52 protein-coding genes (2 of these 52 running past the window's edge) are annotated in these 56997 nt (G+C 73.6%); 22 read left to right on the top strand and 30 right to left on the bottom strand.

Annotation, left to right across the window (positions count from 1 at the left end; all coding sequences use genetic code 11):
• The 5 genes from ACFYWG_RS22135 to ACFYWG_RS22155 form a co-directional block, all read right to left on the bottom strand.
• Positions 1–1703, bottom strand: partial view of a 3-hydroxyacyl-CoA dehydrogenase NAD-binding domain-containing protein gene (locus ACFYWG_RS22135; RefSeq protein WP_376325068.1) — the 5' portion only. The gene continues 427 nt to the left of window position 1, outside the view; the window shows 1703 of its 2130 coding nt (coding positions 1–1703); its start codon is at positions 1701–1703; the stop codon falls past the left edge of the window.
• Positions 1700–2917, bottom strand: coding sequence for a thiolase family protein (locus tag ACFYWG_RS22140; RefSeq protein WP_383503887.1), 1218 nt, complete (start codon positions 2915–2917; stop codon positions 1700–1702). The genes ACFYWG_RS22135 and ACFYWG_RS22140 overlap by 4 nt, the downstream gene beginning before the upstream one ends.
• A 221-nt stretch (positions 2918–3138) precedes the next feature.
• The gene (locus tag ACFYWG_RS22145; RefSeq protein WP_376325074.1) at positions 3139–4428 is read right to left on the bottom strand and encodes a ribonuclease D; all 1290 of its coding nucleotides are present in this window, start codon (positions 4426–4428) and stop codon (positions 3139–3141) included.
• A gap of 128 nt (positions 4429–4556) precedes the next feature.
• Positions 4557–5219: a response regulator transcription factor gene (locus ACFYWG_RS22150; RefSeq protein ID WP_003972894.1), complete on the bottom strand. Its 663-nt coding sequence runs from the start codon at positions 5217–5219 to the stop codon at positions 4557–4559.
• A 326-nt stretch (positions 5220–5545) separates the two neighbouring features.
• Positions 5546–6220: a DUF3000 domain-containing protein gene (locus ACFYWG_RS22155; protein ID WP_389203015.1), complete on the bottom strand. Its 675-nt coding sequence runs from the start codon at positions 6218–6220 to the stop codon at positions 5546–5548.
• Positions 6221–6320: 100 nt separating this feature from the next.
• Here ACFYWG_RS22155 and hemE point away from each other — a divergent pair, with 100 nt between their 5' ends.
• Positions 6321–7388, top strand: coding sequence for a uroporphyrinogen decarboxylase (gene hemE / locus ACFYWG_RS22160; protein WP_389203017.1), 1068 nt, complete (start codon positions 6321–6323; stop codon positions 7386–7388).
• 13 nt (positions 7389–7401) lie between these two features.
• Here hemE and ACFYWG_RS22165 read toward each other — a convergent pair whose 3' ends face one another.
• Positions 7402–8220 (bottom strand): rhomboid family intramembrane serine protease, encoded by an 819-nt coding sequence (locus tag ACFYWG_RS22165; protein WP_389203019.1) that lies wholly within the window; start codon positions 8218–8220, stop codon positions 7402–7404.
• Positions 8221–8354: 134 nt separating this feature from the next.
• Here ACFYWG_RS22165 and ACFYWG_RS22170 point away from each other — a divergent pair, with 134 nt between their 5' ends.
• Entirely contained in the window at positions 8355–8687 is a 333-nt protein-coding gene (locus ACFYWG_RS22170) for a hypothetical protein (RefSeq protein WP_376325087.1), read from the top strand.
• A gap of 93 nt (positions 8688–8780) precedes the next feature.
• On the opposite strand, the gene ACFYWG_RS22175 is transcribed toward ACFYWG_RS22170, so the two are convergent.
• Entirely contained in the window at positions 8781–10172 is a 1392-nt protein-coding gene (locus ACFYWG_RS22175) for an FAD-dependent oxidoreductase (protein WP_389203021.1), read from the bottom strand.
• 27 nt (positions 10173–10199) lie between these two features.
• Positions 10200–11198 (bottom strand): DUF4349 domain-containing protein, encoded by a 999-nt coding sequence (locus ACFYWG_RS22180; protein ID WP_383503892.1) that lies wholly within the window; start codon positions 11196–11198, stop codon positions 10200–10202.
• Positions 11199–11354: 156 nt separating this feature from the next.
• Here ACFYWG_RS22180 and hemG point away from each other — a divergent pair, with 156 nt between their 5' ends.
• Both hemG and hemQ read left to right on the top strand, forming a co-directional pair.
• A complete protein-coding gene (gene hemG / locus ACFYWG_RS22185) occupies positions 11355–12815 on the top strand; it encodes a protoporphyrinogen oxidase (protein WP_383503893.1) in 1461 nt (486 codons plus the stop codon).
• 5 nt (positions 12816–12820) lie between these two features.
• Positions 12821–13552 carry a hydrogen peroxide-dependent heme synthase gene (gene hemQ, locus ACFYWG_RS22190; protein ID WP_383503894.1) on the top strand — a complete coding sequence of 244 codons (732 nt, stop codon included), beginning with the start codon at positions 12821–12823 and terminating at the stop codon, positions 13550–13552.
• 91 nt (positions 13553–13643) lie between these two features.
• Here hemQ and ACFYWG_RS22195 read toward each other — a convergent pair whose 3' ends face one another.
• The 13 genes from ACFYWG_RS22195 to zapE form a co-directional block, all read right to left on the bottom strand.
• A complete protein-coding gene (locus ACFYWG_RS22195) occupies positions 13644–14414 on the bottom strand; it encodes a TIGR04222 domain-containing membrane protein (protein ID WP_385420741.1) in 771 nt (256 codons plus the stop codon).
• Between the two features lie 119 nt (positions 14415–14533).
• A complete protein-coding gene (locus ACFYWG_RS22200) occupies positions 14534–16009 on the bottom strand; it encodes a DUF692 domain-containing protein (protein WP_389203025.1) in 1476 nt (491 codons plus the stop codon).
• A gap of 193 nt (positions 16010–16202) precedes the next feature.
• Positions 16203–16655 (bottom strand): hypothetical protein, encoded by a 453-nt coding sequence (locus tag ACFYWG_RS22205; protein WP_376325104.1) that lies wholly within the window; start codon positions 16653–16655, stop codon positions 16203–16205.
• Between the two features lie 112 nt (positions 16656–16767).
• Positions 16768–17487, bottom strand: a complete 720-nt coding sequence (locus tag ACFYWG_RS22210; RefSeq protein ID WP_383503898.1) for a peptidyl-tRNA hydrolase — start codon at positions 17485–17487, stop codon at positions 16768–16770.
• 42 nt (positions 17488–17529) lie between these two features.
• Complete coding sequence (locus tag ACFYWG_RS22215; RefSeq protein ID WP_376325109.1) at positions 17530–17712, bottom strand: hypothetical protein; 183 nt, start codon at positions 17710–17712, stop codon at positions 17530–17532.
• A gap of 18 nt (positions 17713–17730) precedes the next feature.
• Positions 17731–18615 (bottom strand): polysaccharide deacetylase family protein, encoded by an 885-nt coding sequence (locus tag ACFYWG_RS22220; RefSeq protein WP_389203028.1) that lies wholly within the window; start codon positions 18613–18615, stop codon positions 17731–17733.
• Between the two features lie 62 nt (positions 18616–18677).
• Positions 18678–20195, bottom strand: coding sequence for an FAD-dependent oxidoreductase (locus ACFYWG_RS22225; protein ID WP_383503900.1), 1518 nt, complete (start codon positions 20193–20195; stop codon positions 18678–18680).
• Positions 20196–20319: 124 nt separating this feature from the next.
• Positions 20320–21702: a PhoX family protein gene (locus ACFYWG_RS22230; RefSeq protein ID WP_383503901.1), complete on the bottom strand. Its 1383-nt coding sequence runs from the start codon at positions 21700–21702 to the stop codon at positions 20320–20322.
• 90 nt (positions 21703–21792) lie between these two features.
• Positions 21793–22647, bottom strand: coding sequence for a slipin family protein (locus ACFYWG_RS22235; RefSeq protein ID WP_376325115.1), 855 nt, complete (start codon positions 22645–22647; stop codon positions 21793–21795).
• A gap of 157 nt (positions 22648–22804) precedes the next feature.
• Positions 22805–24301 carry a SulP family inorganic anion transporter gene (locus ACFYWG_RS22240; RefSeq protein WP_389203031.1) on the bottom strand — a complete coding sequence of 499 codons (1497 nt, stop codon included), beginning with the start codon at positions 24299–24301 and terminating at the stop codon, positions 22805–22807.
• Positions 24302–24309: 8 nt separating this feature from the next.
• Complete coding sequence (locus ACFYWG_RS22245; RefSeq protein WP_376325120.1) at positions 24310–24891, bottom strand: carbonic anhydrase; 582 nt, start codon at positions 24889–24891, stop codon at positions 24310–24312.
• A gap of 80 nt (positions 24892–24971) precedes the next feature.
• Positions 24972–25394, bottom strand: coding sequence for a hypothetical protein (locus tag ACFYWG_RS22250; RefSeq protein ID WP_389203033.1), 423 nt, complete (start codon positions 25392–25394; stop codon positions 24972–24974).
• A 197-nt stretch (positions 25395–25591) separates the two neighbouring features.
• Positions 25592–26689 (bottom strand): cell division protein ZapE, encoded by a 1098-nt coding sequence (gene zapE / locus ACFYWG_RS22255; RefSeq protein WP_389203035.1) that lies wholly within the window; start codon positions 26687–26689, stop codon positions 25592–25594.
• 37 nt (positions 26690–26726) lie between these two features.
• Here zapE and ACFYWG_RS22260 point away from each other — a divergent pair, with 37 nt between their 5' ends.
• The 4 genes from ACFYWG_RS22260 (at position 26727) to msrB (ending at position 30162) form a co-directional block, all read left to right on the top strand.
• On the top strand, positions 26727–27539 hold the full coding sequence (locus ACFYWG_RS22260) for a pyrimidine reductase family protein (protein ID WP_383503905.1): 813 nt from the start codon (positions 26727–26729) through the stop codon (positions 27537–27539).
• Positions 27540–27778: 239 nt separating this feature from the next.
• Positions 27779–28252, top strand: coding sequence for an indole-3-glycerol phosphate synthase (locus ACFYWG_RS22265; protein WP_376325131.1), 474 nt, complete (start codon positions 27779–27781; stop codon positions 28250–28252).
• Positions 28253–28348: 96 nt separating this feature from the next.
• Positions 28349–29734 carry a UDP-N-acetylmuramate--L-alanine ligase gene (gene murC, locus ACFYWG_RS22270; protein WP_389203038.1) on the top strand — a complete coding sequence of 462 codons (1386 nt, stop codon included), beginning with the start codon at positions 28349–28351 and terminating at the stop codon, positions 29732–29734.
• Between the two features lie 20 nt (positions 29735–29754).
• Entirely contained in the window at positions 29755–30162 is a 408-nt protein-coding gene (gene msrB / locus ACFYWG_RS22275; RefSeq protein WP_376325136.1) for a peptide-methionine (R)-S-oxide reductase MsrB, read from the top strand.
• Here msrB and ACFYWG_RS22280 read toward each other — a convergent pair.
• Entirely contained in the window at positions 30150–33080 is a 2931-nt protein-coding gene (locus tag ACFYWG_RS22280; RefSeq protein WP_389203041.1) for an ABC transporter substrate-binding protein, read from the bottom strand. The genes msrB and ACFYWG_RS22280 overlap by 13 nt on opposite strands.
• 254 nt (positions 33081–33334) lie before the next feature.
• Between ACFYWG_RS22280 and ACFYWG_RS22285 the strand changes: the two genes are divergently transcribed.
• From ACFYWG_RS22285 to ACFYWG_RS22310, 6 genes are all read left to right on the top strand, one after another.
• Positions 33335–34033: a response regulator transcription factor gene (locus tag ACFYWG_RS22285; protein ID WP_383503908.1), complete on the top strand. Its 699-nt coding sequence runs from the start codon at positions 33335–33337 to the stop codon at positions 34031–34033.
• Positions 34030–35487 carry a sensor histidine kinase gene (locus ACFYWG_RS22290; protein WP_389203043.1) on the top strand — a complete coding sequence of 486 codons (1458 nt, stop codon included), beginning with the start codon at positions 34030–34032 and terminating at the stop codon, positions 35485–35487. Before ACFYWG_RS22285 ends, ACFYWG_RS22290 begins: the two co-directional genes overlap by 4 nt.
• A gap of 83 nt (positions 35488–35570) precedes the next feature.
• Positions 35571–36686, top strand: a complete 1116-nt coding sequence (locus ACFYWG_RS22295) for an ABC transporter ATP-binding protein (protein ID WP_383503910.1) — start codon at positions 35571–35573, stop codon at positions 36684–36686.
• Entirely contained in the window at positions 36683–37387 is a 705-nt protein-coding gene (locus tag ACFYWG_RS22300) for an ABC transporter permease (protein WP_385417471.1), read from the top strand. Before ACFYWG_RS22295 ends, ACFYWG_RS22300 begins: the two co-directional genes overlap by 4 nt.
• Positions 37384–38049, top strand: coding sequence for an ABC transporter permease (locus ACFYWG_RS22305; RefSeq protein WP_376325150.1), 666 nt, complete (start codon positions 37384–37386; stop codon positions 38047–38049). The genes ACFYWG_RS22300 and ACFYWG_RS22305 overlap by 4 nt, the downstream gene beginning before the upstream one ends.
• 78 nt (positions 38050–38127) lie before the next feature.
• Positions 38128–39081 carry an ABC transporter substrate-binding protein gene (locus tag ACFYWG_RS22310; protein ID WP_383503912.1) on the top strand — a complete coding sequence of 318 codons (954 nt, stop codon included), beginning with the start codon at positions 38128–38130 and terminating at the stop codon, positions 39079–39081.
• A 65-nt stretch (positions 39082–39146) separates the two neighbouring features.
• Here ACFYWG_RS22310 and ACFYWG_RS22315 read toward each other — a convergent pair whose 3' ends face one another.
• The 7 genes from ACFYWG_RS22315 to ACFYWG_RS22345 all read right to left on the bottom strand — a co-directional run bounded on the left by ACFYWG_RS22315 (position 39147) and on the right by ACFYWG_RS22345 (position 45616).
• Positions 39147–39728 carry an ATP/GTP-binding protein gene (locus ACFYWG_RS22315; RefSeq protein WP_383503913.1) on the bottom strand — a complete coding sequence of 194 codons (582 nt, stop codon included), beginning with the start codon at positions 39726–39728 and terminating at the stop codon, positions 39147–39149.
• Positions 39715–40074: a DUF742 domain-containing protein gene (locus ACFYWG_RS22320; protein WP_376325157.1), complete on the bottom strand. Its 360-nt coding sequence runs from the start codon at positions 40072–40074 to the stop codon at positions 39715–39717. The genes ACFYWG_RS22315 and ACFYWG_RS22320 overlap by 14 nt, the downstream gene beginning before the upstream one ends.
• A 1-nt stretch (position 40075) precedes the next feature.
• Entirely contained in the window at positions 40076–40507 is a 432-nt protein-coding gene (locus ACFYWG_RS22325; protein WP_333934841.1) for a roadblock/LC7 domain-containing protein, read from the bottom strand.
• A gap of 27 nt (positions 40508–40534) precedes the next feature.
• Positions 40535–43024, bottom strand: a complete 2490-nt coding sequence (locus ACFYWG_RS22330; protein WP_389203047.1) for a nitrate- and nitrite sensing domain-containing protein — start codon at positions 43022–43024, stop codon at positions 40535–40537.
• A gap of 162 nt (positions 43025–43186) precedes the next feature.
• Positions 43187–44188, bottom strand: a complete 1002-nt coding sequence (locus ACFYWG_RS22335) for a substrate-binding domain-containing protein (RefSeq protein WP_389203049.1) — start codon at positions 44186–44188, stop codon at positions 43187–43189.
• A gap of 307 nt (positions 44189–44495) precedes the next feature.
• Entirely contained in the window at positions 44496–44948 is a 453-nt protein-coding gene (locus tag ACFYWG_RS22340) for a DUF6114 domain-containing protein (protein WP_383503917.1), read from the bottom strand.
• Positions 44948–45616 (bottom strand): DUF6230 family protein, encoded by a 669-nt coding sequence (locus tag ACFYWG_RS22345; RefSeq protein ID WP_389203052.1) that lies wholly within the window; start codon positions 45614–45616, stop codon positions 44948–44950. Before ACFYWG_RS22345 ends, ACFYWG_RS22340 begins: the two co-directional genes overlap by 1 nt.
• 614 nt (positions 45617–46230) lie before the next feature.
• Between ACFYWG_RS22345 and ACFYWG_RS22350 the strand changes: the two genes are divergently transcribed.
• Positions 46231–46872: a Tat pathway signal sequence domain protein gene (locus ACFYWG_RS22350; RefSeq protein ID WP_389203055.1), complete on the top strand. Its 642-nt coding sequence runs from the start codon at positions 46231–46233 to the stop codon at positions 46870–46872.
• An 18-nt stretch (positions 46873–46890) separates the two neighbouring features.
• On the opposite strand, the gene ACFYWG_RS22355 is transcribed toward ACFYWG_RS22350, so the two are convergent.
• The gene (locus ACFYWG_RS22355) at positions 46891–47844 is read right to left on the bottom strand and encodes a lytic polysaccharide monooxygenase (RefSeq protein WP_389203057.1); all 954 of its coding nucleotides are present in this window, start codon (positions 47842–47844) and stop codon (positions 46891–46893) included.
• A gap of 365 nt (positions 47845–48209) precedes the next feature.
• Between ACFYWG_RS22355 and ACFYWG_RS22360 the strand changes: the two genes are divergently transcribed.
• The 7 genes from ACFYWG_RS22360 to ACFYWG_RS22390 all read left to right on the top strand — a co-directional run.
• Entirely contained in the window at positions 48210–50006 is a 1797-nt protein-coding gene (locus ACFYWG_RS22360) for a S8 family serine peptidase (RefSeq protein ID WP_385417491.1), read from the top strand.
• A gap of 291 nt (positions 50007–50297) precedes the next feature.
• Positions 50298–50945: a ScbR family autoregulator-binding transcription factor gene (locus tag ACFYWG_RS22365; RefSeq protein ID WP_376325177.1), complete on the top strand. Its 648-nt coding sequence runs from the start codon at positions 50298–50300 to the stop codon at positions 50943–50945.
• A 55-nt stretch (positions 50946–51000) separates the two neighbouring features.
• Positions 51001–52188 carry a damage-control phosphatase ARMT1 family protein gene (locus ACFYWG_RS22370; RefSeq protein WP_383511823.1) on the top strand — a complete coding sequence of 396 codons (1188 nt, stop codon included), beginning with the start codon at positions 51001–51003 and terminating at the stop codon, positions 52186–52188.
• Between the two features lie 190 nt (positions 52189–52378).
• The gene (cyc2, locus tag ACFYWG_RS22375) at positions 52379–54544 is read left to right on the top strand and encodes a germacradienol/geosmin synthase Cyc2 (RefSeq protein ID WP_389203062.1); all 2166 of its coding nucleotides are present in this window, start codon (positions 52379–52381) and stop codon (positions 54542–54544) included.
• 304 nt (positions 54545–54848) lie between these two features.
• Positions 54849–55424, top strand: coding sequence for a PDZ domain-containing protein (locus ACFYWG_RS22380; protein WP_385417499.1), 576 nt, complete (start codon positions 54849–54851; stop codon positions 55422–55424).
• A gap of 122 nt (positions 55425–55546) precedes the next feature.
• The gene (locus tag ACFYWG_RS22385) at positions 55547–56674 is read left to right on the top strand and encodes an aminopeptidase P family protein (protein WP_389203065.1); all 1128 of its coding nucleotides are present in this window, start codon (positions 55547–55549) and stop codon (positions 56672–56674) included.
• Positions 56675–56721: 47 nt separating this feature from the next.
• Positions 56722–56997, top strand: partial view of an aminoglycoside phosphotransferase family protein gene (locus tag ACFYWG_RS22390; protein WP_389203519.1) — the 5' end (the start) only. The gene runs 798 nt beyond the window's last position; 276 of the gene's 1074 nt are visible here — the first part of the coding sequence; it begins with the start codon at positions 56722–56724; the stop codon falls past the right edge of the window.

Raw genomic sequence — 56997 nt, forward strand, 5'->3', positions numbered from 1 at the left:
TCCAGCAGGACCAGCGGCGACATCGGCAGGCCGAGCGGCTCGACGGCCTTCTCGGCGACCTCGACGGGGGTGCCCTCGTCGATGACGTTCTGGATCTCGCCCATGAAGCGGGTCAGGATGCGGTTCACGACGAACGCCGGGGCGTCCTTGGTGAGGACCGCGGTCTTCTTCAGCTTCTTGGCGACGCCGAACGCGGTGGCCAGGGAGGCGTCGTCGGTCTTCTCGCCGCGGACGATCTCCAGCAGCGGCAGGACCGCGACCGGGTTGAAGAAGTGGAAGCCCACGACCCGCTCGGGGTGCTGCAGCTTCGACGCCATCTCCGACACCGACAGCGAGGAGGTGTTGGTGGCGAGGATCGCGTGCGCCGGGGCGACCGCCTCGACCTCCGCGAACACCTGCTGCTTGACGCCCATCTCCTCGAAGACCGCTTCGATGATGAAGTCGGCGTCCGAGAAGCCCTCGGCCTTGTCCAGCACACCGGACACCAGCGCCTTGAGGCGGTTGGCCTTGTCCTGGTTGACGCGGCCCTTGCCGAGCAGCTTGTCGATCTCGCCGTGGACGTAGGCCACGCCCTTGTCGACGCGCTCCTGGTCGATGTCGGTCAGCACGACCGGCACCTCCAGGCGGCGCAGGAACAGCAGCGCGAGCTGGCTGGCCATCAGACCGGCGCCGACCACACCGACCTTGGTGACCGGGCGGGCCAGCGACTTGTCCGGGGCGCCGGCGGGGCGCTTGCCACGCTTCTGCACCAGGTTGAAGGCGTAGATGCCGGCGCGCAGTTCGCCGCCCATGATGAGGTCGGCCAGGGCCTGGTCCTCGGCGTCGTAGCCCTGCTGCAGGTCGCCGTTCTTGGCGGCGGCGATGATGTCCAGGGCGCGGTAGGCGGCCGGGGCGGCGCCGTGCACCTTGGAGTCGGCGATGAAGCGGCCCTTGGCGACGGCCTGGTCCCAGGCCTCACCGCGGTCGATCACCGGGCGCTCGATCTTCAGCTCGCCCTTGAGGACGGTCGCCGTCCAGATCAGCGACTGCTCCAGGAAGTCCGCGCCCTCGAAGATCGCGTCGGCGATCCCGAGCTCGTAGACCTGCTTGCCCTTGAGCTGCTTGTTCTGGTTGAGGCTGTTCTCGATGATCACCGAGACGGCCTTCTCCGGGCCGATCAGGTTCGGCAGGATCGTGCAGCCGCCCCAGCCGGGGACCAGGCCGAGGAAGACCTCGGGCAGGGAGAACGCCGGCACGGCCGCGGAGACGGTCCGGTAGGTGCAGTGCAGACCGACCTCGACACCGCCGCCCATCGCGGCGCCGTTGTAGTACGCGAAGGTCGGCACGGCCAGCTGCGACAGCCGCTTGAAGACCTCGTGGCCGCCCTTGCCGATGGCGAGGGCGTGCTCGTGCTCCTTGAGGATCTCCACGCCCTTGAGGTCGGCGCCGACCGCGAAGATGAACGGCTTGCCGGTGATGCCGGCGCCGACGATCTCGCCGTCCGCCGCCTCCTTCTCGACCTGGTCGATGGCGGCGTTCAGGTTCGCCAGCGAGGCCGGGCCGAAGGTGGTCGGCTTGGTGTGGTCGTGGCCGTTGTCCAGGGTGATCAGGGCGAAGCGCCCGGCACCCAGGGGGAGGTCGAAGTGGCGTACGTGCGCACTGGTGACGACCTCGTCCGGGAACAGTTCGGAAGCCTGCTGCAGAAGCTCGGCGGTGGTGCTCACTTGTCCCCCTCGAAGTGCGGGTTCTCCCAGATGACCGTCGCGCCCATGCCGAAGCCGACGCACATGGTGGTCAGGCCGTAGCGGACGTGCGGCTGCTCCTCGAACTGGCGGGCCAGCTGCGTCATCAGGCGGACGCCGGAGGAGGCGAGCGGGTGGCCGAAGGCGATGGCGCCGCCGTACTGGTTGACGCGCTCGTCGTCGTCGGCGATGCCGTAGTGGTCGAGGAAGGCCAGGACCTGGACGGCGAAGGCCTCGTTGATCTCGAACAGGCCGATGTCGGAGATCGACAGGCCGGCCTGGGCCAGCGCCTTCTCCGTGGCCGGGATCGGGCCGTAGCCCATGACCTCCGGCTCCACACCCGCGAAGGAGTAGGAGACCAGGCGCATCTTCACCGGGAGGTCGTGCTCCCGGGCGAAGTCCTCGGAGGCGATGAGGGAGGCGGTGGCGCCGTCGTTCAGACCGGCCGCGTTGCCCGCGGTGACCCGGCCGTGGACGCGGAACGGGGTCTTCAGGCCCTGGAGGTTCTCCAGGGTCGTGCCCGGGCGCATCGGCTCGTCGGCGGTGACCAGGCCCCAGCCCGTCTCACCGGCCTCGGCGTTGGTGCGGCGGACCGAGATCGGCACCAGGTCGGCCTGGATCTTGCCGTTGGCGTACGCCTTGGCGGCCTTCTCCTGGGAGCGCACGGCGTACTCGTCGGCGCGCAGCTTGGTGATCTGCGGGTAGCGGTCGTGCAGGTTCTCCGCGGTCATGCCCATGAACAGGGCGGACTCGTCGACCAGCTTCTCGGAGACGAACCGCGGGTTGGGGTCGACGCCCTCGCCCATGGGGTGGCGGCCCATGTGCTCGACACCGCCGGCGATGGCGATGTCGTAGGCGCCGAAGGCGACGGAGCCGGCGACCGTGGTGACGGCGGTCAGCGCGCCGGCGCACATGCGGTCGATGGAGTAGCCGGGCACGGACTGCGGCAGGCCGGCCAGGATGCCCGCGGTGCGGCCGATGGTCAGGCCCTGGTCGCCGATCTGCGTGGTCGCGGCGATGGCGACCTCGTCGATCTTCTTCGGGTCGAGACCGGGGTTGCGGCGCAGCAGCTCCCGGATCGCCTTCACGACGAGGTCGTCGGCACGGGTCTCGTGGTAGATGCCCTTCGGGCCCGCCTTGCCGAACGGGGTGCGGACGCCGTCGACGAAGACGACGTCCCTGACGGTACGAGGCACGATGGCTCTCCTCCAGGGTCAGGATTGCAGTGCTGCTGCGATGCGCTGAGCGCGCGCTCAGTCCCCATGCTACTTATGAGTAACGTAGCTGCACAGCCCTGACAGGCGGAGCGGTGAAGGTCACACCTTCGGCGGTACGGACCGCCCCCGGGTACGCGACGGGGGCGCCGAAGATCTTGGCGTGATCTCGACGCCCCCTCCTCCCCGCAGGGCCACGGCCCCTACGACGGCTGCGCGCTCAGCGCCTCCACCAGCACCGGCGTCACCTGCTCCACCTGCCACGGACGCGCCCCGTGGCCGGCCAGGGCCAGGGCGACCGACTCGGCGGTGACCTCCTTCGGCGGCTCCCAGCACACCCGCCGGACGGTGTCCGGGGTGATCACGTTCTCCTGCGGCATGCCGAGCCGCTCGGCCAGCGCCGACACCCCCGCCCGGGCGGCGGACAGCCGGGCCGCGGCGACGGGGTCCTTGTCGGCCCAGGCGCGCGGCGGCGGGGGCCCGGCGACCGGCTGGCCCGGCTGGGGGAGCTGGGCCTCGCTCAGCGCCTTCGCCCGGTCCACGGCCGCCTGCCACTGCTCCAGCTGGCGCTTGCCCATCCGGTGGCCGAAGCCGGTCAGCGCCGCCAGGGCGTGCACGTTGGCGGGCAGGGCCAGCGCGGCCTCCACGATCGCCGCGTCCCCGAGCACCTTGCCGGGGGAGACGTCCCGCCGCTGCGCGATCCGGTCCCGGGCCTGCCACAGCTCCCGTACGACGGCCAGCTGGCGCCGCCGGCGGACCTTGTGCATGCCCGAGGTGCGCCGCCACGGGTCCTTGCGCGGCTCGGGCGGCGGCGCCGAGGCGATCGCGTCGAACTCCTGGCGGGCCCACTCCAGCTTGCCCTGCCGGTCCAGCTCCTTCTCCAGCGCGTCGCGCAGGTCGACGAGCAGCTCGACGTCCAGCGCCGCGTAGCGCAGCCACGGCTCGGGCAGCGGCCGGGTCGACCAGTCGACGGCGGAGTGGCCCTTCTCCAGTACGAAGCCCAGGACGCTCTCGACCATGGCGCCGAGGCCGACCCGGGGGAACCCGGCGAGCCGTCCGGCCAGCTCCGTGTCGAACAGGCGGGTGGGCACCATGCCTATCTCGCGCAGGCAGGGCAGGTCCTGGGTGGCGGCGTGCAGCACCCACTCGACGCCGGACAGGGCCTCGCCCAGACCGGACAGGTCGGGGCAGGCCACGGGGTCGATCAGGGCCGTGCCGGCGCCCTCGCGGCGCAGCTGCACGAGGTAGGCGCGCTGGCCGTAGCGGTAGCCGGAGGCCCGCTCGGCGTCGACGGCGACGGGCCCGGACCCCGCGGCGAAGGCGGCGATCACCCGGGCCAGGGCGGCCTCGTCCGCGACGACGGGCGGAATGCCCTCACGCGGTTCCAGCAGGGGGATCGGCGCCTCCGTAGCAGAAGATCCGCCGTCGTCCGGAGGGGCGCCTCCGGTGGTTCGCAGTGAGCTGTCTGCTGCGGTGTCGTGGGCGTCGGTCACCTGTCAAGGGTATCCATGTATGGACAGCGCCCGCCGACGGAACGTTCCGTCGGCGGGCGCCGGGGGGTCGCAAACCAGTCATGCCGGGGAAGAGGCGGGTTCGCGAACCGTGGGTGACGCGGCCGGGGTCAGTGGATGATCCCGGTCCGCAGGGCGACAGCGACCATTCCGGCGCGGTCCCCCGTGCCGAGCTTGCGGGCGATGCGGGCGAGGTGGCTCTTGACGGTCAGCGCGGACAGGCCCATGGAGACGCCGATCGCCTTGTTCGACTGGCCCTCCGCGACCAGTCGCAGCACCTCGACCTCGCGGCCGGAGAGCTCGCGGTAGCCGCCCGGGTGGCTCGGGGCACCCGGGGGGCGGCGGTGCAGGCGGGCGGCGGCGGCGCCGATGGGGGCGGCGCCCGGCCGGGTGGGGAGCCCGACGTTGGTGCGGGTGCCGGTGACGACGTACCCCTTCACACCGCCGGCGAGCGCGTTGCGCACGGCGCCGATGTCGTCGGCCGCCGACAGGGCGAGCCCGTTGGGCCAGCCCGCGGCGCGGGTCTCGGACAGGAGGGTGAGGCCGGAGCCATCCGGCAGGTGGACGTCGGCGACGCAGATGTCGCGGGGGTTGCCGATGCGGGGACGAGCCTCCGCGACGGACGAGGCCTCGATGACATCGCGCACACCGAGCGCCCACAGGTGGCGGGTGACGGTGGAGCGGACGCGCGGGTCGGCCACGACCACCATGGCGGTCGGCTTGTTCGGGCGGTAGGCGACCAGGCTTGCGGGCTGCTCGAGGAGAACGGACACCAGGCCTCCTGGGGTGCGGGACGGGGCCGGCTCGTGGGGGTGAAGCCGGGACGAACCGTGCTTTCAAGGTCACAGTCGTCTTCGGCACCGACCCCGTCGGCCTTTAGAGAATGATCACGATTCAGTGATAACAATCCGTGCAATTCGGACACGCGGTCGATCATTCGAAGGCCGGACGGTTTCGGTCTGCGTCGCTACGCGGTCGAAAGTGGCCGTATCGACAAAGTGATTCGGCCAAGAGGGGGACTCAGGTGTGATCGTCGGCAGGGCATGGTTGACCGCCCCGTGCAGGTTCGATCAGCACGGGGTCGGTGCAGGGGGGTCGGTCAGTGCGAGCGGGGCCCGCGCCGCTGGGGCAGCGTCACCACCGACGCGTCGCCCGGCACGGCCGGGGGCAGCCCTCCGACCTGCGCGAGCAGGTCGCACCAGGAGGCCAGGTGCGCGGCCGTGTCCGGCACTCCGCCCAGGCCCTCGCGCGGCGTCCACGACGCGCGGATCTCGATCTGCGAGGCGGCGGGACGGGCGGACAGTCCGCCGAAGTAGTGGGAGCTCGCACGCGTGACCGTGCCGCTGGGCTCCCCGTAGGTCAGCCCGCGGGCCTGCAGCGCGCCGGTCAGCCAGGACCAGCACACCTCGGGCAGCAGCGGGTCCGCCGCCATCTCCGGCTCCAGCTCGGCGCGCACCAGCGTCACCAGGCGGAACGTGCCGCGCCAGGCGTCGTGCCCGGCCGGGTCGTGCAGCAGCACCAGCCGGCCGTCCGCCAGGTCCTGGTCGCCGTCGACGACCGCGGCCTCCAGGGCGTGGGCCCAGGGGGCCAGGCGCTTGGGGGCGGGCGTCGGCTCCACCTCGATCTGGGGCCGCAGACGCGCCGCCCGCAGCGCGTCGACGGCGGCCCGGAAGGGCAGCGGGGCCTCGTCCGTCTCCCGCCGGTCGTTCCCGGTGTCCTTCGCTTCGTCCATACCGCCAGCGCCGTCCGACAGTCGTCCCTGAGCCGCAGCCATGCGGGAAGGTTACGGTGACCGGGGCCCCGCGCGGGGCTAGACACCCCGCGCCCGTCCAGGGGCTGGATCACGCCGTCCGGCAGCGTGCGAAACTTGCCCCGTGAGTGCCAACGACGCCCCCCGGGCCCAGCAGCCGTCCGCCCCGTACGACTCCGCCTTCCTCAGGGCCTGCCGGCGCGAGTCCGTCCCCCACACCCCCGTGTGGTTCATGCGGCAGGCCGGGCGCTCACTGCCGGAGTACCGCAAGGTCCGCGAGGGCGTGCCGATGCTCGAGTCCTGCATGCGGCCCGAGCTGGTCACCGAGATCACCCTCCAGCCGGTGCGCCGGCACGGCGTCGACGCGGCGATCTACTTCAGCGACATCGTCGTCCCGCTCAAGGCCATCGGCATCGACCTCGACATCAAGCCCGGTGTCGGACCCGTCGTCGAGCGCCCGATCCGCACCCGCGCCGACCTCGCGCAGCTGCGCGACCTGACCCCCGAGGACGTCTCCTACGTCACCGAGGCCATCGGCCTGCTCACCCGCGAGCTCGGCGCCACGCCCCTGATCGGCTTCGCCGGGGCCCCCTTCACCCTCGCCAGCTACCTCGTCGAGGGCGGCCCGTCCCGCACGTACGAGAACGCCAAGGCGATGATGTACGGCGACCCCGAGCTGTGGTCCGACCTGCTGGACCGCCTGGCGGACATCACCGCCGCGTTCCTGAAGGTGCAGATCGAGGCGGGCGCCTCGGCCGTCCAGCTCTTCGACTCCTGGGCCGGCGCCCTGGCCCCCGTCGACTACCGGCGTTCCGTGCTGCCCGCCTCCGCGAAGGTCTTCGAGGCGGTGGCCGGCTACGGCGTGCCGCGCATCCACTTCGGCGTCGGCACCGGTGAACTGCTGGGCCTCATGGGCGAGGCCGGCGCGGACGTCGTCGGCGTCGACTGGCGCGTCCCGCTCGACGAGGCCGCCCGCCGGGTCGGCCCCGGCAAGGCGCTCCAGGGCAACCTCGACCCGACGGTCCTGTTCGCCCCCACGGAGGCCGTCGAGGCCAAGACGCGCGAGGTGCTCCAGTCGGCGGCGGGCCTGGAGGGCCACGTGTTCAACCTCGGCCACGGCGTCATGCCGTCCACCGACCCGGACGCCCTGACCCGCCTGGTGGAGTACGTCCACACGCACACCGCCCGCTGACGGGCCGCCCGTTCTACCAGCCCGGCCGCGCGCGCCTGCCGAACAGGACGCCGCGCGGCTCGGGCGGCGCCGGCGTCCCGGGGCGCAGCGGCCAGGCGATCAGCATGCCGGCCACGAAGCCCACGACGTGCGCCGCGTACGCCACCGTGCCGGCGGCGGACACGCCCGCGCCCCAGGAGTACACCGCCTGCAGCACGAACCACAGCCCCAGCACGATCCAGGCGGGCAGCCGCAGCGGCAGGAAGACCAGGAACGGCACGAGGACCCAGACCCGGGCCCTCGGGTACAGCACCAGATAGGCGCCCAGCACTCCGGCGATCGCCCCCGAGGCGCCGATCAGCGGAGCCGTGGAGCCGGTGTCGAGCAGGGCGAAGCCGTAGGCCGCCGCGTAACCGCAGACCAGGTAGAACAGCAGGAAGCGGACGTGGCCCATGCGGTCCTCGATGTTGTTGCCGAAGATCCACAGGAACAGCATGTTGCCCAGCAGGTGGAGCCATCCGCCGTGCAGGAACATCGCCGTCAGCACGCTCAGTTCCGGAGACTTGTCGTAGGACGGCGGGCCGATCACGCAGCCCGCTCCCTGCGGTCCCACGCCGGTCCCGCCGGTGGGCACGACGGACGGCATCCGATGGTGGATCAGTTCCTGCGGCACCGCCGCGTAGTGGTCGAGGAACGCCTCCAGGTGGCACAGCTGCGGCAGGCTCGACTCGCCCGTCAGGGATCCGGCCATGCCGGGGGTGCGCAGGAACACCACGAGGTTCACGGCGAGCAGCGCGTACGTCACCCAGGGGGTGCGCCGCGCGGGGTTGACGTCGTACACGGGGATGACCACCGCCCACGGGTGCCCGGGCGGGCGGCGGTGAATCGGCCGGCCCGGTGAACGCGGCCGCACGCGCGTGCGTATGAACCGTCAACCGCCCGCGGCGCGGGGAAGGCGCATCGCGGGGCCGACGTGAGGAACAGGCGATGAACGACCGAGTGACTCCTCCGATGCACGCCCTGCCCGACGGCGAGGCGGAGCTGACGCTGGTGGTGCGGCTGCCCTGGGAGGACGTGGCCCGGCTCGGCCAGGAGGCCGGCCGGCTGGCGACCCAGATGCGGCGGCCCGTGACGCTGGACGAGGCGGTGAGCCACCGCTTGCGGTCGACCCGGGTGGCCGCGCACGCGAAGCCGGCGGGAGAGCAGCCGGCGGCGGTGACGGCCTCCTCGGGGTCGGTGTCGTCCCTGCCGGCCCGGCCGCCGGCGGAGCAGGCGCGCCAGGCCATCGACCGCATCAACGGGACGGCGGGGACGGCGTAGAGCCGCGCCCGTGGGGCCGCGGGTCCGCCGCCGGGCGGGCCCATCGGGGCCGTTCGCGCGGTTCCGCCCGCCCCTCGGGCGCAGGCCCGGGCGTCAGGAGGAACCGCGGACCTTCGCCGCCGCCTTGCGGGCCGCCACCAGGACCGGGTCCCAGACGGGGGAGAACGGCGGGGCGTAGCCCAGGTCCAGGGCGGTCATCTGCTCCACCGTCATCCCGGCGGTGAGGGCCACCGCCGCGATGTCGACGCGCTTGCCCGCGCCCTCCCGGCCGACGATCTGCACCCCGAGGAGGCGGCCGGTGCGCAGTTCCGCGAGCATCTTGACCGTCATGGGGGAGGCGCCGGGGTAGTAGCCGGCGCGGCTGGTCGACTCGACCGTCACCGCCTCGAAGCGCAGCCCGGCCCGGTGCGCGTCCTTCTCCCGCAGGCCCGTGCGGGCGATCTCCAGGTCGCAGACCTTGCTCACCGCCGTGCCGACCACGCCCGGGAACGTGGCGTAGCCGCCGCCGGCGTTGGTGCCGATGACCTGGCCGTGCTTGTTGGCGTGGGTGCCGAGCGGGATGTACCGGTCCTGCCCGGAGACCAGGTCGAAGACCTCGACGCAGTCGCCGCCCGCCCAGATGTCCTCGTGGCCGCGCACCCGCATCGAACGGTCCGTGAGCAGACCGCCGTGCGCGCCGAGCGGCAGCCCGGCCCGCCGTGCCAGGGAGGTCTCGGGGCGCACGCCGATGCCCAGGACGACGACGTCCGCGGGGAACTCGGCGTCCTGGGTGGCCACCGCGCGGACCCGGCCGTCCTCATGGGTGAGGATCTTCGTCACCTCGGCGTTGCCGGCCATCGTGATGCCCAGGCCCTCCATGGCCTCGTGCACCAGGCGGCCCATGTCCGGGTCGAGGGTCGACATGGGCTCGCTGCCGCGGTTGACGACCGTCACCTCGTAGCCGCGGTCGATGAGCGCCTCGGCCATCTCCACACCGATGTAACCGGCCCCGACGACCACCGCCCGGCGGCCGCGGGTGCCCTCCAGCGTGTCGATCAGGGCCTGGCCGTCGTCGAGCGTCTGCACGCCGTGCACACCCTCGGCCTCGGCCCCCGGCATGTCGGGCCGGACGGGCCGGGCGCCGGTCGCGAGCACGAGCTTGTCGTACGCCGTCCAGGACTCGGCGCCCGAGTCGAGGTCGCGGGCGCGCACCCGGCGGCCCTCGACGTCCAGGGCGGTGACCTCGGTGCGCAGCCGCAGGTCGATGCCGCGGGCGCGGTGCTCCTCGGGGGTACGGGCGATGAGCTCGTCCCGGCCGGTGACGGCGCCGCCCACCCAGTAGGGGATGCCGCACGCCGAGTACGAGGCGAAGTGGCCCCGTTCGAACGCCACGATCTCCAGCTCGTCGGGGCCCTTCAGGCGGCGGGCCTGCGACGCCGCGGACATGCCCGCGGCGTCGCCCCCGACGACGACCAGCCGCTCCCTGCGCGTACCGCTGATGCTCATGCGAACACGCTACGGGAGCACGTCACTTCAGTCCCGCCCGCCCGGCCGCCCGGGCTGGGGCGCCGGCACCGGAGGGGCCGCCGGCAGCGGCCCGGGGGTGCCCGCCGCCGCGGGCTGCGGACGGCGGGGCAGCCGCGGGCGTACGACCTTGAGCCAGAGCAGCAGCAGGGCCGCAGCGACCGCGGCGAACGGCAGCACCGCGCCGAGGACGACGGCCAGCCAGCGCAGCATGGTCAGGAACGCCTGCCAGCCGCCCGCGAGCGCGTCGAGGAACCCCGGGTCGTCGTCCTCGGCGGCCCCCGCCACCGGCGTCCGGGACAGCGACAGGGTGATGGTGGCCAGGCTGGTGCGGTCCTTCAGGGACGCCTGCCGGGCGAGCAGCGCCTCCAGGTCGGCCTGGCGGGTGCTCAGTTCGCCCTCCAGCGTGACCACGTCGCTCAGCTTGGTCGCCCGGTCCATCAGCTCCCGGATGCGGGCCACGCTCGCGCGCTGCGTCTTGACGCGGCTCTCGACGTCCACGACCTGGTCGGTGACGTCCTCCGCCTTGGCGCTGCGTTCCAGGAGCCTGCCGGAGCCCTCCAGGTCGGTGAGGACCTCGTCGTACTTCTCGGCGGGCACGCGCAGCACCACGCGGGTGCGCTCGCGGCCCCGTGCGTCGCGGGTGGTGGTCTCGTTGCCGACGTAGCCGCCCGCGTTCTCGGTGCGGGTGCGCGCCCGGTCCAGGGCCTCGGGCACATCCTCGACCTGCACGGTCAGTTCGGCGGTGCGGATGACGGCGCTGCCGGTGAGCTTCGGCGGCGCGGTCGCCCGGGCGCCGTTCGCGGCGCCGCCCGCCCCGGCCTCGCCGCCGGCGGCCCGGTCACCAGGGGCCTTGCCGTCGGACTGGGCTGCGGCTCCGCGGTCGGCGGCCGATTTGCTGCCGGAGTCGTCTCCGGCGCCGCTGCACCCGGTGAGCGCCAGGGCCGCGGCCAGCAGCAGGGCGGCCAGCGGCGGGGCGGAGTGTCGTACGGGTCGTCGTGTGCGCATGCGGGCATCCCCCGGGTTCGATTCGCCTGATGCCTCTTCGACGCCGGTGCGCCGCCCGGCGTTCGCCCGGGACGGTCCCGATGCGGTCACGGCCGGGACTCGGGACGGACACCGGGGCGCGGCGGCACACCCGGCGGGGTCTGAGAGGCTGGGGGCATGCGCGAAGTTCACGCCCGCGAGGGCACGGGTCGGGTCGTCGTCGTCGGGGCGGGCATCGCGGGGCTGGCCGCCGCGCACCGGCTTCTGCAGCAAGGGGCGCGGGTGACCGTGCTGGAGGCGTCCGGCCGGGTCGGCGGCAAGCTGCTGCCCGGGGAGATCGCCGGCGCCCGCGTGGACCTGGGCGCCGAGTCGATGCTGGCCCGCCGCCCCGAGGCGGTGGAGCTCGCCCGCGAGGTCGGCCTCGCGGACCACCTCCAGCCGCCGGCCACCGCGACGGCCTCCCTGTGGACCCGGGGCGCGCTGCGGCCCATGCCCAAGGGGCACGTGATGGGCGTGCCCGGCACCGCGGCGGCCCTGTCCGGCGTGCTGTCCCAGGAGGGCCTGGACCGGATCGGGCGCGACGCCGAGCTGCCCCGCACGGAGGTCGGCGACGACGTGGCCGTCGGCGAGTACGTGGCGGCCCGCCTGGGCCGCGAGGTCGTCGACCGGCTGGTGGAACCCCTGCTGGGCGGCGTCTACGCGGGCGACGCGTACCGCATCTCCCTGCGCTCGGCCGTCCCCCAGCTCTTCCAGGTCGCCCGGACCCACACCTCCCTGACGGAGGGCGTGCGCGCGATCCAGGAGCGGGCGGCCGCGGCCCGGCAGACCGGCCCGGTCTTCACGGGCCTGCGCGGCGGCGTGGGCACCCTGCCGCTCGCCGTCGCCGAGTCGGTCCGCTCCCGCGGCGGCGAGATCCTCACCGGCACGCCGGCGACCCGGCTGCGCCGCACCCCTGAGGGCGGCTGGCTGGTCGCCTCCGGGGACCGCACCTGGCGGGCGGACGCCGTGATCGTCGCCGTCCCCGCCCCGGCCGCCGCACGGCTGCTGCGCGAGGAGAGCCCCGGGGCCGCCGCCGAGCTGGACACCGTCGAGTACGCCTCCATGGCCCTGGTCACCCTCGCCTACCGCCGCGACGAGGCCGCCCTGCCCGAGGGCAGCGGGTTCCTGGTGCCGCCGGTGGACGGACGCACCATCAAGGCGTCCACCTTCGCCTCGCACAAGTGGGGGTGGATCGCCGAGGAGAACCCCGGCCTGCTCCTGGTGCGCACCTCCGTCGGACGCCACGGCGAGACGGAGATCCTCCAGCGCGACGACGCCGAGCTGGTCGACGTCTCCCGCCGCGACCTGAAGGAGGCGACCGGGCTGGACGCCACGCCCGTCGCCAACCGGGTCACCCGCTGGGACGGCGGCCTGCCCCAGTACCCCGTCGGCCACCACGCGCGGGTGGCCCGCATCCGCGCGCACGTCGCCGCGCTGCCCGGCCTGGCGCTGTGCGGAGCCCCGTACGACGGTGTCGGCATCCCGGCCTGCATCGCCGGCGCCCGGGCCGCCGTCGATCAGATCCACGGCGACCCGCGCGGTGTGCAGCAGCTCACCGCACACCCGGTGCAGAGCCTGCACGGCGGAGCGGGAGAATGAGGGACATGAGTGACGACGCCTCCACCACCGAACCCGGCAGGATCCCGAACAAGGGCAAGCTGGCCAAGGACCTCAACGAGGTCATCCGCTACACGCTGTGGTCCGTCTTCAAGCTGAAGGACGTCCTGCCCGACGACCGCGCCGGGTACGCCGACGAGGTCCGGGAGCTGTTCGACCAGCTCGCCGCGAAGGACGTGACCGTCCGCGGCACCTACGACGTCTCGGGCCTGCGCGCCGACGCCGACGTCATGATCTGGTGGCACGCGGAGACCAGCGACGCGCTGCAGGAGGCGTACAACCTCTTCCGCCGCACCGAGCTCGGCCGCGCCCTGGAGCCCGTCTGGTCGAACATGGCGCTGCACCGCCCCGCCGAGTTCAACCGCTCGCACATCCCGGCGTTCCTCGCCGACGAGACGCCCCGCGACTACGTGAGCGTCTACCCCTTCGTGCGCTCCTACGACTGGTACCTGCTGCCCGACGAGGACCGCCGCCGCATGCTCGCCGACCACGGCAAGATGGCCCGCGGCTACCCGGACGTGCGCGCCAACACCGTCGCCTCGTTCTCCCTCGGCGACTACGAGTGGATCCTCGCCTTCGAGGCCGACGAGCTGTACCGCATCGTCGACCTCATGCGCCACCTGCGCGCTTCGGAGGCCCGCCGCCACGTCCGTGAGGAAGTGCCGTTCTACACCGGCCGCCGCAAGGACATCGCCGACCTGGTCGCCGGCCTGGCCTGATCGGCCCCGCCGCACGGCGGTCCCGGCTCGTACGGGACCGCCGCGCGGCTCCGGCTCGGGGTGAGCACACCCCCGAGCGCCCCGCGGCGCGTCAGCCGCGCGCCTGCCGGTGGGTGAAGGCCGCGCGCAGCTCCGGTTCGCCGATCGCCCGGACGCCGCGCACGGCCACGGACGTGAGGTACGTACGGTCGTCGTCGGCGCCGTCCGCGCTGCGGGCCAGGGTGCCGAGCAGCCGCTGACCTGCCGGGGAGGCCCAGCGCGCGTACGGGTGCACCTCGATCCGAGCGAGGGCCAGGCAGCTCAGGGTGAGCGCCAGCGGCAGCCCGAACCACAGCGCGACCAGGTGGCGCGGCAGGTCCGGCGGGAGGGGCAGCAGCAGCGCGAGCAGCCCGAGACCCAGGACGGCGACGGCGGCGCGGCGCACCTGGCGGACCCCCGAAGCGACCGTCGTCCGGGCGCTGTCGGGCACCGCGAGGCCCGCGCGGACCAGCCCGTCGGCGATGCCGCGCACCGCTTCCGCCGCGGCGGCCGTGCTGCGCACCGGGGCGATGCGGCTCTGCCCCTCGGGGCCGATGGCCCCTATCACCGACCGCTCCATCTCGTCCCGTCCGCGCGGGTCGACGACCGTGGCCCAGCCGGTGTGGGCCAGCAGCAGCCGGCGCTGCCGGGCCATCGCCACCAGTGTCACGTCGGCGACCCGCCGGGGCCCGCCGGAGAGGAACGCCGCCTCGTACAGGGTGAGTTCGCGGTCCCGGCCGGTGCCGGTGCCTCCGGCCGCGGCCCGTACGGCCGCCAGGCACAGGCGCGTGCACGCCGTGCCGGCCACGGCCCAGGCCGCCAGGAGGAGAAGGACCCAGAGCATATGTCGTTTGTATGTGACGCCGACGCGGGAACACCATGCCTCGTCCACGATACGGACGCAGCGTTGCCGGGATGTGACGTTCCGTTCCACCCCTGCCGGGGCGTACGCTCGGCCGGGCGTCAGCGCCGCAGCAGCACCCGGCGTGTGGCGCGGGCGAGCCGGTGGGCCGGGCGGCCGGAACGCGGCTTCGGCCCCGACCGGTCCAGCCACCACTCGCGCAGTTCCCGCCGGGCCGCCGGGTCCCCGGGCAGCCCGGCGGCCAGCAGGTGCGCGGCGAAGGCCAGGGCGTCGTGGCGGTAGCCGCCGGTCATCGGCCGGGCCTGGGCGTAGCCGAGGAAGGCCGGGCGGTACTCCGGGCCCAGGATCTCCGGCAGCTCCGGTGCCACCTTGGCCACGACGTCGGCCCGCTTCGCGGCGAGCGCCCGCGCCTGCACGCCGATCCGCACCCGGTCGAACCCCTCGGGCACGGGCGTCCCCGCGACCAGCGCCGACAGCAGCGCGGCCTGCGCGAGCCCCAGCCTCTCCCGCGCCTCCTCCGCCCCCTCGGCCCCCGACACACCGGCCGGACGCCCGCTGGGGAGGGTGCTCGCCGCCGTCCGGTGCGCGGTGGCGCGGACCGTGTGCGTCGCCCGTCCTCCCGCCGCCACCGGGTCCCCGGTCGCGGCGCCGGTGCCGTGCGCACCCCCTGCCCGGGCGGCGCGGACGGGCTCCGGACGGTGGGCGGCGAGGGCATACGCCGTGGCGCGTACCTCGGTCTTCACCCGCTCGACCGCCCCGGCCTCCACGGCCCGGCGGATCGCGGTCAGTTCGCTCTCCAGTTCCGCCGGGGCCGGGAAGTTCTCGTCGCGCTCCAGCAGGACGCCCGGCGGGCGGACGCGGGAGGCCAGGTCGGTCAGGATGTCGAGGACCGGCTGCGGTACGGGGTGGGCGTGGCTGTCGTGCCAGACCCCGTCGCGTGCGAAGCCGCCGGCGACATGGACGTAGGCGACGGCCTCCAGGGGCAGCTCGGCGAGGGCCTCGGCCGGGTCCTCGCCGCGGTTGACGTGGTTGGTGTGCAGGTTGGCCACGTCGATCAGGAGCCGCACCCCGGTGCGGTCCGCGAGCTCGTACAGGAACTGGCCCTCCGTCATCTCCTCACCCGGCCAGGCCAGCAGCGCGGCGATGTTCTCGACGGCCAGCGGCACCGGCAGGGCGTCCTGCGCGATCCGCACGTTCTCGCACAGCACGTCCAGGGCGTCCCGGGTGCGCGGCACGGGCAGCAGGTGACCGGCCTCCAGGTGCGGGGTCGCCGTCAGCGCCCCGCCGGCCCGGACGAACGCGATGTGCTCGGTGACCAGCGGCGAGCCGAGGACCTCGGCCCGCTCGGCCAGCGCGGCCAGCCGGCCCTCGTCGGGCCGGTCCGCGCCGCCGAGACCCAGCGAGACACCGTGCGGCACCACGGTGACGCCCCGCTCGCGCAGCCGCAGCAGCGACGCGGGCAGATGCCCGGGGCAGACGTTCTCGGCCACGGCCTCGACCCAGTCGATGCCCGGCATGCGCTCCACGGCGTCCGCGATCTCCGGGCGCCACCCGATGCCCGTCCCCAGTCGCTCCATCGTTCCCCCTCCTCCACCCGGCCGATGCCCGGACGTGACGGGGGTATGGCCCGGCCGTCCGCGCCCCAACCCCGCACGGCCCGGCTTCAGAGCAACATTTGAGGTTCGGGCAACCCTGCCCGAACGCGGCGAGCACGGGGGAGCGCGGTGGCCGCCGGACGCGAGCGGCGGCCACCGCCTGCCTCGAGCGGGCCTAGACCCCGCGGGGGGAGTGGTAGTTGAACACCGACCACAGGACGAACAGGCCGGTCACGATCATGATGATCGACCAGAACGGCTGGTACGGCAGCCACAGGAAGTTCGCGATCAGCGCCAGGCCGACCACGACCGCGCTGACGGCCCGCGCCCAGGTCGCCCCGGTGAACAGGCCGAACCCGGCGATCATCACCAGCAGGCCGACGATCAGGTGGATCCAGCCCCAGGCGGTCAGGTCGAACTCGAAGACGTAGTCGCCGAAGCTCGTGTACACCTCGTCGTTGGCGATCGCCGCGATGCCCTGGAAGATCGCGAAGAAGCCGTAGACGATCATCAGGGTGGCGCCGAGGGCGAGGCCGCCCGCCGCCCACGAGTCGCCGGAGCCGCCGGAGCCGCCCGGCTTCCGGTCGTCGGCGGGAGGGGCGGGGGGAGGGGTCGCGGCGCTGCTCATGGCTGCCTCCTGGGTCGGGGTTGTCCGGTAACCCCACTGGAGCACCGGGCCGCGTCCGGCGCGCCCGCGGTTGCTCCGAACGGGTGGCGCCCCCCGCCCGCGCCGCCTGCCGCTAGCGGCGCAGCGCCGGGTGGTCGGCGACCACCGTGCACGAGCCGGGCGCGATCTCCGTGAATCCCGCGTCCCGGACCAACGGCAGTCCCGCGGAGGTCAGCCCGGACCAGCGGGCCGGGTCCGCCGTGCGCACGGCGAGCGGGAAGCCGGCGTCCCGCCAGGCGGCCCGCTCGGTCCCGGACAGCTCCCACCAGGCCAGCTGCGCACCGTGGCCGGCCTGGGCCATCGCCTTGCCCGCCGACATGCCGAGTTCGGGGTTCAGCCAGAGCACGACGGCGTCCGGGTCGGCGTCACCCGGCTCCTGCGGGTCCTCCAGGTCGGTGCCGGAGACCTGGAGGCGGGCGAGATCCTTCGGCCAGCCGTCCAGCGGGACCGGCGGGAAGACCCGCACCTCGGCGGACTTGCCGGTCACGGTGATCCCGGGCAGGGCCTCGGCCCGCCGCCACTCGGCGCCCCGGGCCCGGCGCACGACCTTGCGGATCCGGGCGTCCTGCCAGTCCCGCATCACCCGCGCCCACTCGCCCTCGCCCGCCGACCGCTCGTCGGCCAGGATCGTCAGGACGGCCCGGGCGGCCGTCTCCAGCGCGTCGGTGCGGGCCGGGGGGTCCGCCCGCTCGATCCGCACGACCAGCGGCAGCACGAACTGCGGCGCCTCGTCGCGCGCGGAGGGGTCGGACCGGAAGGGACTGTCACTCACAGGCGTCGGATCTGCGCTCACGCCCACCAGTGTGCCAGCCGTGAAGATCGCACGGACGGGCGCTCAGCCCGAGCAGGACGTGCGTTCGGCCTCGCGCCATTCGCAGGTGGGGCAGTAGGTGATGCCCTTGTACGACTCCGGGTACTCCGTCGGCTCCCGGCACAGCACGCACTCCGCGTACGGCGGCCCGTCCGCCCGGGGCGGCCTGGCCGCGTCGATCAGGCAGTAGTCGTTCTCCTCGCTCATGCCTCCAGCGTAGGACGGTCAGCGGCGGTCACCCGCGGTGCGGATCAGGTCGGAGACCTTCACGAACCGGTAGCCCCGGTGCCGCAGCTCGGGCACGAGCGCACGGACCGCCCGCTCGGTGGCGGGGGCGGCGCTGCGCGTGCAGTGCAGGACCACCACCGACCCCGGCCGCACCCCGTCCAGGACCTGCCGGACCACCACGTCCGGGTCCTTCTCGAACGCGTCGCCGCCCACCACGTCCCACTGCACGGCGGTCACCCCGGCCGGGGCCAGCGCCTTCAGGGCCGGCCGGTCGTAGCAGCCACCGGGGAAGCGGAAGTAGGGCAGGGGATCGGGCACGCCCACCGCGCGGAACGCGGCGTACGCCCGTTCCACGTCCCGGCGCATGTGCCGGGCGGCCACCTGGGGCAGTCCGTAGCAGTCGCCGGTGAAGGCGTAGTGGCTGTAGGAGTGGTTGGCGACCTCGAAGAGCGGGTCCCGGCCCAGGGAGCGGGCCTGGTCCGGGTACTCCTCGGCCCACCGCCCGGTCATGAACACGGTGGCCGGCACCTTCAGCGTCCGCAGCGTCGCGATCAGCCGGGGGTGGTCGAAGCGCTCGCCGGCCGCCGCCCGTTCCCCCTGGCCCGCGGTCATGTCGGCGTCGAAGGTGAGCGCGACGCGCCTGCCACGGGTGCGGGAGCCGTGCGCGAAGACGGGGGTCAGGCCGGCGGGGCCGGGTGCGAGGGTCGGCGGCTGCGCCGGCGGCGCCGGAACCTGCACGGCGGTGAAGGCGGGGCGCGGGGGCCGTTCGGCGCCGCAGGCGGCGAGGGCCGAGGCCAGGGCGCACACGGCGGCGGCACGGCGCAGGGGGGCACGGCGCAGAACGGGACGGCGCGGGGCGGCACGGTACGGGGGCACGGTCACCGTATGAAGATGTGACCGGGGGCGTCCCGCCATGCGTGGATGCCCCCGGTGTCACCCGGCCGTCAGATGTCGCGCTTCTCCAGCGGCTTGGTCGCCGGGCCCTGGATGACCTTGCCGTCGGTGTCGAAGCGCGAGCCGTGGCAGGGGCACTCCCAGGCCCGTTCGGCGGCGTTGAAGTCGACCAGGCAGCCCAGGTGGGTGCAGCGCGCGGAGACCGCGTGCAGGGCTCCGTCGTCGTCCCGGTAGACGGCGACCCGGTGACCGTCCGCGCGGACCACGGCGCCCTCGCCGGGCGGCAGGGACTCCACCGGCGGGGACGGCCGCAGCCGGTCGCCGACGAAGTGCCCGGCCACCTTGGCCTGCGTCTTCAGGAACGACGGGGCCTCCCGCACGGCCGGCTTCACCCGGCGCGGGTCGTACAGCCCGCTCCACTCGCACTCCTCGCCGGTGATCTGCGCCGCGAGCAGGCGGCCCGCCATGATGCCGCCGGTCATGCCCCAGCCGCCGAAGCCGGTGGCCACGTAGGAGTGCCGGGCGCCCGGGTGCAGCAGGCCCACCATCGGCACGGTGTCGGTGGGGGTGTTGTCCTGCGTGGCCCAGCGGTGCGTGACCTCCAGGCCGGGGAAGTGCCCGGTGGCCCAGGCGGTGAGGCGTTCGAAGCGCGCCCGGGTGTCGCCCGTGCCCGGGGTGAAGTGCTCGCCGGTGACGATGAGCAGCCGCCGGTCCCCGTCGTACGGGGCCGTGCGCACCGAGCGGGTGTTCTCGTCGGGCGTGATGTACATGCCGTCCGGGTCCTGCCCGGCCGGGACGGTCCCCGCCACGACCAGCTCCCGCTTCGGCGTCAGCCGGGTGAACAGCAGGGCCCGGTCGAACACCGGGTAGTGCGTCGCGACGACGACGTCCCGGGCCCGCACACTCGCCCCGGTCGAGGTCGACAGCCGGCACGGCTCGCCCTCCTCCATGCCGAGGACGGTGGTCTCCTCGAAGATCCGCCCGCCGTTCCCGGCGAGATCGGCGGCGAGGGCCAGCAGGTACTTGCGGGGATGGAACTGCGCCTGCCCGGTGACCTTCACCGCGCCGGCCACCTCGAAGGGCAGGCCGGTCTCCGTGACGAACGAGGCGGGCAGCCCCGCCTCGGCCGCGGCACGCGCCTCGGCCCGCAGTTCGTCCACCCGGCCCGGGTCACTGGCGTAGGTGTAGGCGCTGCGCGCCTCCCAGTCGCAGTCGACGCCCAGTTCGGCGGCCACCCGGGCCGCGTGCTCGATCGCCTCGGACTGCGAGCGGGCGTACAGGCGCGCGCCCTCGGGGCCGCGGGTGCGCCGCAGCTTGTCGTAGACGAGGGAGTGCTGGGCGGTGACCTTGGCGGTCGTGTGCCCGGTGACGCCGGCCGCCACCCGGCCCGCCTCCAGGACCGCCACGCTGCGACCGGCCCGGGCCAGTTCCCACGCCGTGCACAGCCCCGCGATCCCGGCTCCGATCACCGCCACGTCGACGTCCAGGTCCTCCGCCAGTGCCGGATGGCGGCCCTCCGGTGCCGTCTCGAGCCAGTACGAGCCCCTGACCTGCTGCTTCTCGCTCATGTACCAGCGAGTACCCCGGCGGGCCCGCGTCAGTGCCGGCGAGGGCCCCGCTTTGCGGCCCGGACCGGGGTCGGACCCCGGCCCGGGCCGTGCGGACCCGGCCTCGTGAGCGACGTGGTCCCGGCTAGCGCCGCCAGGGCCCCGTCACCGCGAACGTCGTCCCCGGCGTGTAGCAGTTGACGTACATCGTGTCGCCGTCGGGCGAGAAGGTCACGCCCGCGAACTCACCCCACTCCGGCTCCTCGGGAGTGCCGATGTTCTGCCGGTTGCGGGCCATCGCGTAGACCTCGCCGCGCCGGGTCACGCCGAAGACGTGCTGGGCGCCGTCGCCGTCCTCGCAGACCATCAGGCCGCCGCTGGGCGCGAGGCAGATGTTGTCGGGGGACTCGCCCGGCATCTGCACGTCGGTGTCCGGACCGAAGACGATCACCAGGGTCAGCCGGCGGCGCTCCGGGTCGTAGCGCCAGACCTGGCCGTAGTGGTCGGCCGCCGAACCGTCCGAGCGGTGCGCGAAGGAGGACACGAAGTACACCGACCGGCCACCCCAGTAGCAGCCCTCCAGCTTCTGCGCGTGCGTGATGCCCTTGCGGCCGAAGTCCTGGAACCGGATGGGGGTCTGCGCGGCCAGCGGGTCCGGCACGTCCACCCACTCGACGCCGTCGAACTCGGCGCCGATCTCCTGGACGGTCGACAGGTCGGGCACGCCCGGCACCCGCATCGCCTGGAGCCGTCCGCCCGCGCGCAGCGAACCCCGCCCGCCCAGCGGCTTCCTCGGCAGGAAGCGGTAGAACAGCCCGAAGGGCTTGTCGAAGGCGTCCTCGGTCTCGTACACCACGCCCCGGCGCGGGTCGACGGCGATCGCCTCGTGCGGGAAGCGGCCCATCGCCGTCAGCGGCACGGCCCCGGTGCGGTACGGATCGACCGGATCGACCTCGAAGATGAAGCCGTGGTCCTTGGTGTAGCCGTTGGTGCCCGCCTTGTCCTCGGTCTCCTCGCAGGTCAGCCAGGTGCCCCAAGGGGTGGGACCGCCCGCGCAGTTGACGGCCGTGCCGGCGATCCCGACGCGCTCCGACAGGACGTCGTTGCGGGAGTCCAGCGTCAGCGCGGTGCAGCCGCCCTTGCCGGCCGGGTCGTAGGTCAGCCCCTCGACCGCGGGGACGGGGATCTTGCCGTTGGCGCGGTTCTCGTGGTTGCGCACCAGGTGGACGCGGCCGCCCCGGCCCGCGAAGGCCGACATGCCGTCGTGGTTGGAGGGGACGTCGCCCTCACCCGAGCGGAGCGGGTCCCCTTCGCGGGAGAGGATCCGGTAGCGGAAACCTTCCGGCAGATCGAGGACGTCCTTCGGGTCGGGGACGAGCGGGCCGTAGCCGGTGTGGCCCAGGGTCTGCGCGGCGGCGGTACCGGCGAAGAGTTCCGACAGGGCGCCGGAGAACGCGATCCCGACACCCAGGGCGCCCGTCCCGGCGAGCACCTGACGTCGTGTGGCGAAGCGACCGGATTTGGTCATGGGGAAACCTTCCTGCTGGCGGACAGGAACTGTGATCCCGCTGTGTCTACCACCTGGTGCGGGCGGCGGGAACCACGCGGGCGGCGCGGGTCACCGCTCGACGGAGCGCCGCAGCTCCTCCAGGGCCTGACCGGCCTGCTCGGCACGGTCGAGGGTGTCCTGCGCCGCCGTCTGCGGACCACCCTCATGGCCGCCCCTCTCGAGGAACCTCAGCAGCTCCACCGGGATGGGCAGCACCAGGGTGGAGTTCTTCTCCGCCGCCACGGCCATCACCGTCTGCAGCAGCCGCAACTGCAGGGCCGAGGGCGTGTCGGCCATCTGCTGGGCGGCCTGGGACAGCTTCTTGGACGCCTGGTACTCCGCGTCGGCGTTGATCAGCCGGGCCCGCCGCTCGCGGTCGGCCTCGGCCTGGCGGGCCATCGAGCGCTTCATCGTGTCCGGCAGGGAGACGTCCTTGATCTCCACCCGGTCGATGGTCACGCCCCACTCCACGGCGGGGCTGTCGATCATCAGCTCCAGGCCCTGGTTGAGCTTCTCGCGGTTGGACAGCAGATCGTCCAGCTCGCTCTTGCCGATGATCGAACGCAGCGAGGTCTGCGCCATCTGCGACACGGCGAAGCGGTAGTCCTCGACGTTGACGACCGCGGCCGCCGGGTCCACCACCTTGAAGTACACGACCGCGTCGACCCGCACGGTCACGTTGTCGCGGGTGATGCCCTCCTGGGCCGGGACCGGCATGGTCACGATCTGCAGGTTGACCTTGCGCATCCGGTCGACCGCCGGGACGACCATCGTGAAGCCGGGCCGCCGTACGTCGCCGTGCAGCCGGCCGAGCCGGAAGACCACCCCGCGCTCGTACTGCTTGACCACGCGCGCCGCCGACGCCACGTAGACCAGGCAGGCGGCCCCCGCCGCCGCGGCGGCGGCGATCAGCTCTTCGACCATGCCGACCTCCCGTTCGAGGTCCGGTTCTTCGTGCCTTTCTGCAACGATATGCCCGCACCCGGGCGGGAGGCCATGCCCGGGCGGCCGGGGCCGGACACGGGACGGCCCGGGGCACGCGCGGGTGCGCGCCTGCCCCGGACCGGGAGGAAGCGACCGGCTAGGCGGCGGTGACCTCCTGCGCCGGCGGCGCGGTCCGCGTCCCCTCGCCCCGGGTGACCTTCACCGGCTCCGTGCCGGCGGTGCTGTGGCGCGCGGCCCAGCTCTCCAGAGCGGTGCGGCAGGCGTGGTCCAGGTGGTGCAGGCCCGACAGGTCCAGCTCGACGGGCCGGTCCTGCGGGAGGCCCTCCAGGCTGTCCAGGATCTTCGGCAGCCGCAGGAACGTCGCGTTGCCCGACAGGTGCACCTGGATCGGCCCGGCGCCCTTGTCGACGGTCTCCAGCTTGACGTGCGAGGCCTCCCAGGCGGTCTTGACGACCGACAGCGCCAGACCGACGAGCACGCCCTCGAACATGTTCACGGCGACGATCGACACCGCCGTGACCACGAGGATCAGGGCCTCGCCGCGGTGCTCCCGCCACAGCGGCACGATCTTGGCGAACGGGATCAGCTTGAAGCCCGCGTGGACCAGGATGCCGGCGAGCGCGGGCAGCGGGATCAGCGCCAGCGTGGCCGGCAGGAGCGCGGCGAACAGCAGCAGCCACAGGCCGTGCATCACCCGGGACGCCTTGGTCCGGGCGCCCGCCGCGACGTTCGCCGAGCTGCGCACGATGACCGCCGTCATCGGCAGTGCGCCGAGCACGCCGCAGACCGTGTTGCCCGCGCCCTGCGCCATGAGCTCCTTGTCGTACCGGGTGCGCGGGCCGTCGTGCAGCCGGTCCACCGCGGCGGCGCTGAACAGGCTCTCGGCGGAGGCGATCAGCGTGAAGGCGATGATCGTGCCGACGACGCCCGCCCCGAGGCCCGTGAGGACGTCCGGGCCGGGCGGCTGGATCGAGCCGAGCAGCCCTTGCACCTCGACGGTGGCGACCGGCAGGTCGAACAGCGCGGTCGCCCCGATCGCCAGCACCACCGCGGCGAGGGCGCCCGGAACGGCCCGGGCCGGTTCGGGCAGCCGCTTCCACAGCACCATGACCGCGACGGTGGCCGCGCCGAGCGCGAGGGAGGTCAGGGCCGCCGTGCTGCCGGCCGCGTCCACGACGGCACCGGGCAGGCCCAGGATCTTGTCGACGCCGGAGGCGGGAGCCTTCAGCCCGGCTGCCGCGTACAGCTGCCCGGCGATGAGCACCAGGCCGATGCCGGCCAGCATGCCCTCGACGACCGAGAGGGATATGGCGCGGAACCAGCGGCCGAGCTTCAGCGCGCCCATGAGGAGCTGGAGCAGCCCCGCGGCCAGCACGATCACGCCGAGCGCGGGCAGCCCGTACTCCTGGACCGCCTCGAAGACCAGCACGGTCAGACCGGCGGCCGGACCGGACACCTGCAGGCTGCTGCCCGGCAGCAGGCCGGTGACGAGGCCGCCCACGATGCCGGTGACCAGGCCGAGTTCGGCCGGGACACCGGAGGCGACGGCGACACCGACGCACAGCGGCAGGGCGACCAGGAACACGACGAGCGAGGCGGTGAAGTCCTGCCGTAAGTGGGGGAACGTGGCCACGGCGTCCCTCACAGCGTCTCGAAGGTGTCGGTCTGCGCGCGGTGCTGCCGTACGACCCCGGTGTGCACCTCGTAGTACCAGGCGTGCAGACCCAGTCCGCCCCGGGCGAGCCGCCGTTCGACGCACGGGTAGGAGCGCAGCCGCAGCACCTGGGTGAGGACGTGGTTCTGCACGGCCTCGGCGACCGTCGGGTCGGCCGGGTCGGCGCACTCGGGCCGGTCCGCGGCGTGCGCGAGCCAGTCGCGCACCGCCGGCACGGCGTCGAGGTCGTCGCCGCGCACCACGGCGCCCACGGCGCCGCAGTGCGAGTGGCCGCAGACCACGATGTCCTTCACGCCGAGCACGCCGACCGCGTACTCGATCGTGGCGGCCTCGGAGGTGGGGTGGTCGAGGGAGTGGGGGGGAACGACGTTGCCCGCGGTGCGCAGCTCGAACAGCTCGCCGGGGCGGGCGCCCGTGATCAGGGCCGGGACGACCCTGGAGTCGGAGCAGGTGATGAACAGGACGTCGGGGGACTGGCCTTCGGCGAGGCGGGCGAACTCCTCAGTGCGCCGGCCGAACGTGCGGGCGTTGTCGATGAGGGGCTGCATGGCGTGGTGAATCCTCCTGGCGCGCAGTGGGGGCGCGTCGGACGGGCATGACGAAGGGTGGGGGGGGAGTGCGCCGCGGCTCAGCAGCGGAAGACCTGCAGCGTCGCCGGGGTGTGCGTCACGGGGGGTCTGGAGGTGCGCGCGGTGGCGGGGCCGGACGGCTGCGTGGCCGCCCGCGTGAGCAGCCGCGGCAGTGGGCGGCCGGACGCCGAGGGGGCGCGGTCGGCGGGGTGGGACCGGGCGCGGGTGCGCAGGGGACCGGTCGGGTCTCCGGCAGGTGCCGTGCGGCACGAGGCCGTCTCGTCCCGCGGGGCGGGTCCGGCGGGCGTGTTTCCGGGGCCCGGGGAGGTCCCGGGGGAAGTGCTTCCGAGACCCGCCTTGGCCTGAGGTTCACTGCCCGTGTGCGCGGATGCGAACGAAGGTGCGGGTGCGAACAGCTGGAGGGCCAGCAGGGCGGCGGCGAGGACCGTCACCACGATCCGTGCCGTCTCACCTCGGAACATGCGCCCCCCTTCACCGCGTCACCCGTCCGGCGCGGACCAGCAGTTGGTCAACGGCTGGTCAAGAAACAACATTAACCCTGCAAAGTCATTTGCAGGGTTAACTTGATGTTTCCGGCTGAAGAGAGCCCGAAAAACGTGGGTGGGATGGCCTGAAGCGGAGCCCCCGCGCGGCGGTCGGTGCGCGGTCGGGGCGCTGGTCAACCGGACGTGGCCAGGGTGCCCGCGTCGCGGGCGAGGGCGGTGAGCCGGGATATCGCCCGGAAGTACTTCTTGCGGTAGCCGCCCTTCAGCATCTCCTCGCTGAACAGCCGGTCGAACGGCAGCCCCGACGCCAGCACGGGCACCTCGCGGTCGTAGAGGCGGTCCGCGAGGACGACCAGCCTGAGCGCCGTGGACTGGTCGGGGACGGGCTGCACCCCGGTGAGGCACACCGCCCTCAGCCCGTCGGTCAGGGCGCCGTAGCGGCTGGGGTGGACGCGGGCCAGGTGCTCCAGCAGGGCGGGGAACGCGTCGAGGGAGGCGCCTTCGGTGGCGTGCGCCACCGCGGTCACCTGCTCCTCGGAGAACGGCGGCGGCGCCTCGGGCAGACCGCGGTGGCGGTAGTCCTCGCCGTCGATGCGCTGGGCGCGGAAGTGGGCGGACAGGCCTTGGATCTCGCGGAGGAAGTCGGCCGCCGCGAACCGGCCCTCGCCGAGCTTGCCGGGCAGCGTGTTGGACGTGGCGGCGAGCGCGACGCCCGCCTCGACCAGCTTGCCGAGCAGGGTCGACACCAGCACGGTGTCGCCCGGGTCGTCCAGCTCGAACTCGTCGATGCAGAGCAGGCGGTGGCCGGACAGGGTCCGCACCGTCTGCTGGAAGCCGAGCGCGCCGACCAGGTTGGTCAGCTCCACGAACGTCCCGAACGCCTTCAGGGCGGGTTCCGCCGGGGTGGCGTGCCAGAGGGAGGCGAGCAGGTGGGTCTTGCCGACGCCGTAACCGCCGTCGAGGTAGACGCCGCGCGGGCCCGAGGGGGCCTGCCTCGCCGCCCTGCCGAAACCGAACAGGCGCCGCCTGCCCGGCGCGGCGCTCCCGCCGAGCCCGGCCGCGAAGCCCTCCAGGACCGACACGGCCTCGGTCTGGCTGGGCTGGTTCGGGTCCGGGATGTACGTGCTGAAGCGGACGGAGTCGAACCGGGGCGGCGGCACCATCTCGGCGACCAGGCGGTCCGCGGGCACGTGCGGCTCACGGGCGCACAGCGACAGCGGGGCCGGGTCGGTCACGGGGCCGGTTCCGGATGCGGCGGGGGAGGAGGACACGGTTCACCATGCTACGGCGCGTGGAACACTGCACGGCATGCGACGTCTGTTCCCTGTGACCGATGAAACAGCAGCTCCGGCGCCCGCTGGCGCACCCGGCGGGGGAACCGGACGGGAGTGGGGCCCGGCCGAACTGGCCGCCGCCTACGCCTACCCCGAGCCGGGCGCCGGGGAGCCCGTGCCCTGCCTGCGGGCCAACATGGTGTCCACGCTGGACGGCGCCGCCCAGCACGACGGGCGCTCGCAGCCCATCTCCCACCCGGCCGACATGCGGATCTTCGGCACACTGCGGGCGCTGGCGGACGTCGTGGTCGTCGGGGCCGAGACGGTGCGCCGGGAGGGGTACCGGCCCGCACGCGCGCGTGCCGACTTCGCCGCCGCCCGCGAGGCGGCCGGCCAAGGGCCCGCACCGGCGATCGCGGTCGTCACCGCGGGGCTCGACCTGGACTTCTCCCTGCCGCTGTTCACCTCCCCCCTGGTGCCCACGCTCGTCCTCACCGGCGCCGCGGCCCCACCGGACCGGGTGGCCGCCGCGGAGAAGGCGGGCGTCCGGGTGGTCACCGCGGGCGAGGGTGCCGGCGTCGACCCCGCCCGGGTCGTGCCGGCCCTGGCCGGGCTCGGGCACACCCGGCTGCTCACCGAGGGCGGTCCGCGGCTGCTGGGGCAGCTGGTGGCGGCGGAGGTGCTCGACGAACTGTGCCTGACCCTCTCGCCGACGCTCACCGCGGGCGACGCGCAGCGCATCGCCGGGGGGCCGGCCGTCGCCGTCCCGCACCGCTTCGCGCTGCTGTCGGTGCTGGAGGAGGACGGCTTCCTCTTCACGCGGTACGGGCGGCCCGCGGCGCACTGAACCGCCGGGGCCGGGGTAGGAGGTGGCGGCGGCCGGGAGTGCGGCCGCCGGGTCCGGACGCGAGCGAGGGCCGCCGCCGGGCCGAGTATGAGCGGGATGTGTCGTTCTGTTCGGTTTCCGCAGGGCACACTGAATCCGGCAGTACCCGTGCGATCACGGGGCAGGATGGTTTCCGCAGGGCCCGCCACGGCCCACGCAGGAGTGGGGCCCCGAGGCCCCCGGAGCAGAAGGGGCGCCTGGTGTTCACAAGCGTTTTGATGATCGAGAAGGCCCTGACATCCGCCGACGTGGAGTTCGTCACGACCTTGCACGGCGAGGAGGAGGTGTCCTTCCAGGTGCTGCTGCAGCCGCGCGGCGAGCAGGCGGACCGGCTGCTGCGGGCCATCGACGACGTGGCGCTCGGCGAACTGGACGAGGCCGTGCGCGAGGGCGAGACCCCCGAGGGCGAGGAGGCGCTGAGCGTGGGGCAGCGGGCCCTGGAGGTCTCCCTCGCCGCACTGCGCGCCTCCGGGAGCCCGGCCCAGGGCCGGCTGATCGAGGACCACCCGCTGGACGCGCTGAAGTCCCTGGTCGCCGAGGCCGGGGCGGACGAGGTGATCGTGCTCACCGACCCGCACTACGTGGAGGAGTTCTTCCACCGCGACTGGGCCTCGCGCGCCCGGCACAAGGTCGGCGTGCCGGTGCTGAAGCTCTTCTCGCACAGCAAGGCGTAGCCCGCAAGGCGCCGGGTCCCGGGTTGGCGCGGCCCCCGGCGCCGCTGAAATAAGGTGGGGGCGCCCAGACCCGTCACGCCGCACTTGGAGAACCGCATGGCACCCGGCCTTCCCACCGCCATGGACCGACCGCACTTCATCGGCATCGGTGGGGCGGGGATGTCGGGGATCGCCAAGATCCTCGCCCAGCGCGGAGCCGTCGTCGCGGGCAGCGACGCCAAGGAGTCGGCCACGGCCGGGGCGCTGCGGGCGCTCGGCGTGACCGTGCACATCGGGCACGCCGCCGCGCACCTGGCCGACGACGCCAGCTGCGTCGTCGTGTCCTCCGCGATCCGCCAGGACAACCCCGAGCTGGCCCGCGCCGCCGAGCTGGGCATCCCCGTCGTGCACCGCTCCGACGCGCTCGCCGCGCTGATGGAGGGGCTGCGTCCGATCGCCGTCGCCGGCACGCACGGCAAGACCACCACCACCTCGATGCTGGCCGTCTCGCTCGGCGAACTGGGCCTGCGGCCCTCCTACGCGATCGGCGGCGACCTGGACGCGCCCGGCTCCAACGCCCTGCACGGCGAGGGGGACATCTTCGTCGCCGAGGCCGACGAGTCGGACCGCAGCTTCCACACGTACGCGCCCGAGGTCGCGATCGTCCTCAACGTCGAGCTCGACCACCACGCCAACTACGCGTCCATGGAAGAGATCTACGCCTCCTTCGAGACGTTCGTGGGCCGGATCACCGAGGGCGGCACCCTGGTGATCGCCGCCGACCACGAGGGCGCCCGCGAGCTGACCCGGCGGATCGCCGGACGCGGGGTGAAGGTGGTGACCTACGGCGAGTCCGCGGACGCCTCGGTGCGGATCCTGTCCGTCGTGCCGCAGGGCCTCAGGAGCGAGGTCACCGTCGACCTGGACGGCGAGCGGCTGACCTTCGCGGTCTCCGTCCCCGGACGGCACTACGCGCACAACGCGGTCGCGGCCTTGGCGGCGGGCGTGGCGCTCGGGATCCCGGCCGCCGAGCTGGCCGGGGCGATCGCGGCGTACACGGGCGTCAAGCGCCGGCTGCAGCTCAAGGGCGAGGCCGCGGGCGTGCAGGTGATCGACTCCTACGCGCACCACCCCACCGAGATGACGGCCGACCTGGAGGCGATGCGCGCCGCGGCGGGCGACTCCCGGATCCTGGTCGTCTTCCAGCCCCACCTGTTCTCGCGCACCCAGGAGCTCGGCACGGAGATGGGGCAGTCGCTGGCCCTCGCCGACGCCTCCGTGGTGCTCGACATCTACCCGGCCCGCGAGGACCCGATCCCCGGGGTGACCAGCGAGCTGATCATCGAGGCGGCCCGGGCCGCGGGCGCCGACGTCACGCCGGTGCACGACAAGGCCGAGGTCCCCTCGGTCGTCGCGGGAATGGCGAAGCCCGGTGATCTCGTTCTCACCATGGGAGCGGGCGACGTCACCGACCTCGGCCCGCTGATCCTGGACCGTCTGTAGAACCGAGGGGCTGGAGGCTCATGCCGTACGACGTTCAGAAGCCGGACGAGCAGTGGCGCGCGGAACTGTCCCCGGGCGAGTACGCGGTACTGCGGCAGGCGGCGACCGAGCCCGCCTTCACCGGTGAGTACACCGACACCAAGACCCGGGGCGTCTACTCCTGCCGTGCCTGCGGCGCGGAGCTGTTCACCTCGGACACCAAGTTCGAGTCGCACTGCGGCTGGCCGTCCTTCTTCGACCCGAAGGACACCGACGCGGTGGAGCTGATCGAGGACCGCTCGCACGGCATGGTGCGCACCGAGGTGCGGTGCGCGCGGTGCGGCTCGCACCTCGGGCACGTCTTCGAGGGCGAGGGGTACCCCACGCCCACCGACCAGCGGTACTGCATCAACAGCATCGCCCTGCGGCTGGCGCCTCAGGAGGACTGAGCCCGGGGCGCCTCGGGCAGCCGGCACTCCCGCTGCGTGAGGCGCCGGGTGTCCCCGGCGATGCGGCGGCACACCACCACCGTGTCGGCGGTGCCGTCGTCCGCACGGCGCACCGCCTTCAGGACGATGCTGTGCCCGGTGCGGTCGCCGTACAGCGGGGCGCCGGTGAAGTCGATGGTGCCGGTCGCCATGCCCTCGATCTTCACGCTGCGCAGGTTCACCCAGGTCGAGGCGCGGCTCTGCGGCCGGTCGCCCCGGGTGGCCGCCCAGAACAGGGCGCGGGTCGCGTCGTGGGCGAGGGCGGTCTGGCCGCTGGCCAGGGCGGGACTGTCGTGGCGCAGCCGGTGGCCCCGCAGGCCGGGCAGGTGCTCGGCCGCGTCCAGGTAGAAGGCCGTCCTCGTGGCGGCCTTCTCCAGTTCGGCCAGGGCCGCGTGGTACAGCGTGACGTTCGGTGCGACGGACTGGCCGCCGCCCGTGAAGTCCGCCTTGGACAGATCGTCGCCGGTGAGGATCGCCAGCGGCCTGCCCGCGCAGCCCGGCTCGGTGCCCAGCTGCGTCATCAGCGGGTCGACGTCCTCCACCCGGCCCGCGAAGTAGACCACCGACGGCACCCGGCCGCCCCGGCAGATTTCCTGGGCGTGGGAGCGCAGTTCGGGCTTGCCGCCGCTGAGGCGGTAGCGGCGCTCGGGGTGCAGCGTGAAGCCCTGGCGCTGGAGCATCCGCCGGCCGTAGCGCGCCTGCTCGTCGGTGTACAGGTCGTCGGTGCGGGCCGTGTCCCGGGCCAGGACCAGCGCGTACTGCCGCCGGTCCGGCTTGCGCAACTGAGCCGCTATGAGGCCCAGTTGGCGGGTCTGCCACTCGTCGGTGGCGGCCAGGCTGAACCAGTTGGCGAACTCGCGCGGCAGATAGGTCGCGGAGTTGGTGCCGGAGACGACCGGCAGCCCGGCCCGCATCAGGACGTCCGTCGTCGCCCGGCTCGACTTCAGGTCCCGGCCGGTGCCGACCACCCCGACCACCGTCGGGTCGTGCGCGGCGTACGCGGCGATCGACTCGGCCATCTCCTCCTGGTGGCCCAGGTCCACACCGCCGTTGGCGATCAGCACGCGCAGCTTGACGCTGGAGTTCTGGTTCACCACCGCCTGCGCCAGGTACACCCCGGCGAGTTCCTCGGCGCCCTTCACGAGCGAGGACCCGGAGTCGGTGTCGGCACTGAGCGGCCCGGCGTAGACGACCGTGACGTACGTGCCGCCGTGGCGTTCCAGGACACCTGCGTTCTGCCGGGCGATGCGCTCCTCCAGTTCGGTCACCGTCCAGGGGTGGCCGCCGGCGGTGAGGGCCGCGTTCGCGCCCTGCGGGGCGGGGTCCGGCAGCCAGTCGGCGAAACGCACGCCGCCCGTCGCGATCCCGATGCACTCGGTGGCCCCGCCGGGGGTCTGGGCGCGTCTGGTGTCCCGGTTGGCGGTCAGCACGGACGCCGAGCAGTAACGGTCCTGCAAGGCATCGGCCCGCATCACGGTGCCCGCGGCCAGCAGGGCCACCACCAGGACGAGGGTGTGCAGCGCCCACACCAGCCGGGCGAACGTCGGCCGGGCCGAGGCCCGCCGGTGCGGACGGCCCTCCTCGACAGGAGCGAGCTGGTCGTGCGGCAGCGGGATCTTCATCACCCAGGGCAGCACGGACCGCTCCCGGCTGGGCGACTGCTCGGCCCGCAGGTTGTACCCCCACTCGCGGTACCAGGTGCGCAGCCGGTCACCGAACCTGGGCGGCTCGGCGGCCGGCGCAGCCGCCGCGCGGACCACGCTGCGCTCCAGCCGCGCCACGTCGTCCGCGCGCACGGCGGCGACCACCAGCAGCGGGTCCAGCTCACTGCGGCGGCTGCGCACGTCGCTGATCGCGCGGATCAGCTCGATCCCGCCGTTGCGCTCGTCGGCCCGCGGCAGGAACAGCACCGGCGGACGCGGCCGTTTGAAGCCGCGCAGGTCCCAGCTCCACCGGCGGTGGTTGTCGCGCAGGTCCTCCCGCAGCGCCAGCACGCACAGCTGCAGGTGGAAGTCGCCGCCCGCCCTCAGCGCCTCGGCCACGCCGTGGGCCCGCGCCGCGATCGCCTTCCAGGAGCGCACCGGCCGCAGCAGCGAGACCTCGGTGGGCTGGTCCTGGTCCGCCGCCCTGAGGAAGGTCGTCGTCATGAACCAGCGGCTCTCCCGGCGCAGCCACAGGAAGATCGGCGCCCGGCCGGGCAGTACGTAGTTCAGGACGGTCAGCAGCAGCAGGAACACCAGACCGGCGCCCACGGCCACGTACCACTCGCTGCGCGCCAGGAGCGCGGCGAGCACGGTGACCAGGCTGGCCGGGAGGATGTGCGCCATGTCGAACAGCGGCAGGCCCGAGCGCCAGCGCGCCGTGTTCCGCGGCCGCCAGCGCTGCTCGGCCAGCTGGTTCAGCAGCAGCTGCCGCTGGTCCTGACCGGCTCCCGGGCTCCCGTGGGCGGGCGCCGGCCACTGGTCGCCGAGCGCGGCGACCGCGTCGTCGACGGCGTGCACCAGCCGCAGCCGCGGGAAGGCGTAGCGCCGGTAGACCGACCTCGGGCCGCCCCACTTCTTCGGATCGCTCAGCGCCCGCACCATGGCCGCGGCCCGGCGCACCTCCGTGTCGCCGTCGTAGGCGTCCTGCGCGACCGCGCAGCGCGTGCCGTGCGCCCCCTGGCCCGTGTACAGCTGCCGCACCAGCGCGGCCACGGCCTCGTCGTCGGCGCCGTCCTGTGCGTGGACGACGAAGACCGGCATGGGCGGCTCGGTGCTCGTGCGGAAGTCCTGGATCAGGACCTCCAGTTGGTTCTGGAGGTGGACGCCGGCGCCGGTGTCCGGTGTCCCCTCGTGACCCCCGGGGCAGACCGGCGGCGTGCGGTCGCTGTTCACCATGGGCAACCCCCGTTCACCTTCGGTGAGTCAAGAGGTTAACCGCTGCGGATGGGGTCCGAGTGGGTGACGGATCGACTCCGCTTCCGGGGCGGCCGGCGGCCGGCCGGAGGGGCCTCGGGGCCGGAGCCTCGACGTCGGCCGGACCGGGTGCCGGACCCCGGCACCAGCGGTGGTCGACGAGGTGTCAGGCAGCGGCCCCGGCGTCGGACACGGGTGGCTGTGGCGGCCCCGGGCCCGTACCGCAGTATGGGGACGTGGAGAAAGTACGACTTCTCGTCGTCGACGACGACCCGCCGATCGCCGACCTCGTCGCGACCGTCGCCCGCTACGAGGGCTGGGAGGCGGTCACCGCGTACACCGGCGAGGACGCCCTGGAGCGGGCCGCCGACTTCCACCCGGACATCGTGGTGCTCGACCTGATGCTGCCCGGCGTGGACGGCTTCGGCGTCCTGGACCGGCTGCGGGCCTCCGGCACGATGGTGCCGGTGGTGTTCCTCACCGCCCGCGACGGCGTCGCCGACCGGGTCGCGGGCCTGACCCGGGGCGGTGACGACTACCTCGTCAAACCGTTCGCGGTGGAGGAGCTGATGGCCCGGCTGCGGACCGTGCTGCGGCGCAGCGCCGGGCCGTCCTTCCAGCGGTCCGTGCTCCGGGTCGGCGACCTGACGATGGACGAGGACACCCGCGAGGTGCGGCGCGGGCAGCGGCTGCTGTCGCTGACCCCGACCGAGTACGAGGTGCTGCGCTACCTGCTGCGCAGGTCGCCCACCGTGCTCACCAAGGCGCAGATCCTCGACCACGTGTGGGAGTACGGCTTCGGCGGCCGCTCCAACGTCGTCGAACTGGTCGTCAGCCGGCTGCGCCGCAAGCTCGACGAGTCCGGCGACGGCGCAGCCCCGCTGATCCACACCGTGCGGGGCTTCGGCTACGCGCTGCGGCAGGCCGCCGGGTGATCGCACGGCTGCGGGGGACCTACCGCGGGATGCGCCTGGGCACCCGGCTGGCCCTGGGCCTGGGCGCCCTGTCCCTGGTCGTGTTCGCCGTCGTCGGCACGGCCATGACCACCTACATGCGCGACTACCTGTCGGCCCAGCTCGACACCCAGCTCGCCCAGGCGCAGATCGCCCAGTCCAGGAGCATCGCCGACCACGGCACCCTCTCGGGCAAGAAGTACTACAGCTGGTTCTACGCCGTGTACGACGTGACGGCCGGCAGGCCCGAGCTGCGCCGGCCCGAGGACCCGGTCGACCTGCCCGAGGACGTCGACGACTTCACCGCCCTGGCCTCCGCGCAGACCGCCGCGCACACGGAACTGCTGCGCACCGAGCACCTCGAGGGCGCCGGCACCTACCGGCTGCGCGCCTGCGAGGTCGAGCCCGGCGTGGTCCTGGTCAGCGCCGCACCCATGGGGGAGATCCAGGACACGGTCGGACAGCTGATCACCGTCCAGGTCGTCACCTTCGCGCTCGCCCTGCTCGCCCTCGTCGTCTTCGGCCGCCGGATGCTGCGCCGCGGCCTGAAACCGCTCAGCGACATGGCGAGCACCGCGCACGGCATCGCCTCCCACGACCTGACCGAGTCGGCGGCCCGGCTGCCGCTGCGCGCCGACGGCCGTGACGGCGGACCGGAGGTGGACGAACTGCGCACCGCCTTCAACACGATGCTGGAGCACATCGACGACTCCCTCGCCGTGCGCGCCGAGGCCGAGCAGCGGCTGCGCCGGTTCGTCGCCGACGCCTCGCACGAACTGCGCACCCCCCTGATGTCGGTGCGCGGCTACGCCGACCTCTTCCAGTACGCCGCCGCCAACGCCCCCGCCGAACGCGACCGGCACCTGGCCCGGTTGCGCGCCGAGGCCGCCCGCATGGGCGTGCTCCTGGACGACCTGCTGCTGCTCGCCCGGCTGGACGCGGCCGAGGTGGACACGCCCCTGCGGCTGGAGGACACCGACCTGACCGACCTGGTGGGCCAGGCCGCCGAGGCCTTCCGCGCCGGCCACCCCGGCCACCCCCTGACCGTCTCGGCGGGCCCCGGGCCGGTACGGGTGCGGACGGACCCGCTGCGCATCCGTCAGGTCCTGGACAACCTGCTGACCAACGCCGCCGTGCACACCCCGGCCGGGACGCGGGTGTCGGTGGAGGTGCGGGCGGTGCCCGGCGCGGCCGAGGTGCGGGTCGCCGACACCGGCCCGGGCATCCCGCCCGAGGACCGGGCCCGGGTCTTCGACCGCTTCTACCGCGTCGACAAGGCCCGCAGCCGCGACCGCGGCGGCAGCGGACTCGGCCTCGCGGTCGCCCGCTCCCTGGTGCACGCCCACGGCGGCCGGATCGAGGTCACCGGTGCACCGGGGGCGACGGTGTTCACCGTCCGCCTGCCGATGCGGGAAGCGGCCCCCGCGGGCCCGTGACGTGCGCCCTCTAGACTCGCTCCGGACAACAGCCCGCACGATCACGGTCAGCAGCGTCCGCCAACCCGAAGGGCCCCGGCGTCTTGATACGGATGGAATCAGTCACCAAGCGGTACCCCGACGGCACGGTGGCCGTCGACCGGCTGTCCCTGGAGATACCCGACCGCTCGATCACCGTCCTCGTCGGACCGTCGGGCTGCGGCAAGACCACCACCCTGCGCATGATCAACAGGATGGTCGAACCGAGCGAGGGAACGATCCTCCTCGACGGCGAGGACGTCCAGCGGCGCCCCGTCACCGCCCTGCGCCGGTCGATGGGGTACGTCATCCAGAACGCCGGCCTCTTCCAGCACCGCACGATCGTCGACAACATCGCCACCGTGCCCCGCATGCTCGGCTGGGGCAAGCCCAAGGCCCGGGCGCGGGCCGCCGAACTCATGGAGCGCGTCGGGCTCGACCCCGCCCTCGCCCAGCGCTACCCCTACCAGCTCTCCGGGGGCCAGCAGCAGCGCGTCGGCGTGGCCCGGGCGCTCGCCGCCGACCCGCCGGTGCTGCTGATGGACGAGCCGTTCTCCGCCGTCGACCCGGTCGTCCGCAAGGGACTCCAGGACGAACTCCTGCGCATCCAGGACGAGCTGGGCAAGACCATCGTCTTCGTCACCCACGACATCGACGAGGCGATCAAACTCGGCACGACGGTCGCCGTCCTGCGCGAGGGCGGCCGCCTGGCCCAGTACGCCCCGCCCGCCGAGCTGCTGTCGAACCCCGCCGACGCCTTCGTCGAGGACTTCCTCGGCGCCGACCGCGGCATCCGCCGCCTGTCGTTCTTCCCGTCCGCGCGACTCGCGCTGACCACCGGCCCGGTGATCCCCCTCGACGCCACCGCCGCCCAGATCACCGCCCCCGACGTCCCCTGGCTCCTGGTCACCGACGCCGACGGCCGCCCCCTCGGCTGGGGCGAGCGGCACGATCTGACGGCCGGTGACATCCGCGCCGACCGGCTCGTCCCGCCCGGGCGCCCGTTCGTGCCCGGCACCGACTCGCTGCGGGTCGCCCTCGACTGCGCCGTGCTCTCCCCGTCCGGCCACGCCGTCGCCGTGGACGGCACCGGGCGGGTGACCGGGGTGGTCTCGCAGCAGACCATCGGCGAGGCCATCCGCAGCGCCCACGCCGCCGAGGTGGCCGAGGTCGCCTCGTGAACGGCTTCTTCGACATCCCCAGCGACCTCCAGCACAGCTGGCTCGGCCTGGTCGGACTGCACCTGCGCGAGGCGCTGCTGCCGGTCCTGGCCGGTCTGCTCCTGGCCCTGCCGCTCGCCCAGCTCTGCGTGCGCTTCCGCTGGCTGTACCCGCCCGTCCTCGGCCTCACCACCGTCCTGTACGCGGTGCCGTCCCTGGCCTTCTTCGTCGTCCTCATCGACTACACCGGCCAGACCGAACTGACCGTGATGATCCCGCTGGCCGTCTACAGCCTCGTGGTGCTCGTCCCGGCCATCGTCGACGGGGTGCGCTCGGTGCCGCAGGAGACCCTGGCCGCGGCCACCGCCATGGGCTTCGGGCCCGTACGCCGGTACGTCCAGGTGCAGTTGCCGATCGCCGTGCCCGCCATCGTCGCCGGGCTCCGCGTCGCCACCGTCTCCAGCATCTCCCTGGTCAGCGTCGGCACCCTCATCGGCAACCAGGGCGCCCTCGGCAACCTGCTCGCCGACGCGCAGAAGTACGACCGCCCCGAACTCGCCGTCAACTCCGTGCTCACCACGGCCGTCCTGGCCATCCTCTGCGACGCGCTGCTGGTCCTGCTGCGCGTGCTGCTCACCCCCTGGATGCCGAACGCCCGCCGCGACCGCCGCGCCGCGGGCACCCGCGGGCCTGCCCCGGCGGCGCAGGAGGCCGCCCGGTGAACGTCCTCGGCTTCGTCCAGGCCTTCTTCAGCGACAGCGCCCACTGGCACGGCTACGACGGCATCCCCCAACGCCTGCTCGAACACGTCCAGTACTCGCTGCTGGCCCTCGCCCTCGCCGCCGCGATCGGCCTGCCCGTGGGGCTGCTGACCGGGCACACCGGGCGCGGCGGCAACGCGCTGGCCCTCATCGCCACCGCCGCCCGCGCGCTGCCCAGCTTCGGCCTGCTGGTGCTCATCGTCATCGTGATGGGCTTCGGCCTGCTGCCGGTGATGATCCCGCTGGTCGTGCTGGCCGTGCCCCCGATCCTGGTGACCACCTACGAGGCGGTGCGCACCGTCGACCCGTCCCCGGTGGACGCCGCCCGCGGGATGGGCATGCGGGAGTCGCGCATCCTCTTCCAGGTCGAACTGCCCGTCGCCCTGCCGCTGATCCTGAGCGGCCTGCGCTCCGCGGCCATCCAGATCGTCTCCACCGCCACCATCGCCGCGTACGTCAGCCTCGGGGGGCTCGGCCGGTACATCGTCGACGGGCTCTACCAGCGCGACTACGAGAAGGTGGTCGGCGGCGCCACCCTGGTCGCCGTCCTGGCACTCGTCACGCTGGCCTTGTTCTGGGCGGCGGGACGCCTGGCCGTGTCGCCCGGTGTCCGCAGGCGCTGAATTCCCCACCGATTTCGTAGGAAAACCGTGACGTGGGCGACCTTGACTGATCGTGAGGCCGCTGGATTGGATCGACGGATGACTTCCACCGTGCGCAACAGCAGGTCAAGGACGAGGAACACCGGTGCGGCGGCCGTCGCGCTCGCCGCGGCGGCACTGCTCGCGGGCTGTTCGTCCGGTGACACCTCCGACGACCCCCTGGCCGGTGAGAAGGCCGAGAAGGGCACCGTCGTCGTCGGCTCCAACAACTTCGCCGAGTCCACGCTGCTGGCCGACATCTACGGTGAGGCGCTCAAGGCCAAGGGCATCAAGGTCGCCTACAAGCACAACATCGGCAGCCGGGAGACCACGTACGGCCTGATGAAGAACGGCTCCGTCACCGTGCTCCCCGAGTACAACGGCTCGCTGCTCGCCTACCTGGACCCCAAGGCCGAGCAGAAGTCCGCGGACGCCGTCAACGAAGCCGTGAAGGCCAAGCTGGACAAGAAGCTGACGCTGCTGACGTCCTCGCCCGCCGAGGACAAGGACTCGGTCACCGTCAACGCCGAGACGGCCGAGAAGTACAAGCTGACCGCCTCCTCCACCCTGGCCGACCTCAAGGACGCCGCACCCGACCTGGTCATCGGCGGCTCGCCCGAGTTCCAGACCCGGCACCAGGGCCTGAAGGGCCTGAAGTCCGTGTACGGGCTGGAGTTCAAGTCCTTCAAGGCGCTCGACGCGGGCGGCCCGCTCACCCAGGCGGCCCTGACCCGCAACACCGTCCAGGCGGCCGACATCTTCACCACGGACCCGACCATCGTGAAGGAGAAGTTCGTCGTCCTGAAGGACCCGGAGAACCTCTTCGGCTTCGCCAACGTGACGCCGCTGGTGAACAGGAGCGGGCTGCCGAAGGAGGGCGCCGACGCGCTCGACGCGGTCTCCGCGAAGCTGGACACCGAGACGCTCCTGGACCTGGACGCCCAGGTCCAGCTGGAGAAGAAGGACCCGCTCGACGTCGCGAAGGCGTGGCTTAAGTCGGCGGGGCTGAGCTGACCGACCGGACGTGAGCACCCGGCGGCGAGGGCCGCCGGGATGCCCCCGTCCGGCGGCGGGCGGGTCTAGGTTCGGACCGCCGACGCGATCAGCTGGTCGATCAGGGCGATCAGCACGTCACGGCACGACTCCCTCTCGCGCGCGTCGCACAGCAGCACCTGCACGTGCTCGGGCACGGCGAGCGCCTCCCTGATGTCCTCGGGCGGATACGGGTGTTCGCCGTGGAAGCCGTTGACGGCGACGACGAACGGGATGCCCCGGCGCTCGAAGAAGTCGATCGCGGCGAAGCTCGACTCGGGGCGGCGCACGTCGACCAGTACCACGGCGCCGAGCGCGCCGAGGGCCAGGTCGTTCCACATGAACCAGAAGCGCTGCTGGCCCGGCGTGCCGAACAGATACAGCACCAGGTCCTGGCTGATGGTGATGCGGCCGAAGTCCAGGGCCACGGTGGTGGCCCGCTTCTCCTCGATGCCCTCCAGGTCGTCGACCCCGAGACCGGCCATGGTCAGGGGTTCCTCGGTGCGCAGCGGGGCGATCTCGCTGACCGACCCCACCAGGGTGGTCTTGCCGACGCCGAAGCCCCCGGCGATGAGGATCTTGACCGTGTCGGGTGCGGAGGCGTCGGTGACGACGTCAGAGCCGGCCAAGGCCGTCCCTCACTTTCTGCAGCAGGTCCAGGTCCGGTGTGGTGCGGGTGACGAGACGCGGCGGTCGGACCGTGATCCGGCCCGCCTCCAGCAGGTCGCAGAGCAGGATCACGACCACGCTGACCGGCAGGTCCAGCCGCGCCGCCACCTCGGCCACGGCGACCGGCTCGGCGCACACCCGCAGGATCCGCAGGTGCTCGGGCTGGCAGCGGACCGCCGCGGCCGGCGGGGGATCGACCGCGGTGACCGTCGAGATGAGCGTGAAGTCGCCGCGGCTGGGCCGCGTCCGGCCACCGGTCAGGGTGAAGGGTCTGACCAGCCGGCCCGCCGGATCGCCTTCGCCCACCTCACACGCCGGGATCGGTCGCGGGACCGGCCGTGCCGCGCGGTGCCGCGCTGAGGTGCTCGCCGATCTTCTTCACCAGCATGTTCATCTGGTACGCCACCACGCCCACGTCGGCGCCCGGCCCGGTCAGCACCACCAGGTGGGCGCCGGGTCCGGCGGAGGTCAGGATGAGGTAGCTGTTGGCCATCTCGATCAGCGCCTGGCGCACCGGACCGCCCCGGAAGTCCATGCTGACGCCCTTGCTGAGGCTCATCAGCCCGGACGCGGTCGCCGCGAGCCGCTCGGCGTCGTCGCGCAGGAAGCCGGTGGACTTGCTGACCACCAGGCCGTCCTCGGAGAGCACCACGGCCTGGTTCACGTCGGCGACCCGCTCCACGAGTCCGGTCAGCAGCTGGTCGAGCTGGGTGTGCGTGGCGGGGATGGGGCGTGTCATTGCGGTGTCCTTCGTCAGCGGTCGGCGTCAGCGGTCGGCGGGCGGAGTCGAGGGAACGGGGCCGTGGTCGGCCTGCCGGGGCGGTGCGGCCGTCTCCCCGGCGGACGGCGGCTCGGCCTCGCCGTCCCGGGCCCGGAGGGTGCCGCGCTGGAAACCGGCCAGGGAGGAGGCGGCCGCCTCGGCGGTGAAGTCGTCGGGGGAGGCGTCCTCGGGGGCGGGCGCGGCGTCCTCGCGCAGTTCCTCCACCAGGCTGGTCTGGGGCACGCGGCGGGGGAGCGGGGCGAGGCCGTCGGTGCGCGGGACGACGGGGCGGGCGGTGGCCGACGCGACGGACGGGGCCGTGCGGGCCGTGACCAGGGGCCGCGGCTCCCGCGCCCGCGCGGGACCGGCGGGGCGGTCGGCCGTGGGCGCCGCCCCGGCGCTCCGCCGGGCCTCCTGCCGCTCGCCGTCCGTCTCGGCACCTCCGGCCGCGGGGGCGTCCTCGTCCGCCGGGGCGTCCTCCCCGACGTCGGCGCCGGGCCGGTCCGCCGGGTCCGGCGCGCCGTCCGCCCTCCCGGCCGGACCGGCCGCCGGCGTCCCGCCGCCGGGCGTCTCGCGCACCACGACCTCGTGCGGGACCAGCACGATCCCGGTGGTCCCGCCGTAGGGCGACGAGCGCAGGGTGACGGTGATGCCGTGCCGGTGGGCCAGCTGGGCGACGACGAACATGCCCAGGCGCAGGTCGTCGGCGAGCGCGACGACGTCGAACTTGGGTGGCACGGCGAGCTGTTCGTTGAAGGAGGCGTAGTCCTCCTCCGACAGGCCGAGCCCGCGGTCCTCGATCTCCACGGCCAGGCCCTTGGCCACCATGGCGGCCCGTACGGTGACCGGGCTCGGGGCGGGGGAGTAGGCGGTGGCGTTGTCGATGAGCTCGGCCAGCAGGTGGATGACGTCGGCGACCGCGGGCGGCGCCACGAACACCTCCTCCTCGGTGTGCACCTCCACCCGCTGGTACTCGGCGACCTCGCCGATCGCGCTGCGCAGGATGTCGATCAGCGCGACGGGCTCGGTCCAGCTGCGGCCGGGCCGTTCGCCGCTGACGATGACGAGGTTCTCCTCGTAGCGGCGCAACTGGCTCGCGGTGGAGTCCAGTTCGTACAGGCCCTGGAGGATCTCGGGGTCGGTGTGCCGGCGTTCCAGCGTGTCGAGCTTGCTCAGCTGCAGGTTGACCAGGTTCTGGCTCTGCCGGGCGATGCCCAGGATGACCTTCTGGAAGCCGCGCCGGGTGTCGGCGAGTTCGACCGCCGTGTGCACGGCCGTGCGCTGGGCGGTGTTGAACGCCTGGGCCACCTGGCCGAGTTCGTCGTGGCCGTAGTCCAGCGGGGGCGTCGCCGACTCCGCGTCGACCGTCTCCCCCCGCTCCAGCCGGGCGACGACGTCGGGCAGCCGTTCCTGCGCCAGGCTGACGGCGGCCCGGCGCAGCCCGCGCAGCCGCCGCGACAGCGAGCGGGTGATGCGCCAGGACATGCCGACGCACAGCAGCAGCGCGATCAGCCCGCCGGCGCTGAGCAGCGCCGCCTTGAGCAGCAGGGCGTCCGCCCGGTCGGCACTGCGCTGGAGCAAACCCGTCGTCTGCTGGTCGATGAGGGTCGCGTACTGCTTTGACAGCCGGTCCATGGCGGCGTCCCACCGCTGCCGCTCCTCGGGCAGGACGATCCGGTCGCGGTCGGCGGAGGAGCCGCGCGCCGCCAGCACCCGGTCCTCGACCGACTCCAGCGCCCGCCACTGCGGCCCCGCCATGATCCGCTCGGTCTGCGCCTTGGCACTGCCGGTCAGTTGCGGCAGCACCTGGTCCTGCACCAGCCACCGGCGGGTGTGGACCAGCTCCGTGAACTGCGTCCACGCCTTGTCGTCCATGTGCCCGGAGGGCCAGGCGAGGGTCAGCTGCGCGTCCTCCCGCGAGACCAGCTCCGCCGCGTGCTCCAGGCCGACCAGCGGCCCGGCCTGCGAGGTGAGGTCCCCGTCGTCGACCTGGGACAGCGCCTGGAAGGCGTGGATCTGGTCGTCGATGATCGAGGAGTACTGGTCCAGCGCCTGCTGGGGGGTGATGTCGGTGGGGTCGTCCACCTGGTCCCGGTAGTACTCGAGACTGCCGACCGAACCCAGGACGGAGTACAGCCGCTCGGAGATGCGGGCGGGCGCCTCGCCGATGGCGTCGGCCTGCGCGACGAGCCGTCCGACCGCCTTGTCGGTCTCCTCGCGCTGGGCCTCCAGGGCGGCCCGGGAGCCCCTCGGCGTGGCGAGCCAGGCGGCGGACAGGCTGCGCTCCCGCTGCAGGGCCAGGGTCGCGTGGGTGCCCATGGCGCCGGTCGACCGGCTCAGTTCCGTCTGCTCGCGCAGCGTGAGCCCCTCCGAGAACATCTGGATCGTCGTCACGCCCCACATGGCGGCGAGGGTGACGCTCGGCACCAGGGCCAGGAGCACCAGGGAGATGCGCATGGAGCCGAGGTGGCGCCGGGCACCTGTCCGTCGAGACATCGTCGTCCTAGGGCGATCAGGGGGAGGGGGCGTGGTCGGGGAGGGCGGGTGCGGGGCGCGGTGGTGTGCCGGGCTCGGCACGCGGGATGCGCAGGATGCTATCCGCACACGTGGGCGTGGGGACCCCGCCCGGGGGAGACGTCGGCGCCACGGGGTGCCCGGTCACCGGGTCCCGGCGGCGGCGAACCGGGCCACGGCCGACACGTTCGACTTCGTCACGAACGCCGGGCCGGTGAGGACCGGAGCCGTGCCGCCGCCGCTGACGTTGCCGTTGGTGCGGTAGAGCCACAGGGCGTCCACCGCCAGGTAGCCCTGCAGGTACGGCTGCTGGTCCACGGCGAACTGCACGTCACCGCCGCGCACCGCCTTGACGAGGTCCTTGTCGAGGTCGAAGGTGGCGACCTTCGCCCTGCTGCCCGCCTGCCGCGCGGCCTCGACCGCGCTCAGCGCGAACTGGGCGCCGTTGGTGACGACCTGGTCGACGCCGGAGTCCTGGCGCAGCCGGGCGGTGATCGCGGCGGTCACCGCGTCCAGGTCGGTGCCGTCCACGTACAGGTTGTCGGTCTCGCCGCCGAACGCCTTCTCCACACCGGCGCAGCGGGCCTCCAGCGCGACGTTGCCCCGCTCGTGCACCACGCACAGGGCGTGCTTCGCCTTGAGATCGTCCAGCTTGTCGCCGACCGCCCGGCCCGCGACGGACTCGTCCTGGCCGAAGTACTCCAGCAGCCCCGCCGGCCGCCAGGCGTCGATCCCGGAGTTGAGCCCGACGACGGGGATGCCGGCCGCCTTGGCCTCGGCGACCGGGCCCCGCATCGCCGCCGGTTTGGCCAGGGTCACGGCGATGCCGTCGACCTTGTCGCGGACGGCGTCGCGCACGAGGCCGGCCTGGGCGGCCGGGTCGGCGTCCCCGGCGTAGGTGAGGTCGATGCCGTCCTTGGCGGCCGCCGCCTCGGCGCCCTTGCGCACCAGGTCCCAGAACGCGTCGCCCTCCCCGCCGTGGGTGACGAGGGCGACCCGCATCCCGCCGCCGGAGCCCGCCGAGGCCGCGCCGTCCTCCTCGTTGCCCAGGGCCGAGCAGCCGGACAGCAGCAGGCACACGGCGGACGCCAGCGCCGCGACCCGGCGGGGCCCGGCCGGGGTGTGCGGCGGGGGAGGAGTGTTCATGAGGGGCGGACCTCGCTGTGCGGCCGAGCAAGAGCATGTGGAGAGCGCGGACGGGGGCCCCGGGGTGGGCACCGGCCGGACGACTCTCGCTGGCCGGAGCCAACCCTGTGTGAGCACTGGTCGTCAAGTGAGCGGCCACCAGCAGTGAGTTGATGCTGCCGCATCGTGATGATCTGTCCGACCGGCCGAACACCCGCGTCCGCCGCGGGGATGCGGGCCGGGGGCCGCCGCGGCGCGCCCGGGCGCATTCGTGCGCGCTCGTGCGCAGGGTCCGGTGCGCGCCGGGCCGGGCGGCGCCCGGGGGCGGTCAGGCCCGCTGCGCCGGGATCGTGCCGGTCGCCGCGGCCCGCGCTGCCCTGGCCTCCTTCCGGCGCCTGCGGCGGCCGATCCGGGGCTCCTGGTCCGGGAGCCAGCCGAAGGTGAGGCAGCTGCCGACGACGCCCAGCAGCAGTCCGACGAAGAAGCCGCCCAGGTTGGACGTCACCCAGCTGCCGAGGGAGACGAGTACGCCGACGACCGAGTAGAACAGCCGCTGGGCGGGGCTGGCGAGCACGAGCACGCCGCACAGCAGCATCACCACCGGCAGCAGGTAGCCGGCCAGGCCCTGCATGCCGACGTGCAGGACGACGTCCAGCGACGCCTTGAGGGTGAGCAGGATCTCCGCCCCGCCCAGGGCGAGCAGCAGCCCGCCCCAGAACGGACGGCCGGCCCGCCACCGGCGGAAGGCGAGCCGGAATCCGCCGCGCGGGCCGCCCGGCATCAGCAGCCCGATCCGCTGAAGCCCAGCTTCAGCCCGGGCAGCTTGAACACCCCGGCCGTCGTCGCGTAGTTGGTCTGCCGCAGATCGGCGATGCGGACGGTGTCGGACTGCTGGCTGAAGACGCCCTTGGGACCGCGGCCCTGCGGCCCGGCCTTGTCCAGGGTGCTGGCGTCGTTGCCGATCTCGATGTCGGTGAACGCCGCGTCGCCCGACAGCTCGGTCGAGTCGGTCGTCAGATCACTCGCGGTGACCTTCTGGGCGCCGCCACCGGCCCTGATCACGAGGTTGGTGCCGCCGAGGTCGACGCTCTGGCACAGCTTGGTGAGGGTCGCGTTCTTGATCACGGACGTGACGACCAGGACCTGGCCGCCGGTGTCGCCCGCGTTCGGGCTGCCCTCGGCCATCTCGTCCAGGCTGCCGAACTGTGCGAAGCCGGTGCCGTTCAACTCCGTCGCGGTGACGGTGAACGGCATGCCGGAGATGGCGAACTGCACGCCCAGCGCGCCCTGCGCGGTCAGCACGGCGAGGGCCGCGGCGGTCAGCGCGGCCGGCACCGCCATCACCGCCGCCCGGCGCGCCCGGACCCGTCCGCGCCGGGCGGGGGCGTCGCCCGGGACGGCGGAGCCGTCCGGTCTCTCGGGGAGGTGCTCGGTGGAGGAGGTGGTCATGTCTGCTCCAGGTGCATGTCGGTGCGGATCGGACGTCGTCGGCGCGCTGTCCTGGCGCGGACACCGACCGCGGGCGCACGGCCCTCGCAACTCCCGTCTGCTGCAAGGGCTTTCTCCTTACGCCGCAGTAGCCGACGGTGAAGTTACCGGGGGTTACATGAAGGGTCAAGGGACGTGTGGACAAAGAGTGAGGAGGGTGTCCGGCAGGTGAGTCCCCGGTGCTCCGGAAGGCTCACCCGGTGCACAACTCCCCTACGCAGCCTTGACGTTGACTCTGGGCCAGGTCTACAACTCTCCTCGTCCCACCGGATCCGTGGCGCCGGATCCGCAGCGCGGCGCCGTCCGCGCCCCTTGGACACCGCCCGTACCGCACAGCAGCTCCTCGCCCGGCGTGTCCGAACGGGCTTTCCCTCGCCCGCGCTCCGCTCATGCGGCACGGCACGGCACGGCACGACATGGCACGGCACGGCCGCACCGCTCGACCCCTGTGATCAGCCACCCACCCGCCGTCGGCGGTCCGTCGCGTACGGAGAAGGCGTGACGGACCGCCGACGGCGAACGCGCCGGCGTCCCCGCACCCCCCTCACCCCACGCAGCGAAAGAGGTACACCCGCATGCGCACTCGCACCCTCATCGCCCTCACCGCAGCCGTCGCCGCCCTGGGGCTGACCGCCCCCGCCTCGGCCGCCGACACCCCGGTCCTGACCACCGCCGACGGCGCCGCCGTCCAGGTCGGCGCCGTCCTCGACGCGTCCCTGGCCCAGGGCACCGCCGCGACCTTCCGCTCCAGCGCGACCGGCACCAACGGCATCTCGTGCACCTCGTCGGCGTTCTCCGCGACCGTCACCGACAACCCGGCCGCGCCCGGCACCGCCACCGAGTCACTGACCTCGCACAGCTTCGCCACCAGCGGCTGCTCGGCCAACGTCACCGGGGTGCTCGGCGTCAGCGGCATCACCGTCGACAACCTGCCCTACACCGCGAGCGTGTCGTCCGGCGGCACCCTGTCCGTCACGCCGGCGGCCGGATCCACCATCCAGTCGACCGTCAAGCTGCGCACCCTGCTCGGCAGCATCACCTGCGTCTACCAGGCGCCCGCCCTGACCGGCACGGCGAGCAACGCCGACCACAGCATCTCCTTCACCAACCAGCAGTTCACGAAGGTGTCCGGCTCGTCCCTGTGCTTCGCCAACGCGTTCTTCACCGCGAAGTACGCCCCGGTGACCACCGGCGGCTCCGCGGTCACCGTCAACTGACGTCCGGCACAGTCGGGTTCAGCGCCGTCGCAGGCGCAGGACCAGGGCGGCGCCGCCGGTGAGCACCAGGACCGCCGCGGCGCCGCCCGCCAGCGTGCGCGAGGACGGGCCCGGGCCCGGCACCGGCGTGGAGGCCAGCGGTGTCTGCGCACCCTGCGGCCGTGGGGGCGGCGCCCCGGCACCGGCGGCCTTCTCCGGGGCACTGCTGTCCGGCCCGGGTGTCCCGGGGGCCGGGGCGGCCGGAGCGGTCGTCTTCCTGCCCCCGGTCTCCTCCTTCTTCTTCCTCTTCTCCTCATCCTCGCCCTGCGCGTCCCCGTTCCGCGCGTTCGCCTTCCGCGCCGGGAACACCACGTCCGAGCAGGAGTAGTAGGTGTCCGGTGTGCTGCTGTTCTGCCACACCGTGTACAGCACGTGCCGCCCCACCCGGTCGGACGGCAGGGTCGCCGCGAAGCGGTAGGCGCCGTCCGCCAGGGCCGGGTCGGTCACCCGCGCGAAGGGTTTCTCCGGCAGGTCGGCCCAGGTGAGCGGACGCGTCGGGTCGAATCCGGGCTTCGTCAGGTACAGCCGGAAGGTCCCGGTGTGCGGGATCGTCGAGGCGTAGCGCAGGGTGAGCCGCGCACCGGGCGCCACCCGGGTCGACGGCCAGTCGGCGCGGGGGAGGTCGAGGCCGCGGTAGGCGGGCAGGCCCGCGCTGCACAGCTTCCCGTCCGGCACGACCGCGCGGTCCCGCCCGTTCACGTTCGCCACCCGCAGGTTGTCCCACGCCGTGAACGGCCCGCCGTTCGCCGCGACGGCCGCCCGGCACGCCGGCGTGCCGGCCCGTTCACCGCCCTCGGGAGAACAGGCCACCACCCGGCTCACCGGATCCGTGGGCGCACCGTGCGCCGCGGCCGGCGACGCCGTCCACAGCGGCAGCAGCAAGGCGGTCAGGGCGGCGGCCGGCGCCGCGCGCCGGGCGGTCGTACGGAACATGTCCGGGGCTTCCTGGGGGAGGGAGAGGGCGGGAGAGGTCGACGTGCAGTACGGGAAACCGGGGCGCCGCGTTCACTTCGCCACGACCCGTTCGAATCGGGCCATTCCCGCTCGACCCCCTTTCATCGAGGGTCCGTTCACGATCGGATCGAGGGTTTCCCCCGTATCCCGGTGACCTTCCCGTTGCCTATCGTTCGACCACAGCTGACCCACAGGTAACCCCGAACGGGTCCGCGCACCACTCGCGCCTGGCCGGCCATCGCGTCGCTCTTCGCTTTTCGAACCACCCCCACCTGCGCTTCGAGGACGAAGCGACCCCACTGCCGCTCCGCCCCGCCGGAGTCCGGCCACGAAAGGCAACGATCGTGCGTACCTCCCCAGAGCTCAGACGGAAGCTGATATCCGTCGCCGCCGTCTCCGTCGTCCTGCTGACCGCCGCCCCCGCCTCGGTCGCCGTCGCCCAGGAGTCCGCCCGCCCGGCCGCCGTCCCCGCGGCCCAGACCGAGGCCGCCCCGGGCACCACCGCCGAGCGCCTCATCGTCGGCTACAAGTCGGGCGCCGGCGAGGCCGCGTCCGACAAGGCGGCCGCCGCCGACGCCGCCGCCAAGGCCGAGAAGACCGGCGAGGACGTCGACTTCCAGCGCCGCCTCGGCACCGGCGCCGCCCTCGTCGACCTGGGCGCCGCCCCCTCCACGTCGGCCGTCGCCGACGTCGTGGCCGCGTACCGGGCCGACCCGCAGGTCGCCTACGTGGTGCCGGACCGGCTGAACAAGCCGACGGCCGTCACCCCCAACGACACCGACTACGGCAAGCAGTGGGACCTCTTCGAGTCCACCGCGGGCATGAACGTCCCGGGCGCCTGGGACACCACGACCGGCAGCGGCGTCACCGTCGCCGTCATCGACACCGGCTACGTCACGCACTCCGACCTGGCCGCGAACATCGTCGCCGGCTACGACTTCATCTCCGACACGGCCGTCTCCGTCGACGGCAACGGCCGCGACAGCAACCCGGCCGACCCGGGCGACTGGTACAACGCGGGCGAGTGCGGCGCGGGCGTCCCCGCCTCCACCTCCTCCTGGCACGGCACGCACGTGGCCGGCACGATCGCCGCCGCCACCAACAACGGCAAGGGCGTCGCCGGCGTCGCCTACGGCGCCAAGGTCTCCCCGCTCCGCGTCCTCGGCAAGTGCGGCGGCTACGACTCCGACATCATCGACGCCATCACCTGGGCCTCCGGCGGTTCGGTGTCCGGCGTCCCCGCCAACACCAACGTCGCCAAGGTCATCAACATGAGCCTCGGCGGGAGCGGCGCCTGCACCAGCGCCACCCAGAGCGCCATCAACGGCGCGGTGAGCCGCGGCACCACGGTCGTCGTCGCCGCCGGCAACGAGAACATGAACGCCTCCAACGCCTCTCCCGCGAACTGCTCGGGCGTCATCACCGTCGCCGCGACCAACCGCGCGGGCAGCAGGGCCTCGTACTCCAACTACGGCTCGATCGTCGACATCTCCGCCCCCGGCGGCGAGACCCGGACGACCACCGCCAACGGCATCCTGTCCACGCTGAACTCGGGCACCAAGACGCCGTCGACGGAGAACTACGCCTACTACCAGGGCACCAGCATGGCCACCCCGCACATCGCGGGCCTCGCCGCGCTGATGAAGTCGGCCAACTCCGCCCTGACGCCGGCACAGATCGAGTCGGCCATCAAGACCAACGCCCGTCCGCTGCCGGGCACCTGCTCCGGCGGCTGCGGCGCCGGTCTGGCGGACGCCACCAAGACGGTCCAGGCCGTCAAGGGCGGCACGTCCACCGGCACCACCTTCTCCAGCACCACCGCCGTCGCCGTCCCGGACAATGGCGCCGCGATCGAGTCCCCGATCAGCGTCACCGGCCGCAGCGGCAACGCCCCTTCGGCCCTGCAGGTCGGCGTGGACATCACCCACACCTACCGCGGTGACCTCGTCATCGACCTGGTGGCCCCGGACGGGACGGCGTACCGCCTGAAGTCCGCCTCCTCGGACTCCGCGGACAACGTCAACACCACCTACACGGTCAACGCCTCCAGCGAGGTCGCCAACGGCACCTGGAAGCTGCGCGTGCAGGACACCGCGGCGCAGGACACGGGCACGCTCAACAACTGGAAGCTGACCTTCTGATCCCTTCGATCCCTCCCTGACGGGAAATCAGAACGGGTCGGGCCACGAACGGGCGGGCCGGCCGGTGCGGATGGGGCACCGGCCGGCCCGCCTTCATGTCTGCCCGCAGCCGCCGGCCGTTCAGAAACCGGATCGGCTGTTTCCTGTAGAGGGCCGGGCGTACTATGCCGGAAGTGCCCCTGAATTCGCGCCCCCTGACCGGGATCCGCCGCCTGAGGGTGAGTTATCGTGTGCGGGGGGTAAAAACAAACGGCATGGCCCGTTCATTTCCGTCCCGGGAGAGTCCAGCCGATGGCGAGGCAGTTGCGAGCCGAGCAGACCCGTTCGACGATCATCACGGCCGCCGCTGACCTGTTCGACCGCCGCGGCTACGAATCGACCAGTCTCAGCGACATCGTGGAGCACGCCCGCGTCACCAAGGGCGCCCTGTACTTCCACTTCGCGGCGAAGGAGGACCTCGCCCACGCGATCCTCGAACGCCAGTCGCTCACCGCCCGGCGGCTGGCGACGGAGACCGAGAACCGCGGCCACACGTCCCTGGAGTCGCTGATGCGCCTCACCTTCGGCATCACGCGCCAGTCCGTCGACGACCCGGTCCTGCGCGCCGGACTCCGGCTCGCCACCGGCGGGATCCGCCCCCGGCCGCCGCTGAGCCACCCGTTCAACGAATGGCTGGACATCGTCACGGCCCGGCTCGCCGGCGCGGTCAAGGAGTCCGACGTCCACCCCGACATCGACATCGACGTCGTCGCCCACTCACTGGTCTGCTTCTTCGTCGGCACCCGCGTGGTGGGCCGCTCCCGGGAACCCGTCACCCGCCAGCCGCGCCGCACGGCCGAGATGTGGACCATACTCGTCCGCGGCCTGGTCCCGGTCACCCGCCGTGCCCGCTACCTGAGCCTCGCGGCCCGCCTGGAGCGGGAGATCGCGCCGGTGTGACCGGCACGGCGGTGCCCCGGCCGGCGCGCCCCGCACGCGCGTTACGGTGAGGCCCATGCCCGACACCTCCCGCCCGCCCGTGCTCCTCGGCGACCGGCCGTTCCCGCACAGTGTGCTGGCCGAGCGGCACCCCGCGATCATCCGGCAGGTCCGCGAGGCCTTCCCGTACGGCCCGGAGCAGCACCGCGCGCTCGGCGAACTGCTCACCGAGTGCACCGAGGGCCGGATCGAGCCCCTCCCCGCCGACGCGCACGACCGTGCCCGCTGGGACGACTGGGGGCTGCGCGACCACGCCGGCCGGTCCTGGTTCGAGGTGCCGTGGCTGTGGTCGGAGAGCTGGTTCTACCGCCGGCTGCTCCAGGCGGTCGGCTACTTCGGGCCCGGACCCTGGCAGGGCATCGACCCCTTCCGTCCGTTCAAGCAGGCCGAACTGGACTCCGCCGAGACCGACGAGGAACTCGCCGCGCTCGACGCCCTCGACACCCGTCCCACCGAGGAGCGGCAACGCGCCCTGCTGCACGGCTCCCTGTGGGGCAACCGCGCCGACCTCGGCTTCCGCTTCTCGGCGCACGGAGCCCGGCAGGCGGACGCGGTACCCGGTCTCGTCGCCGACGACGGCGACCGCCTCCGGTCGCTGCTCGACGCCCCGGGCGGCCCGGGACCGCGCAGCCTCTGCCTGGTCGCCGACAACGCCGGCCGCGAACTCGTCCCCGACCTGCTGCTCCTGGCCCACCTGCTGGCCGCCGGCGACATCGACCGCGCCGTCCTGCACGTCAAGCCGTACCCCTACTACGTCTCGGACGCCACCACCGCCGACGTCGTCGACGCCCTGCGCCGCCTGACCGGCGCCGGGGGAGCGGCCGCACGGTACGGACGGCAGCTGTGGTCCGCCCTCGCCGACGGAAGCCTCACCCTGCGCGCCCACCCCTTCTCCTGCGCCCCGCTGCCCTACGAGGAGATGCCCGCCGACCTGCGCGCCGACTTCGCCTCGGCCACACTGACGGTGTTCAAGGGCGACCTCAACTACCGGCGCCTGGTGGGTGACCGGCTCTGGCCGCCGACCACGCCCTTCGCCGACGTCACCGCCTGGTTCCCCGGTCCGGTCGCCGCGCTGCGCACGCTCAAGTCCGACGTGATCACCGGCCTGGACGCGGACACCGAGGCGCAGCTGGACGCGACGGAGAGCGGACGCTGGCGCACCGGCGGCACCCACGCCCTGATCCAGGTGCACGTCCCGCGCTAGATATGTCGTTCGGATCTTGCCGCGTCTGCGTCATGATCCGAACGACAGGCACTGGCCTCCCGGTGCCCGGCCCGGCGGGGGAACGCACCGGCGCGGGGCGGAAGGTCCCGGTTCGCCGCCGATTCACGCGATGGTGTGATCATGTCCGGGGCCGCGGATGCCCCCGGAGGGCGGCGGGTAGCCCCGGGCCATGACGCAGCCGTTCGAGCTCCCGCACTTCTACATGCCGCACCCCGCGCGGCTCAACCCCCATCTCGACGAGGCCCGGGCCCATTCGACCGAGTGGGCGCGCGCGAGGGGCATGCTGGAGGGATCCGGCGTCTGGGAGCAGGCCGACCTCGACGCCCACGACTACGGCCTGCTCTGCGCCTACACCCACCCCGACTGCGACGGTCCCGCGCTGTCCCTCGTCACCGACTGGTACGTGTGGGTCTTCTTCTTCGACGACCACTTCCTGGAGAAGTACAAGCGCAGCCAGGACCGCGCCGCGGGCAAGGCCCACCTGGACCGGCTGCCCCTGTTCATGCCGCTGGACCTGTCGGCGCCCGTGCCGGAGCCGGAGAACCCGGTCGAGGCCGGACTCGCCGACCTCTGGGCGCGCACGGTCCCGGCGATGTCCGAGGACTGGCGCCGCCGCTTCGCCGTGGCCACCGAGCACCTGCTCAACGAGTCGATGTGGGAGCTGTCCAACATCAACGAGGGGCGGATCGCCAACCCCGTCGAGTACATCGAGATGCGCCGCAAGGTGGGCGGCGCCCCCTGGTCGGCCGGGCTCGTGGAGTACGCCACCGCCGAAGTGCCCGCCTCCGTCGCCGGGTCCAGGCCGCTGCGGGTGCTCATGGAGACGTTCTCCGACGCCGTGCACCTGCGCAACGACCTGTTCTCCTACCAGCGCGAGGTCGAGGACGAGGGCGAGAACAGCAACGGCGTGCTCGTCCTGGAGACCTTCTTCGGCTGCACCACCCAGGAGGCCGCCGACACGGTCAACGACGTCCTCACCTCCCGGCTGCACCAGTTCGAGCACACGGCGTTCACCGAAGTGCCCGCCCTGGCCCTGGAGAAGGGGCTGCGGCCCGACGAGGTCGCGGCCGTGGCGGCCTACACCAAGGGGCTGCAGGACTGGCAGTCCGGCGGCCACGAGTGGCACCTGCGCTCCAGCCGCTACATGAACGAGAACGCCGTGCGCGGCGGCAGCCCCTGGCCGGGCTGCTCGGGCCCCGGCAACTCCGCCGCCGACGTACGGGCCCTGCTCGCCTCGGCCGGCGCCGACCGCGCGCGCTCCTACCGGCACGTGCCGTACCAGAAGGTCGGGCCCTCGCAGATCCCCGAGATCCGGATGCCGTTCCCGCTCCAGCTCAGCCCGCACCTGGACAACTCGCGGTCGAGCCTGCGCGCTTGGGTGACCCGCATGGGCATCCTGTCGGAAGGCGTCTGGGACGAGGACAAGCTCCGCGCCTACGACCTGCCCCTCTGCGCCGCCGGCCTCGACCCGGACGCCACTCAGGAGGCCCTCGACCTCAGCTCGCAGTGGCTCGCCTGGGGCACCTACGGCGACGACTACTACCCCCTGGTGTACGGCCACCGCCGCGACCTGGCCGCCGCCCGGATCACCACGGCCCGCCTGTCCGACTGCATGCCGGTCGACGGCGCCGCGCCACCGGCGCCGGTCAACGCCATGGAGCGCAGCCTGATCGACCTGTGGCTGCGGACCACGGCGGCCATGACTCCCGGCGAGCGGCGCACGCTCAAGAACGCGATCGACTCCATGACCGAGAGCTGGGTGTGGGAGCTGTCCAACCAGCTCCAGAACCGGGTCCCCGACCCGGTCGACTACCTGGAGATGCGCCGGGCGACGTTCGGCTCGGACCTGACCCTGAGCCTGTGCCGGATGGGCCACGGCCCGGCGGTCCCGCCGGAGGTGTACCGCAGCGGCCCGGTCCGCTCCCTGGAGAACGCCGCGATGGACTTCGCGTGCCTGCTCAACGACGTCTTCTCGTACCAGAAGGAGATCGAGTTCGAGGGCGAGATCCACAACGCGATCCTCGTCGTGCAGTCGTTCTTCGACTGCGACTATCCGACGGGACTCGGCATCGTGCACGACCTGATGAGCCGGCGCATGTGCCAGTTCGAGCATGTCGTGGAGCACGAACTGCCCGTGCTGTACGACGACTTCCGGCTGTCGGACGAGGCGCGCGCCGCGATGGGGACCTACGTGGCGGACCTGCGCAACTGGATGTCCGGGATCCTCAACTGGCACCGGCACGTCGACCGCTACAAGGACGCCTGGCTGTCCCGGCGCGCCCACGGGTTCCTGCCGGACCGGCCGCCAGCCGTGCCCGTGCCGGCCGTGCGCTGAGCCGCGCGGCCCGCCCGGCGCGGCCCCGTCGCCGCGCTGTCCGTCGGCTCGCGCCGCACCCGCCCGAGGGTGCGGCGCGAGCCGCGACCGCGCGTCCGGTCCTCCTCCCCGTCCTCCTCGCGCGTCCTTCCCGGGTTGGCTGTCCTCCTCAGGGGCTCCTTGTCCTCCTCGGGTGCGCTGTCCTTCTCGGGGGCCGCTCAGTCTCACTCGTTCGTGGCTCGTCGGCCGCGGAACCGTTGGGTAGAGCATCTGCCGTGATCGTCCCGCGTCCGCCGGAGGCGATCGGCACCTCCGGAGGCGAGCCATGGAACAGACCGCGCTGCGACCCAAGCCCATGCCGGGCCAGGACCCCGGCGGGGCCGAACCGCAGAGGGGCAGCGGCCCGACCCGGCCCCGTCCGCACGCCGCCCGGCGGCGCGGGCGGCGGCTGCTGAACGTGCTGTTCGGGGGCTTCGCCGGCGCGGTCCTGGTGCTGTCCGGCGTGGGGCTCGGGGCGATGGGCTCCACGGTGGCCGCCCACGGCGCCTTCCTCGGCCAGCGCGCGCCCCACGCACCGGTTTCGCCCGCCCCTTCACCGCCCGCCCCCTCACCGTCCGCCGCGACGCAGGCGCCCGTGGCCGCGACCCTCGGTGTCCAGGTCATGGACGCCCGCGGGCCCGGCGCCGTGGTCGTCGGGCTCCACGTCCCCGGTCCGGCGCAGCGGGCCGGGCTGGTCCGGGGCGACGTGCTGCTGACCTTCGGCCGGACCCGGATCGACACGGCGGCCGACCTGGTGCGTGCCGTCGCCCGGGCCCGCCCCGGCCGCGAGGTGCGACTGACGGTGCGGCACCGCAGCGGCGGCTACGAACAGCTCACGACGGTGCCCGCGGTCTCGGCATGAAAGGGGCCGGGGACGCCGGCCATCGCCGCCGAACCCGGTGAAAGCCCGCAGACGGCTCGCGCGGCCCCCGCCCGGCGGGCAGGATGCTGCCCGTAGACCTTCGTCCGTCCTGGGAGGCCCGGATGACCGGAACCACGGCCGCGTCCTTCACCGCCGACGACTACCGGGCCCGCATGGACCGCGCCGCACGGTCGGCCGCCGAAGCCGGGCTCGCCGGTCTGCTGGTCGCCCCCGGGCCGGACCTGGTGTGGCTGACCGGTTACGCACCCCCGGCCGTCACCGAACGGCTCACCCTCCTGGTCCTCACCGCGGACCGGGACCCCGTCCTCGTCGTCCCCGCCCTGGAGGCCCCGGACGCGCGGAAGGCGTCGGGCGCGTCCGCCCTGGAGCTGCGCGACTGGACCGACGGCAAGGACCCCTATGCCGCCACGGCCGCCCTGCTCGCCCCGGCGGGCCGCTTCGGCATCAGCGACAACGCCTGGGCGCTGCACCTGCTGGCCCTGCAGCAGGCCGTGCCCGGCAGCGCCTACGTCTCGCTCACCGAGGCCCTGCCGATGCTGCGGGCCGTCAAGGACGCGGCGGAGCTGGAGCTGATGGCGGCCGCGGGAGCCGCCGCCGACGCCACGTTCGAGGAGATCCGCGAGGTCCCCTTCGCCGGGCGCCGCGAGGCGGAGGTGGCCGCGGACCTGGACCGGCTGCTGCGCCGGCACGGCCACGAACAGGTCGACTTCACCATCGTCGCCTCGGGCCCCAACGGCGCGAACCCGCACCACGAGGCCGGCGCCCGGACCATCGAACGCGGTGACATGGTCGTGCTCGACTTCGGCGGTCTGCGCGACGGCTACGGCTCCGACACCTCCCGCACGGTGCACGTGGGCGAACCCACCGACGAGGAGCGCCGCGTCCACGACGTCGTGCGCGCGGCCCAGGAGGCCGGGTTCCGCGCGGTGCGGCCCGGCGCCGCCTGCCAGGACGTGGACCGGGCGGCCCGGGCGGTCATCGCGGACGCCGGGTACGGCGAGTACTTCATCCACCGCACCGGGCACGGCATCGGCGTCACCACGCACGAACCGCCGTACATGATCGAGGGCGAGGAGCAGCCCCTGGTGCCGGGCATGTGCTTCTCCGTGGAACCCGGCATCTACCTGCCCGGCCGGTTCGGTGTGCGCATCGAGGACATCGTGACCGTCACCGAGGACGGCGGGCGGCGCCTGAACACCACCACCCGCGAGCTGGTCATAGTGGAGTGACGCCCCCGATGTCCCCACGAAGCCTCCCGAACGGCAACGGCGCGACCATGACCCAGGCACCCACCCCCTCGGCGGACACCGTCCGCCGGCTGGTCCGCGCCCTGCTCAAGGACGGCGGCGGCAAGGACGACCCGCGCGGCACGGACGGCCGGAGCGGCGCGAGGGCTCCTGGCGGTGCAATGGCTCCCGGCGGCGCGGAAGCCCTCGGCGGTACGGCGACCGCGCGGGGCGCCGGCCCCGACGTACGCCCCGCCGGCCCCGACGTACGCCCCGCCGGCCACGACGTACGCCCCGCAGGCGAGGGCCCCTCGGCCGCCACCTGG

Origin of the sequence: Streptomyces sp. NPDC003456 (assembly GCF_042878735.1) — a bacterium.
GTDB lineage: Bacteria > Actinomycetota > Actinomycetes > Streptomycetales > Streptomycetaceae > Streptomyces.

Excerpts from the sequence above, each read along its gene's own strand:
- ACFYWG_RS22235 (WP_376325115.1), bottom strand. The coding sequence starts at position 22,647 with ATGGTCGAAGAGCTGATCGCCGCCGCCGCGGCGGCGGGGGCCGCCTGC.
- ACFYWG_RS22355 (WP_389203057.1), bottom strand. The coding sequence starts at position 47,844 with ATGTTCCGTACGACCGCCCGGCGCGCGGCGCCGGCCGCCGCCCTGACC.
- ACFYWG_RS22325 (WP_333934841.1), bottom strand. The coding sequence starts at position 40,507 with ATGACACGCCCCATCCCCGCCACGCACACCCAGCTCGACCAGCTGCTG.
- ACFYWG_RS22230 (WP_383503901.1), bottom strand. The coding sequence starts at position 21,702 with ATGACCAAATCCGGTCGCTTCGCCACACGACGTCAGGTGCTCGCCGGG.
- ACFYWG_RS22340 (WP_383503917.1), bottom strand. The coding sequence starts at position 44,948 with ATGCCGGGCGGCCCGCGCGGCGGATTCCGGCTCGCCTTCCGCCGGTGG.
- ACFYWG_RS22330 (WP_389203047.1), bottom strand. The coding sequence starts at position 43,024 with ATGTCTCGACGGACAGGTGCCCGGCGCCACCTCGGCTCCATGCGCATC.
- ACFYWG_RS22205 (WP_376325104.1), bottom strand. The coding sequence starts at position 16,655 with ATGAGCAGCGCCGCGACCCCTCCCCCCGCCCCTCCCGCCGACGACCGG.
- ACFYWG_RS22180 (WP_383503892.1), bottom strand. The coding sequence starts at position 11,198 with ATGCGCACACGACGACCCGTACGACACTCCGCCCCGCCGCTGGCCGCC.
- ACFYWG_RS22370 (WP_383511823.1), top strand. The coding sequence starts at position 51,001 with ATGCCCGACACCTCCCGCCCGCCCGTGCTCCTCGGCGACCGGCCGTTC.
- ACFYWG_RS22215 (WP_376325109.1), bottom strand. The coding sequence starts at position 17,712 with ATGAGCGAGGAGAACGACTACTGCCTGATCGACGCGGCCAGGCCGCCC.
- ACFYWG_RS22310 (WP_383503912.1), top strand. The coding sequence starts at position 38,128 with ATGACTTCCACCGTGCGCAACAGCAGGTCAAGGACGAGGAACACCGGT.
- ACFYWG_RS22335 (WP_389203049.1), bottom strand. The coding sequence starts at position 44,188 with ATGAACACTCCTCCCCCGCCGCACACCCCGGCCGGGCCCCGCCGGGTC.
- ACFYWG_RS22260 (WP_383503905.1), top strand. The coding sequence starts at position 26,727 with ATGCGACGTCTGTTCCCTGTGACCGATGAAACAGCAGCTCCGGCGCCC.
- ACFYWG_RS22250 (WP_389203033.1), bottom strand. The coding sequence starts at position 25,394 with ATGTTCCGAGGTGAGACGGCACGGATCGTGGTGACGGTCCTCGCCGCC.
- ACFYWG_RS22245 (WP_376325120.1), bottom strand. The coding sequence starts at position 24,891 with ATGCAGCCCCTCATCGACAACGCCCGCACGTTCGGCCGGCGCACTGAG.
- ACFYWG_RS22170 (WP_376325087.1), top strand. The coding sequence starts at position 8,355 with ATGAACGACCGAGTGACTCCTCCGATGCACGCCCTGCCCGACGGCGAG.
- ACFYWG_RS22345 (WP_389203052.1), bottom strand. The coding sequence starts at position 45,616 with ATGACCACCTCCTCCACCGAGCACCTCCCCGAGAGACCGGACGGCTCC.
- msrB (WP_376325136.1), top strand. The coding sequence starts at position 29,755 with ATGCCGTACGACGTTCAGAAGCCGGACGAGCAGTGGCGCGCGGAACTG.
- hemQ (WP_383503894.1), top strand. The coding sequence starts at position 12,821 with ATGAGTGACGACGCCTCCACCACCGAACCCGGCAGGATCCCGAACAAG.
- ACFYWG_RS22280 (WP_389203041.1), bottom strand. The coding sequence starts at position 33,080 with ATGGTGAACAGCGACCGCACGCCGCCGGTCTGCCCCGGGGGTCACGAG.
- hemG (WP_383503893.1), top strand. The coding sequence starts at position 11,355 with ATGCGCGAAGTTCACGCCCGCGAGGGCACGGGTCGGGTCGTCGTCGTC.
- ACFYWG_RS22380 (WP_385417499.1), top strand. The coding sequence starts at position 54,849 with ATGGAACAGACCGCGCTGCGACCCAAGCCCATGCCGGGCCAGGACCCC.
- ACFYWG_RS22350 (WP_389203055.1), top strand. The coding sequence starts at position 46,231 with ATGCGCACTCGCACCCTCATCGCCCTCACCGCAGCCGTCGCCGCCCTG.
- ACFYWG_RS22200 (WP_389203025.1), bottom strand. The coding sequence starts at position 16,009 with ATGGAGCGACTGGGGACGGGCATCGGGTGGCGCCCGGAGATCGCGGAC.
- cyc2 (WP_389203062.1), top strand. The coding sequence starts at position 52,379 with ATGACGCAGCCGTTCGAGCTCCCGCACTTCTACATGCCGCACCCCGCG.
- ACFYWG_RS22225 (WP_383503900.1), bottom strand. The coding sequence starts at position 20,195 with ATGAGCGAGAAGCAGCAGGTCAGGGGCTCGTACTGGCTCGAGACGGCA.
- ACFYWG_RS22175 (WP_389203021.1), bottom strand. The coding sequence starts at position 10,172 with ATGAGCATCAGCGGTACGCGCAGGGAGCGGCTGGTCGTCGTCGGGGGC.
- ACFYWG_RS22385 (WP_389203065.1), top strand. The coding sequence starts at position 55,547 with ATGACCGGAACCACGGCCGCGTCCTTCACCGCCGACGACTACCGGGCC.
- ACFYWG_RS22195 (WP_385420741.1), bottom strand. The coding sequence starts at position 14,414 with ATGCTCTGGGTCCTTCTCCTCCTGGCGGCCTGGGCCGTGGCCGGCACG.
- ACFYWG_RS22365 (WP_376325177.1), top strand. The coding sequence starts at position 50,298 with ATGGCGAGGCAGTTGCGAGCCGAGCAGACCCGTTCGACGATCATCACG.
- ACFYWG_RS22155 (WP_389203015.1), bottom strand. The coding sequence starts at position 6,220 with ATGGCTGCGGCTCAGGGACGACTGTCGGACGGCGCTGGCGGTATGGAC.
- murC (WP_389203038.1), top strand. The coding sequence starts at position 28,349 with ATGGCACCCGGCCTTCCCACCGCCATGGACCGACCGCACTTCATCGGC.